General features: G+C 71.6%; 41 protein-coding genes and 3 pseudogenes (2 of these 44 cut by a window edge). 15 read left to right on the top strand and 29 right to left on the bottom strand.

The features are described from left to right. Both ACIP6N_RS03420 and ACIP6N_RS03415 read right to left on the bottom strand, forming a co-directional pair. A protein-coding gene (locus tag ACIP6N_RS03420) for a carbohydrate ABC transporter permease (RefSeq protein WP_401812643.1) crosses the window boundary here: on the bottom strand, window positions 1–76 show its 5' end (the start). It extends 869 nt beyond the left edge of the window; the window shows 76 of its 945 coding nt (coding positions 1–76); the start codon lies at window positions 74–76; its stop codon lies beyond the left edge, outside the window. Window positions 77–342: 266 nt separating this feature from the next. Continuing rightward, window positions 343–2,397 carry a hypothetical protein gene (locus ACIP6N_RS03415; RefSeq protein ID WP_401812642.1) on the bottom strand — a complete coding sequence of 685 codons (2,055 nt, stop codon included), beginning with the start codon at window positions 2,395–2,397 and terminating at the stop codon, window positions 343–345. A 367-nt stretch (window positions 2,398–2,764) separates the two neighbouring features. Between ACIP6N_RS03415 and ACIP6N_RS03410 the strand changes: the two genes are divergently transcribed. Continuing rightward, window positions 2,765–3,952, top strand: a complete 1,188-nt coding sequence (locus ACIP6N_RS03410) for an ROK family protein (protein ID WP_401812451.1) — start codon at window positions 2,765–2,767, stop codon at window positions 3,950–3,952. A 53-nt stretch (window positions 3,953–4,005) separates the two neighbouring features. On the opposite strand, the gene ACIP6N_RS03405 is transcribed toward ACIP6N_RS03410, so the two are convergent. The 12 genes from ACIP6N_RS03405 to ACIP6N_RS03350 form a co-directional block, all read right to left on the bottom strand. Continuing rightward, window positions 4,006–4,419, bottom strand: a complete 414-nt coding sequence (locus ACIP6N_RS03405) for an NUDIX hydrolase (protein WP_401812450.1) — start codon at window positions 4,417–4,419, stop codon at window positions 4,006–4,008. 7 nt (window positions 4,420–4,426) lie between these two features. Beyond that, complete coding sequence (locus tag ACIP6N_RS03400) at window positions 4,427–5,404, bottom strand: sugar kinase (RefSeq protein ID WP_401812449.1); 978 nt, start codon at window positions 5,402–5,404, stop codon at window positions 4,427–4,429. Window positions 5,405–5,495: 91 nt separating this feature from the next. After that, complete coding sequence (locus tag ACIP6N_RS03395; protein ID WP_401812447.1) at window positions 5,496–6,191, bottom strand: bifunctional 4-hydroxy-2-oxoglutarate aldolase/2-dehydro-3-deoxy-phosphogluconate aldolase; 696 nt, start codon at window positions 6,189–6,191, stop codon at window positions 5,496–5,498. A 64-nt stretch (window positions 6,192–6,255) separates the two neighbouring features. Next, on the bottom strand, window positions 6,256–7,068 hold the full coding sequence (locus ACIP6N_RS03390; protein WP_401812445.1) for a hypothetical protein: 813 nt from the start codon (window positions 7,066–7,068) through the stop codon (window positions 6,256–6,258). A gap of 8 nt (window positions 7,069–7,076) precedes the next feature. Then, window positions 7,077–8,222: a galactonate dehydratase gene (dgoD, locus tag ACIP6N_RS03385; RefSeq protein WP_401812443.1), complete on the bottom strand. Its 1,146-nt coding sequence runs from the start codon at window positions 8,220–8,222 to the stop codon at window positions 7,077–7,079. Further along, a complete protein-coding gene (locus tag ACIP6N_RS03380) occupies window positions 8,219–9,046 on the bottom strand; it encodes a FadR/GntR family transcriptional regulator (protein ID WP_401812442.1) in 828 nt (275 codons plus the stop codon). The genes dgoD and ACIP6N_RS03380 overlap by 4 nt, the downstream gene beginning before the upstream one ends. Window positions 9,047–9,088: 42 nt before the next feature. Further along, window positions 9,089–9,847, bottom strand: coding sequence for an SDR family NAD(P)-dependent oxidoreductase (locus ACIP6N_RS03375; RefSeq protein ID WP_401812440.1), 759 nt, complete (start codon window positions 9,845–9,847; stop codon window positions 9,089–9,091). 234 nt (window positions 9,848–10,081) lie between these two features. Beyond that, on the bottom strand, window positions 10,082–12,223 hold the full coding sequence (locus tag ACIP6N_RS03370) for an alpha-galactosidase (RefSeq protein ID WP_401812439.1): 2,142 nt from the start codon (window positions 12,221–12,223) through the stop codon (window positions 10,082–10,084). Between the two features lie 17 nt (window positions 12,224–12,240). Further along, window positions 12,241–13,149 (bottom strand): carbohydrate ABC transporter permease, encoded by a 909-nt coding sequence (locus ACIP6N_RS03365; RefSeq protein ID WP_401812438.1) that lies wholly within the window; start codon window positions 13,147–13,149, stop codon window positions 12,241–12,243. Next, window positions 13,149–14,054, bottom strand: coding sequence for a carbohydrate ABC transporter permease (locus ACIP6N_RS03360; RefSeq protein ID WP_401812437.1), 906 nt, complete (start codon window positions 14,052–14,054; stop codon window positions 13,149–13,151). The genes ACIP6N_RS03365 and ACIP6N_RS03360 overlap by 1 nt, the downstream gene beginning before the upstream one ends. A gap of 1 nt (window position 14,055) precedes the next feature. Continuing rightward, complete coding sequence (locus ACIP6N_RS03355; protein WP_401812435.1) at window positions 14,056–15,345, bottom strand: ABC transporter substrate-binding protein; 1,290 nt, start codon at window positions 15,343–15,345, stop codon at window positions 14,056–14,058. A 144-nt stretch (window positions 15,346–15,489) separates the two neighbouring features. Beyond that, window positions 15,490–17,634, bottom strand: a complete 2,145-nt coding sequence (locus tag ACIP6N_RS03350; RefSeq protein WP_401812640.1) for a glycoside hydrolase family 27 protein — start codon at window positions 17,632–17,634, stop codon at window positions 15,490–15,492. A 222-nt stretch (window positions 17,635–17,856) separates the two neighbouring features. Here ACIP6N_RS03350 and ACIP6N_RS03345 point away from each other — a divergent pair, with 222 nt between their 5' ends. After that, window positions 17,857–19,095, top strand: a complete 1,239-nt coding sequence (locus ACIP6N_RS03345) for an ROK family protein (protein WP_401812433.1) — start codon at window positions 17,857–17,859, stop codon at window positions 19,093–19,095. Between the two features lie 71 nt (window positions 19,096–19,166). Here the strand turns inward: ACIP6N_RS03345 and xylA are convergent, their stop codons facing one another. Beyond that, on the bottom strand, window positions 19,167–20,336 hold the full coding sequence (gene xylA / locus ACIP6N_RS03340; RefSeq protein WP_401812431.1) for a xylose isomerase: 1,170 nt from the start codon (window positions 20,334–20,336) through the stop codon (window positions 19,167–19,169). 303 nt (window positions 20,337–20,639) lie between these two features. Here xylA and xylB point away from each other — a divergent pair, with 303 nt between their 5' ends. Continuing rightward, on the top strand, window positions 20,640–22,115 hold the full coding sequence (xylB, locus tag ACIP6N_RS03335; protein ID WP_401812429.1) for a xylulokinase: 1,476 nt from the start codon (window positions 20,640–20,642) through the stop codon (window positions 22,113–22,115). A gap of 51 nt (window positions 22,116–22,166) precedes the next feature. On the opposite strand, the gene ACIP6N_RS03330 is transcribed toward xylB, so the two are convergent. From ACIP6N_RS03330 to ACIP6N_RS03310, 5 genes and pseudogenes are all read right to left on the bottom strand, one after another. Beyond that, window positions 22,167–23,081, bottom strand: coding sequence for a LysR family transcriptional regulator (locus tag ACIP6N_RS03330; RefSeq protein ID WP_401812428.1), 915 nt, complete (start codon window positions 23,079–23,081; stop codon window positions 22,167–22,169). A gap of 82 nt (window positions 23,082–23,163) precedes the next feature. Further along, complete coding sequence (locus ACIP6N_RS03325) at window positions 23,164–24,357, bottom strand: glycine C-acetyltransferase (protein WP_401812426.1); 1,194 nt, start codon at window positions 24,355–24,357, stop codon at window positions 23,164–23,166. A 200-nt stretch (window positions 24,358–24,557) separates the two neighbouring features. Further along, window positions 24,558–25,586, bottom strand: coding sequence for an L-threonine 3-dehydrogenase (tdh, locus tag ACIP6N_RS03320; RefSeq protein ID WP_401812425.1), 1,029 nt, complete (start codon window positions 25,584–25,586; stop codon window positions 24,558–24,560). A 508-nt stretch (window positions 25,587–26,094) separates the two neighbouring features. Continuing rightward, window positions 26,095–27,054, bottom strand: a pseudogene (locus tag ACIP6N_RS03315) (DMT family transporter); the annotation flags it as partial. After that, window positions 27,051–27,848: a phosphatase PAP2 family protein gene (locus tag ACIP6N_RS03310; RefSeq protein ID WP_401812423.1), complete on the bottom strand. Its 798-nt coding sequence runs from the start codon at window positions 27,846–27,848 to the stop codon at window positions 27,051–27,053. The pseudogene ACIP6N_RS03315 and the gene ACIP6N_RS03310, both read right to left, overlap by 4 nt. 219 nt (window positions 27,849–28,067) lie before the next feature. On the opposite strand from ACIP6N_RS03310, the gene ACIP6N_RS03305 reads away from it, so the two are divergent. Together ACIP6N_RS03305 and ACIP6N_RS03300 are read left to right on the top strand one after the other, a co-directional pair. Continuing rightward, a complete protein-coding gene (locus ACIP6N_RS03305; RefSeq protein ID WP_401812422.1) occupies window positions 28,068–28,667 on the top strand; it encodes a TetR/AcrR family transcriptional regulator in 600 nt (199 codons plus the stop codon). Window positions 28,668–29,118: 451 nt separating this feature from the next. Next, entirely contained in the window at window positions 29,119–30,213 is a 1,095-nt protein-coding gene (locus ACIP6N_RS03300) for a hypothetical protein (RefSeq protein WP_401812420.1), read from the top strand. A gap of 131 nt (window positions 30,214–30,344) precedes the next feature. Here ACIP6N_RS03300 and ACIP6N_RS03295 read toward each other — a convergent pair whose 3' ends face one another. Genes ACIP6N_RS03295 through ACIP6N_RS03285 form a run of 3 tightly spaced genes read right to left on the bottom strand, consistent with a single transcriptional unit; the run spans window position 30,345 to window position 32,649 of the window. Continuing rightward, window positions 30,345–30,710, bottom strand: coding sequence for a DUF742 domain-containing protein (locus ACIP6N_RS03295; RefSeq protein ID WP_401812419.1), 366 nt, complete (start codon window positions 30,708–30,710; stop codon window positions 30,345–30,347). Next, window positions 30,707–31,114 (bottom strand): roadblock/LC7 domain-containing protein, encoded by a 408-nt coding sequence (locus tag ACIP6N_RS03290; RefSeq protein ID WP_401812417.1) that lies wholly within the window; start codon window positions 31,112–31,114, stop codon window positions 30,707–30,709. The genes ACIP6N_RS03295 and ACIP6N_RS03290 overlap by 4 nt, the downstream gene beginning before the upstream one ends. Then, window positions 31,111–32,649, bottom strand: coding sequence for an ATP-binding protein (locus ACIP6N_RS03285; protein ID WP_401812416.1), 1,539 nt, complete (start codon window positions 32,647–32,649; stop codon window positions 31,111–31,113). Before ACIP6N_RS03285 ends, ACIP6N_RS03290 begins: the two co-directional genes overlap by 4 nt. 358 nt (window positions 32,650–33,007) lie before the next feature. Between ACIP6N_RS03285 and ACIP6N_RS03280 the strand changes: the two genes are divergently transcribed. Next, complete coding sequence (locus tag ACIP6N_RS03280) at window positions 33,008–34,810, top strand: hypothetical protein (protein WP_401812414.1); 1,803 nt, start codon at window positions 33,008–33,010, stop codon at window positions 34,808–34,810. Here ACIP6N_RS03280 and ACIP6N_RS03275 read toward each other — a convergent pair. Beyond that, on the bottom strand, window positions 34,794–36,914 hold the full coding sequence (locus ACIP6N_RS03275; RefSeq protein ID WP_401812413.1) for a tetratricopeptide repeat protein: 2,121 nt from the start codon (window positions 36,912–36,914) through the stop codon (window positions 34,794–34,796). The genes ACIP6N_RS03280 and ACIP6N_RS03275 overlap by 17 nt on opposite strands. Before the next feature lie 328 nt (window positions 36,915–37,242). On the opposite strand from ACIP6N_RS03275, the gene ACIP6N_RS03270 reads away from it, so the two are divergent. Together ACIP6N_RS03270 and ACIP6N_RS03265 are read left to right on the top strand one after the other, a co-directional pair. Beyond that, window positions 37,243–38,157: a helix-turn-helix transcriptional regulator gene (locus ACIP6N_RS03270; RefSeq protein ID WP_401812411.1), complete on the top strand. Its 915-nt coding sequence runs from the start codon at window positions 37,243–37,245 to the stop codon at window positions 38,155–38,157. Between the two features lie 133 nt (window positions 38,158–38,290). Beyond that, on the top strand, window positions 38,291–39,511 hold the full coding sequence (locus tag ACIP6N_RS03265) for a D-alanyl-D-alanine carboxypeptidase family protein (protein ID WP_401812409.1): 1,221 nt from the start codon (window positions 38,291–38,293) through the stop codon (window positions 39,509–39,511). Between the two features lie 78 nt (window positions 39,512–39,589). On the opposite strand, the gene ACIP6N_RS03260 is transcribed toward ACIP6N_RS03265, so the two are convergent. Next, window positions 39,590–40,375 (bottom strand): pentapeptide repeat-containing protein, encoded by a 786-nt coding sequence (locus tag ACIP6N_RS03260; protein ID WP_401812638.1) that lies wholly within the window; start codon window positions 40,373–40,375, stop codon window positions 39,590–39,592. A 209-nt stretch (window positions 40,376–40,584) separates the two neighbouring features. Then, entirely contained in the window at window positions 40,585–43,245 is a 2,661-nt protein-coding gene (locus tag ACIP6N_RS03255) for an ATP-binding protein (protein ID WP_401812407.1), read from the bottom strand. A 684-nt stretch (window positions 43,246–43,929) separates the two neighbouring features. On the opposite strand from ACIP6N_RS03255, the gene ACIP6N_RS03250 reads away from it, so the two are divergent. The 7 genes from ACIP6N_RS03250 (at window position 43,930) to ACIP6N_RS03220 (ending at window position 55,415) form a co-directional block, all read left to right on the top strand. Beyond that, complete coding sequence (locus tag ACIP6N_RS03250) at window positions 43,930–44,145, top strand: type A2 lantipeptide (protein WP_401812406.1); 216 nt, start codon at window positions 43,930–43,932, stop codon at window positions 44,143–44,145. Between the two features lie 96 nt (window positions 44,146–44,241). Next, on the top strand, window positions 44,242–45,048 hold the full coding sequence (locus tag ACIP6N_RS03245) for an HlyD family efflux transporter periplasmic adaptor subunit (protein ID WP_401812405.1): 807 nt from the start codon (window positions 44,242–44,244) through the stop codon (window positions 45,046–45,048). Beyond that, window positions 45,033–47,318, top strand: coding sequence for an NHLP family bacteriocin export ABC transporter peptidase/permease/ATPase subunit (locus ACIP6N_RS03240; RefSeq protein WP_401812403.1), 2,286 nt, complete (start codon window positions 45,033–45,035; stop codon window positions 47,316–47,318). Before ACIP6N_RS03245 ends, ACIP6N_RS03240 begins: the two co-directional genes overlap by 16 nt. 1 nt (window position 47,319) lies before the next feature. Further along, window positions 47,320–50,229, top strand: a complete 2,910-nt coding sequence (locus ACIP6N_RS03235) for an NHLP bacteriocin export ABC transporter permease/ATPase subunit (protein ID WP_401812402.1) — start codon at window positions 47,320–47,322, stop codon at window positions 50,227–50,229. Window positions 50,230–50,312: 83 nt separating this feature from the next. Further along, window positions 50,313–52,451: an AAA family ATPase gene (locus ACIP6N_RS03230; RefSeq protein WP_401812401.1), complete on the top strand. Its 2,139-nt coding sequence runs from the start codon at window positions 50,313–50,315 to the stop codon at window positions 52,449–52,451. 340 nt (window positions 52,452–52,791) lie between these two features. Next, window positions 52,792–54,369 carry a hypothetical protein gene (locus ACIP6N_RS03225; RefSeq protein WP_401812636.1) on the top strand — a complete coding sequence of 526 codons (1,578 nt, stop codon included), beginning with the start codon at window positions 52,792–52,794 and terminating at the stop codon, window positions 54,367–54,369. A gap of 182 nt (window positions 54,370–54,551) precedes the next feature. Then, window positions 54,552–55,415 (top strand): helix-turn-helix domain-containing protein, encoded by an 864-nt coding sequence (locus ACIP6N_RS03220; protein WP_401812400.1) that lies wholly within the window; start codon window positions 54,552–54,554, stop codon window positions 55,413–55,415. 62 nt (window positions 55,416–55,477) lie between these two features. Here the strand turns inward: ACIP6N_RS03220 and ACIP6N_RS03215 are convergent. The 3 genes and pseudogenes from ACIP6N_RS03215 to ACIP6N_RS03205 all read right to left on the bottom strand — a co-directional run. After that, window positions 55,478–56,511, bottom strand: a pseudogene (locus ACIP6N_RS03215) (transporter substrate-binding domain-containing protein). A 75-nt stretch (window positions 56,512–56,586) separates the two neighbouring features. Beyond that, a pseudogene (locus ACIP6N_RS03210) lies at window positions 56,587–57,413 on the bottom strand (amino acid ABC transporter ATP-binding protein). Then, a protein-coding gene (locus tag ACIP6N_RS03205) for an amino acid ABC transporter permease (protein WP_401812398.1) crosses the window boundary here: on the bottom strand, window positions 57,410–57,671 show its 3' end. Its footprint extends 797 nt past the window's final position; the window shows 262 of its 1,059 coding nt (coding positions 798–1,059); its start codon lies beyond the right edge, outside the window — the gene reads right to left on this strand; the stop codon is at window positions 57,410–57,412. Before ACIP6N_RS03205 ends, ACIP6N_RS03210 begins: the two are co-directional and overlap by 4 nt.

The following is a 57,671-nucleotide window of genomic DNA, read 5'->3' as shown; positions in this document are numbered from 1 at the left end:
GGGAGAGCGGCGCGGCGGTGCGCCGCGTACGGCTCCCCGCCCCGCGCCACGGCGCGGCCGGCTGGTCTTTCACGATCTGCGCCACAGCGCACTCCTAGGTACTGTCCGGCCGATCCTGTCGGATCGGACCGGGGCGTCTGGTGTGGTGCATCGCAAGGCGTCGGGGTGCCCGCGGGGTGGTTTCCCGTGGGCATTCCGGCAACGCGGCGAGGTGCCGTGCCAGGCGTTCCGGGCCCGGCATGGCCGGCCGGACAGGGCCTGGGTCCTCGTGCTGCGAAAAGGTGACCTGATCTGCCGGCCCTCCGGAGGGCAGCCTCCGGAGGGCGACCTGATCTGTTCGGTTCAGAGGACGATCTGGTCGATGTCCGCGACGTAGTCGGCGGTGTTGCCGATCTGGACGGTGTTGGTTCCCGCCGTGAGTTCGACGGGGACGGTCACGGTCTGCGGGGTGTCCCAGTCGTTGTCACCGGAGCCGTGGAAGGGCAGCCGGAAGGACTTCCCGTTGACGGTGACCACACCGATCCGGCCCGAATCGCCGTCCGTGTAGCTGATGGTGGCGAGATACGTACCTGCCGCGGGTGCGGTGACGTCCGTGAAGGTCACCGACGCGGCGCCGCCCACATTGCCGGCCTTCTTGCCGCCCGAGCAGTGCGCGCAGTCGGACGCGGTGGCCCCGCCCTCCAGTGTGGCCGACTCGCCCTGGTAGGTCACCGGGCCGCCGGGTCCCGGGGTGGTCACGGACGCCGGTGTGCCCGCGGCCGAGGTGCGGCCGAGGGAGTCCACGGCGACGACGCTGAAGCGGTGGGCCGACGCGGCGCCAAGTCCGCTGACCGTGGCGGAGGTTGTGTCGGCGCCGACAGAGGCGACGGTGTCCGCGCCGTCACGGATCTCGTAGTGGGCGACGGACGTACCGGCGGCCGGGGCGACGGCGTCCCAGGCGAGGGACACACTGCCGGAGGTCGCCGAGGTGCCGTGGACACCGGTGGGAATGCCGGGAGCCTGGACCTCGTCCGGGGTGATGGTGAGCAACCTCGATCCGTGGGCGGGCAGTTGGGCTCCGAAGCTGCCCGCGCTCCGTCCCAGGTCCTGGTGGCTCCACACGTCGCGCACCGCGGCCTCGCCGCTGATGCCGAGGTCGGACCAGTCGGCGGTGGTGGTGGCCGGGGTGGCCGCGAGGTTGAACAGCGCGACGGTGTAACTGCCGTCGGCGTTGCGCGCGTACCAGGTCTGCTGCTCGGCGGACTGGCTGACCGGCTTGGCGGGGCGGCCGGCCTGGTTGATCGCGATGGCCTCGTCGTTGGTGAGCAGCGACATGCCGTACGAATCGATCTTCGTCAGGTCGTCACCGATGTAGAGCGGGGACGCCTCGATGGCCCAGAGGGTCATGTAGCTCTGCCGCTCGGCTTCGGTGAGGCCGTCCATCTCGCCGTTGCCGACGTTGAGGGAGTCGAGGTTGTTCCAGTGGCCGGGGCCCGCGTCGGGTATCCACTGGACGACGTCGTGCCAGCGCTGCTTGACCGAGGCGTCCCAGGTGACGAGCGTGTCGCAGTAGCACTCGACGTCCGTGTCGATGCGCCAGCCGTTGCTGTTCTGCTTCCAGTCGGCCGCGTACTTGTGGCTCAGCGACCAGGAGATCGTGAACTCGATCGGGCGGCCGGTGCCGTCGAGCGCGCGACGCCAGGCGGCGACGTCGTCGCGGTTGTCGTAGTTGTCGCCGCCCTGGAACGAGCCGGGGCCCACACCGTCGAGCTTGAGGAAGTCGACGCCCCAGCTCGCGTAGAGGTCGGCGATGGAGTCGGCGTACGCCTGGGAGCAGGGGCTGGAGTAGTCGATCTTGTACGAGCTGTCCCAGCCGTTGGTCTTGCGCAGATCGGGGTAGACCAGATCCGCTGTGGTGCAGCCGTCCGCGCCGTAGATGGGCGTCGTTCCGTCGTTGTACGTGTTCACGTCGAGGCCGACGGCCTGGTAGACGCCCGCCTTGAGGCCCTTGGCGTGCAGCTTGTCGGCGATGTACTTGATGCCGTCGGGGAACGTCGTGGGGTTGGCGACCGGCCGCCCGTACGCGTCGTAGCGGTCCGACCAGCCCGCGTCGATGTTGACGTAGTCGTATCCGTGCTGTTTGAGCTTCGAGGCGAGTACGTCGGCCTGTTCGAGTACGTGCGCCTCGGTCAGCCAGCTCGCGCCGCCCGTGGGATTGACGCCGGGGTAGTTCGTGGCTTCGAGGCTCCAGCTGCTCCAGCCCATGTACGGCTTCTCCGCGAGCTTCGCCCGCTGCCGACCGGCGTCCGGCTGAGCGGCGGGCGCGTGCCGGGCCGCCGGGTTCACGGTGGTGGAATGCTGGGCCGCCGCGGCGGCCGGGCCGGTGAGACCGGCTGCCAGTACGGAGGCCGAGAGCATGCCGAGCGCGAGTGCCCAGCGTCTGCTTCCGACGGCCCGGGCCGTCCCCGCTCGTCCCGCGGTGCGACCTGACAGTGCCATGGATGCTCCATCTCGCCGCGTCATTGCGGCTGTTCATGGACGGTGTCCTTGCCGGGCCTGCCCGGTGGCGCGATCCCCACGGCTCGTCGCGGGATCGGACTCCGGGGCTCCGGGCTCCCTCCGTTGGGAGGGGAGCGCCGCGACTGTAGCCAGGGTTTCCTTCCAGGGTCAATATATTGATCCCGAATGTTTTCAACGGGTGCGACGGCGACGAACACCCCCTTGGCCAGGCAGCCTTGAGGCATTACCGTCCCATTACCTTCCATCAGAAGGTAATGTTACGGACGTGAGCCTCTCCCAACAGCCTCCCGCCGCCGCCCTGGTGTTCCAGACCCTGCTGACCCAGGGCCCGCTGACCAGGGCCGAACTCGGCCGGCGTACCGGGCTCTCGTCCGGCGCCGTCACCAAGGTCTCGACACCACTGCTCGCCGACGGCTGGATCACCGAGGTCGGCCAGCCCGTGGGCGAACGGCAGCCGGGCCGGCCGGCCACGCTGGTGGCGGTGCGGCCGGAACGGGCGCGCTTCATCGGCGTGAAGGTCACCGCCGACGAACTCATCGGCGTGCTGGCCGACTTGACCGCCACCCCCCTCGCCACCCGCCGCGCGGCTCTCGACTCGCGCGAGGTCGGCACGGTCGTGGAAGCGATCGCCCGGCTGGTGGGAAGGCTCGCCGCGGAGGCGGACGAGGAGCACGCCGCGCAGGTGCACAGCCTCGGCGTGACGATCTCGGGTGACGTCGACGGGCATACCGGCGCGGTGCGTTACTCACCGTTCCTGCACTGGCGCGGCGTACCGCTCGGCCGGCTGGTGGAGAGCGCGACGGGCATCCCGACCGTCATCGACAACGATGTACGGGCCCTGACGGTGGCCGAGCAGTGGTTCGGCTCGGGGGCGGGACTGTCCTCGTTCGCGCTGGTCACGGTGGGCGCGGGGATCGGCTGCGGCATCTCCGTCCACGGCAGGGTGGTCACCGGCGCCCACGGTGTGTCCGGCGAGATCGGCCACCTGCCGGTGGGCGGCTCCGACCGGGTCTGCACATGCGGCAACACCGGTTGTGTGGAGGCGATCGCCTCGGCGCAGGCCATCGTGGACCAGGTACGCCAGGACACCGGCGACGCCACGCTCACACTGGACGACGCCGTCGCCCTCGCGCACGACGGAGACGCGGCGGCCCGTGCGGTCTTCACCCGGGCGGGCCGCGCACTGGGCCTGGCGATCGCCTCGGTGGCCAACCTGTTCGGACCGGAACGCATCATCATCTCGGGCGAGGGCGTCGCGTCCTACGACCTCTTCGCTGACCAGATCCGGCAGTCGTTCACGGCCCAGGCCTTCGGCGCGGCGGCGGACTGCGATCTGGTGGTGCGCCCGCTGCCCTTCGAAGCCTGGGCGAGGGGTGGGGCCGCGGTCGCGGCGCAGCGGCTGTTCGCCCCGGTGGCGGGCCAGGGAAGCTCCCCGGGAAGTCCGGTGCGTTAGGGCACCGGCGGGAAGAGCCCTGGCGTCGAACCGGTTCGACGCCAGGGCCCGGGTCACCCGTCCGTGGCCATCAGCAGCGGCGGCACCATGAACCCTCCGCCGGTGGGGCTCTCCGGCAGCGGCAGCCAGCTGAGACCGACCATCCTCGGGCAGTCGCACCGCAGCCCGTCGTCCACACCGAGGCGCGGCTCACCGGGAGCCACCTCCACCAGGAAACAGGCCGACCACCCCGACGGATACGGCACGTCGTACAGATGGCGCGCGGACACGCCTGTCAGACCCACCTCTTCCGCCACCTCGCGGATCACCGCCTCCTCGGCCGACTCCCCGGGCTCGATCCCGCCGCCCGGCAGCGTCCAGTACTCCTGCCCGTCATGGCGGCCGGTGGGGCCCTTGCCCCGCTCGCGCACCATGAGAACCTGGCCGTCCCGGATGATCACCGCGGCCGCACGCCGTCTGTCCGTCATGGTCCAATCATGCCGGACGGCACTGACAGTCCCACTCCTCCTCGTCCGCTCCGAGCAGGTGCGCCGTCCGGTCCGCCGGTGGCAGGGGCCCGTGGTCCGAGGCGACCCCGAGGGCCGAGACCGCGGTCAGGTGGCCGAGGCGCAGCGCGCGTACCGGGTCGTCGTACCGGCGCAGGCCCGCCAGGAAACCGGCGGCGAACGCGTCTCCCGCGCCCACCGGTTCGACCACGTCGACGGTCAGCGCGGGGACCGTGTGGGACGCCGCACCGACGAAGGCCGTGGCGTCCCGGGGTCCGTCCTTGACGACCAGTGTGTGCGGGCCGAACAGCAGGTTCCGTACCGCGGCGGCGTCGGTGAGGCCGTCTCCCCACAGTGCCTGGGCCTCGTCCAGGCCGACGAACACGATGTCCGCGCGGCCGGCCAGTGAGAGCAGCGTGCGCGGCGCCGAGTCGTCCGGCCACAGCGCGGGGCGGTGGTTGACGTCGAAGCTGACGGTGTACGGCCGCTCCGCCGCCAGCGCCGCTTCGGCCAGGGCGCGGCAACTCGCCGACAGCGCGGGGGTGATGCCCGTCAGGTGGACGAGCCCCGCGCCCCGCACGGCTTCGGTGCGCAGCAGTTCCGGGCCCAGCGCGGAGGCCGCGGACCCGCGCCGGTAGTAGTGGACGCGTGTGCCGTCCGCGCCCGGGTCCTTGACCAGCAGGCCGGTGGGGCGCGACGGGTCGGTCCGTACGCCGGAGACGTCGACGCCGAACGCGGCGACGCGCTCCCGTATCCGCTGCCCGAACGGGTCGTCGCCCACGGCCGACACCCAGCGCACCGGCACACCGTGGTCGGCGAGGTACATCGCGACGTTCGACTCCGCTCCCGCCACGTCCAGACGCAGCAGGTCGGCCGAGCCCAGGGGCGCCACCGGGTCGGGGGCCAGGGCGGCCATCGTCTCGCCGACGCAGACCACCGGTCCCCCGGTGCTCTCGGCCGCGCTCATACGTACTCCTCCGGGCGGCCGCCGCCCCTGCGGATGCCCCTGGCCGGTTCGAGCCGCCCCGGCCAACGCCCCACGCGGACAAACCTGTTCGTCACTTCGTCTCCTCTCCGGCGAAGGATTCGGCGTCGTCCCTCGCGGCGGTCCCGGTCGCGGTTCCGACCACGTCCAGGAAATCGCCCGCCCGCCGCCTCAGCCGGTCCAGCGCGGCCCCGCCGGCCGCACCGCCGTCGGCCGCGTCCCCGATCAGCGGAGATCCGACGCCCACCGCCACCGCTCCCTGCTCCAGATAGGCCCGCGCGGCAGCCGCGTCCACGCCCCCGACCGGTACGAACGGCAGATCGGGAAACGGCCCGCGCAGCGCCCGCAGGTAGGCGGGGCCGCCGGCCTGCGCGGCCGGGAAGAGCTTGAACGCGTCGGCGCCGAGCCGCCGTGCGGAGAGGATGTCCGTCGGTGTCATCACCCCCGCGAGGACCGGGAGTCCCAGATCCTTGGCGGCCGCGACGCCGTCGCCCACCGCCGGGGTGACGATGAAGTCCGCGCCCGCCGCGTGGGCCGCGTGGGCGTCGCCGGCGCTGAGGACCGTGCCCGCGCCCAGCGGCGCACCGGGGCCGAGGGCGGCGCGGGCCCGGGCTATCACGCCGAGGGCGCCGCGCCCGCTCAGTGAGACCTCGACGAGAGTGACGCCCTCCTCGACCAGGGTCAGTACGGTCCTGAGCGCCGCGTCGGCGTCGTCGCCCCGCACGATGGCGACCAGACGGTGTGCGCGCAGCGCGCCCAGCAGATCCATGACGGTTGTCGTTCCTCTCTCGTACGTTATGACCGGCGGCCGTCCCTGTCGGCGGCCGCGCGTCTCACCACCGGTGCGTCGAGGTCACCGTCAGCCGCCAGCGCACCTCGCCGGACGCCGGGACACACGCCGCGTCGCCTTCGCCCGCCTCGGCCAGGTCGAAGACCCGGCCGAGCATCGGCTCCACACCGATCGAGCGGTACGGCGCGGTCTCGGGAAAGCCGCCGAGGTTGCGCCACAACGCGACGGAGACGGGCTGTCCTTCGGCTTCCAGAGCCAGGTGCAGTGTGTCGGCGCCGTCGTGCACATACGCCTCCGGTGTACCGACCACCGCGCCCACGGCCGTGCCGTCGTCGGGGCCGAGCAGATCCAGCCGCAGCCCGGCCGCCCGCGGCCAGTTGCCCGGTGTCCACCGCGCCCCGCCGTCGGGATACAGCCGGACCGCCGCGCCCTGCCGCATCTCGGCCCTGGCGCGCGCGGAGACGTCCAGCAGCGCGTGCCCGGCCCACAGGAAGCGGTAGCCGGGCGCGGCTGTGAGCCGGTAGTCCGCGACGGTCCGCCCGGGGAGCGTGGCGATGCTCCGTACGAGGCGGAAGTCCGGGCAGTCGACGGTCTCTTCGCCATCGTCGCACCGCCAGACGCGCGACCACGCGTCCCCGTGGTCCGGGGTCCCGCGCACGGTGGGCACACACTCCTCGAGGCCGCCCGCGTCGGCGAACGCGTCACCCGGCCGTGCTCCGGCCCTGCGCGGCTCGTCGCGGTGCCACAGCCACTCCCGGCCGCCGCCGGGACCGTCACCGCCTGACCGCAGCGACGTCCAACGCCCGCCGTGCGACGGGTCGGTGACGACCACCGGTCCTTCCGTGGCTCCGCTCACCGTCGCGCTCACCATTCCGCGAACGACCCGTCGGCGTGCCGCCATACGGGGTTGCGCCACGCGTGCCCGGTGCGGTCCGCCGCCCGTACGGCCTTCTCGTCCACGTCGATCCCGAGTCCCGGCAGGTCCGTACGGTGCGCCTGGCCGTCCGTGAACCGGAAGGGTTCCGTGTCGACGACATACGACAGCAGGTCGGCGTCCTTGTTGTAGTGGATGCCGCGGCTCTGCTCCTGGATGAGGAAGTTCGGTGTGCTGTAGGCAACTTGGAGGCTCGCCGCAAGCGCGATCGGCCCGAGCGGGCAGTGCGGGGCGAGCTGCGCCCCGTACGTCTCGGCCAGCGAGGCGATCCTGTGGACCTCGGAGATGCCGCCCGCGTGCGAGAGATCGGGCTGCGCGACGGCTATGCCCGCGGCGAGGGCGGGCAGGAACTCCGAACGTCCGTAAAGCCGTTCACCCGTCGCGATGGGAACCGTGCTCGCCGCCACGAGTCCCGGCAGCAGATGACCGTGCTCGGGCAGCAGCGGTTCCTCGGCGAACAGCGGGTGCAGCGGGGCGATTTCGTGCAGCACGCGGCGGGCGCCCGCCGGGCTGAACCGGCCGTGGAAGTCGACCGCCACATCCCGGTGCGGCCCCAGCACCTCACGCGCGGCGGCCACCCGCTCCACCACCCCGGCGGTCTCCGCCTGGCTGAGGATCGCCGGAGTGCGTCCCGCCGCGTTCATCTTGACGGCGGTGAAACCCGCCTCGACCTGCGCGCCGATCTCCTCGACAAGCCGGGCCGGTTCGTCACCGCCGACCCACGCGTAGACCCGGACCGAGTCCCTGACCGGGCCACCGAGCAGGGCATGCACGGGGGCTCCGTACACCTTGCCCGCGATGTCCCACAGCGCCTGGTCGATCCCGGCGACGGCGCTGGAGAGCACGGGACCGCCCCGGTAGAAGCCGCCCTTGCTCAGTACCTGCCAGTGGTCCTGGATCCGCAGCGGGTCCCGGCCGACCAGATACTCGGCGAGGACGCCGACCGCGGCGCGCACCACCTCGGCCCTGCCCTCGACCACGGGCTCGCCCCAGCCGACCACGCCCTCGTCGGTCTCGATGCGGCAGAACAGCCAGCGGGGCGGAACGAGAAACGTCTCGACACGAACGATCTTCACTTCTCTCCGGCACCTTCCGTCCGGGAGCCGGTCGTCCGAGAGGCCTTCGCCGGGGAGCCCTTCGCCGGGGAGTCCTTCGTCCGGGAGCCGGTCGTACGGGAGCCGGCCGCGCGCCGGCTGCCGTGCACCTTGTCGAGGTCGCGTACCGCCTGGTCGAGCAGGGCCCGCATCGCGCGCTCCGCGCCGTCCTCGTCCGCCGCGCGTACGGCGTCGAGGACCGCCTGGTGACTCGGTACGGGGTCCTCGCCGTGCGGCGAGCTGTGCACGATCTCGTCGCGGTGCGCGAGGCCGGACTCGATGACCATCTCCATGCGTTCCAGCAGCTCGTTGTGGGTGGCCGCGAGGAGCGCGCGGTGGAACGCGAGGTCGGCCTCGACCGCGTGCGCCGCCCCGCCGTCCTTGTCCCCCATCGCCCGCAGTGCCGCTTCCAGGGCGTCGAGGTCGTCGTCGGTACGGCGCCGCGCGGCCAGCCTGACCGCGGCCGGCTCGATGATGCCGCGGACCTCACCGAGGCTGCGCAGCAGACCGGCGTCCGCGCCCGAGGTGGTGCCCTCGGCGAACTGCCAGCGCAGGACGTCCGCGTCCAGCAGGTTCCAGTCGGCGCGCGCTCTGACGAAGGTGCCTCTCTTCTGCCGTGCGTCGACCATCCCCTTGGCCGCGAGCACCTTCAGCGATTCACGCAACGCGGTCAGACTGACGTCCAACTCGCTCTGCAGCGCCACGAGATCGAGCGTCGCTCCCTCGGGGATCTCGCCACTGAGCACCCGGCGCGCAAGAGTCTCCACGGTCTGGCCGTGCACTCCGCGGCGCGCGTATGGCGTCATGTCGTTCTGCCTTTCTGCTGATCCGTAAAGGGACGGCGGTGGTCAGGCGGAGGCCTTGACGACACTCCAGCCGCCGTCCACGAGCAGGCTCGCTCCGGTGATGTAGGAGGCTTCCCCGGCCGCGAGGAAGGCGATCGCGGCGGCGACCTCCTCGGGTTTCCCGAAGCGGTGTGCCGCGGTCTCCGCGACGCTGCGCTGCCGGTCCTCCGCCGGCACCCGGTCCCACGCGGCGGTGAGGATCGGCCCCGGCAGTACGGCGTTGACCCGCACCTGAGGCCCGTACTCCACCGCGAGTTGAGAGCAGAGCGAGAGGAGCGCGCCCTTGGTGGCGGCGTACGCGGGATGTCCCGGGATGCCCTTGTGCGCGTGGACGGAGGAGGTCAGCACGACCGCGCCCCGCTCCGCGCGCAGGTCGGGCAGCAGCGTCTTGAAGCCGAGGAAACCGCCGGTGAGGTTGACCGCGAGCTGGCGCTCCCACGACGCGAGGGACATCTCGTGCGCGGGGGTGACGTCCACGGTGTACGCGTTGCTGACGAGGACGCCGACGGGGCCGTAGGCACGGGCCGCGGTGAGAACGCGGTCCCAGTCGTCCTGGCCGGTGACGTCCGCCGTGACGAACGTGGCGCGCCCGCCGTCCTCGCGGACGCGCGCGGCGACGGCCTCGCCGCGCTCCTCGGCGATGTCGGCGAGGACGACGGCAGCACCTTCGGCGGCCAGCCGCCGCGCGGTGGCGGCGCCGATGCCCGAGGCGGCTCCGGTGACCACGGCGACGCGGTCGGTGAAGCGGGCGGATGCGTTCATGGGACGGTTCTGCTCCTTGGGGTCCGGGGGTGCTTCGTCGCGCCCTGCTCGCGTGCGTGGTCCTGCCGTGATGCTGCCAGTGCCGGGCCGTGCCCGGCATGCCGGTGTCGCGAACGCCGTTGTTCCCGGCCGGCGGTGTGTCGGCCGGCGACCCGGTTGCCACCGGCGCGGTGTCCGGCGGCGCGGCTCCCGGTGTCCCTGGCTGCTTCAGTGACCGGGCGCGCCGGGTCCGGTTCACTGTCTCGTCAGCACGACCAGTTCCGCGTCGTACTGGGCTGTCCAGGCGAACGGCAGCCCCGCGTGCAGCAGATGGGCCCCGCTGAACTCGGTTCCTGACGCGCCGTCGACGTACCGGGCCGCCGGATCCAGGCCGCGCAGCCGCAGCCGGGCCGGGCGGCCCGGCACCAGCGGCGCGCCGTCGAGGCGTCCGGTGTTCCAGGCGGTGACGACGACGCGGCCGCCGCCCGGCTCCTCGTACTGCGCTCCGCAGGTGGCGTCCGACGGTGTGTTCAGCAGCCGCACCTCGCCGTGGTGCACGACGTCGCGGATCTCCTTGTAGCGGGCGACCCACCGGGCGGCCTCGGCGCGCTGTTCCTGAGACCAGGTGCGGATGTCCGCGCCGATGCCGAGCACACCGGCCATCGCGTTGACGAAACGGAAGCCGAGCGAACGCGGGCGCGGGTCGAAGACGCCCGGCGAGTCGGTGACCCACGAACTCATGGTGTGCGGGGCGTGGGCGTGGAGGTAGCCGTACTGGATGGCGAGCCGGTCGAGCGGCGCGGTGTTGTCGCTGGGCCACACCACGTCCGTACGGGCGAGGGTGGCGTGTTCGATCCGGCCGCCGCCGCCCGCGCAGCCCTCGACGGTCACCCGCGGGTGGCGGGTCCGCAGATGGTCGAGGACCCGCAGGTAGCCGGCGACGTGCGCGGCATCGAGGTCCTGCTGCTCCACCGGGCCGCCGCCCGGCCTGCCTCGCTCGGTCGGCGGACGGTTCATGTCCCACTTGAGGTAACTGATCGCATGGTCGCCGAGCAGCCGGTCGAGGGTGGTGAGGACGAAGTCCTGGACGTCCTCGCGGCCGAGGTCGAGGAGGAGTTGGTTGCGTACGAGCGTGGCGGGACGGCCCTCCACGCGGTAGACCCACTCCGGGTGTTCCGCGTACAGCGCGGACTTCGGGCTGATGGCCTCCGGCTCGACCCAGAGTCCGAAGTCCAGCCCCAGGTCGCGCACTTGGCTGATGAAGTGGTCGAACCCCGCGGGGAACGCTGCCTCGTCCGGGTGCCAGTCGCCGAGGCCGCCCGTGTCGTCGGGGCGGCCGGGGAACCAGCCGTCGTCGACGACGAACAGCTCGGCGCCCATGCCGGCGGCCGCCCGGGCGAGTTCGAGCTGACTCGCGGCCTCGACCTCGAAGCCGGTGGCCTCCCAGGAGTTGTAGAGGACCTGGCGGGTCCGGTTCATCCGCTCGCCGGTCAGAGCCCGTTCGTAGCGGTGCCAGACCCGGGCGAGGCCGTCGAGCCCTTCCGGGCTGAACGCGCAGGCCAGGCGCGGGGTGACGAGGGTGGCGCCGGGCGCGAGCCGTACGGCCCCCTCGTGCGGCACGCGCCCCGCGCGGACCCGGAGCGCTCCGCCGGGCTCGGCGTCGGCTGTGATGTGCCAGTTGCCCGGCCACTCCAGTGCGATGCCGTACGTGGGCGTCTCACGCCCGTCCGGTGACGCGGCGTGCTGGACGGCGAGCCACGGGGCGTACGCATGGCCGGGAACGGCCTGGGTGGAGGCCATCTCGAAGCGGCCACGGGTCAGTTCGAGCTGGGTGAGCTGGAATTCCCGCGACCACTGTCCGGTGAGGTACGTGAGCCGGGCGCCGTCGGCCGCCGGGATGTTCACGGCCGCCGAGTCGAAGCGTTCCAGGCGCAGTTCGTCCTCGCCGGTGCAGGTCAGCTCCGTCCAGCGCAGGATCACGTCGGTGCCGGGCACGGTCTCGTAGCAGAGCGCCGTCTCCAGCCCCAGTGTGTCGTCGGTGAAGACCAGCCGCAGCGCACGGTCCGCGTCGGCCGTCGCGGAGGAGAACCGCCACCACACACCGCGCTCCTCGCCGGGGCGCTGTGCGACGAGGTCGGCTCCGGTGAACGGCCGCAGCCCGTACGGGATGTACTCGGCCGGAGCCGCGTCGGCCGGGGTGATGAAGTGGGTACGGCGTGACCAGTCGAGCGGTGAGGGTCCCCGCTCGACACCGTGCGGGCCCCAGGCGGTGAGTTCGGCCCATCGTCCCTCGCCCGCGAGTGCCACGGCGTAGGTGGTGTTCTCGGTGCGCAGGATCCAGCGGCCGTGCGCGGCCGGCCCGGGTACGGCCGGTTCATCCACAGCCGGTTCGTTCACAGCCGGTTCGTGCGCGCTCACTTGACTGCTCCCAGGTTGAGTCCGGCCACGAAGTGGCGCTGGAACCGCAGGAATACGACGACGGTCGGCGCGGCGGCGATGACCGAACCCGCCGCGACGACGTTCCACATCGACACGAACTGCCCCTGGAGTCCCAGGAGAGAGGCCGTGATGGGCATCCGGGAGTCCGTGCGCAGCACGGTGATGGCCCACAGCAGATCGTTGAAGATCCAGGTGAAGGAGAGGGCGCCGAGCGCGGCGAGCGCGGGCTTGGCGAGCGGCATGATGATCCGCCGGTAGATCTGCCAGGGCCCGGCCCCGTCGATGACGGCGGCCTGCTGGATCTCCGGCGGGACGGACCGCATGAACCCGTGGAGGACGAAGACGTAGAAGCCGACGCCGAAGCCGACCTGGACACCGATGAGCGCGTACAGGGAGTCGTAGAGCCCGAGCGTCTCGCTGATCCTGGAGACCGGGATCAGCAGGATCTGCGGAGGGAGCAGGTTGCCGCCCAGCATCAGCAGGAGCAGGGTCCTGCGCCCCGGCAGCTCGTAGCGGCTGAGTCCGAACGCGGCCATGGAGGCGAGCAGGAGCGAGAGCAGCACGGTGGGGACGGTGACGAGCAGGCTGTTGATCAGTGCCCGCTGCTGGCCGCCGTCCACCCAGGCCTGGTGGAAGCCGTCGAGGGTGAAGGAGTGCGGCAGGCTGCCCACGCCGTGGGAGGCGATGTCGTCGAAGGACCGGGTGGCGGTGACGAGGACGAGTGCGATGGGCACCAGCCAGAGCGCGGACAGCAGTCCCGCGCCGAGATGGAAGCCCGCGGTCGCCCAGATGCGGCGCCGGCCGTGGTGGCGGCCGCCCGCCCGTGGCGCCGGGGCGGTGTCGCGCGCCTCGGCGGGCTGCGCCGGGGCGTGGGTGACGGTCATCAGTCGGCCTCCCGGAAGGCGCGGACGAGGTAGGACACGATGACCCCGAAGGCCAGCACGAAGATCACGACCGCGAGCGCGGAGCCGTATCCCAGCCGCAGGGACTGGAAGGCGGTGGAGTACATGTAGGTGCTGAGCAGTTCCGAGGAGTGGTACGGGCCGCCGCGGGTGAGTGCCCAGATGACGTCGAACGAGCGCAGTGAGTCGATCACGATGACCGAGAGCACCACGGCGTTCACACTGCTGAGCTGCGGCATGGTGATGTGGCGGAACCGCTGGAAGGGGGAGGCGCCGTCGACCTTGGCGGCCTCGTACAGCACCGGGTCGATGCCCTTGAGGCCGGCGAGGTAGAGCACCATCACGTAGCCGATCTGGCGCCACAGGGCGGGTGCGATGACGGCGTACAGCGCGGTGTCCTGGTCGGCGAGCCAGGCGTGGGTGAGGCTGCCGAGCCCGACCCCTTCGAGTGTGGTGTTGATCAGGCCGTCGGGCTGGTACATGGCCTGCCACACCAGCGCGGTGGCGACGAGCGAGAACACCACGGGCAGGAAGAGGGCCGCCCGGTAGAAGCCCACACCGCGCCGCTCCTGCTGGAGCAGCAGGGCGGCGCCGAGACCGAGCAGCGCGGAGAGCCCGCCGAAGAGCAGCAGCCACAGCACGGTGTCGAGCAGCGCGGAGCGGAAGACACTGTCGCCGAGCATCTCGCGGTAGTTGGCGAGGCCGACGAACCGCGGGGCGGTGACGCCGTCCCATTGGGTGAGGGAGAGCCAGAAGCCCTGGACGGCCGGCCAGAACACCCAGAAGCCTTCGGCCAGCAGCGGCACGAGGACGAAGGCGAGGACCACGGGCGGGACCCTCGTCGCGCCCTGTCGCCGCGACCGGCGTGCGGCGGTGAGAACCGCCATCTCACCGGCTCCAGATCTTCTGCGCGTCCCGCTGCCAGGTGGTGAGGATGGACCCGATCTCCTTGGGCTTGGAGAGGTAGCGGGTCAGCGCGGTGTCGGCGGTGGGCGCCAGGGCGTCGCTGGAGTCGCGGTTGAAGAACTGCGTGACGTCGGAGGCGCTTTCGATCAGCGCGCGGCCCTTCTTCACCAGGGGTGTGCCGCTGTCCTTGGCGTCGGGGTGGGTCGGCAGCGAGGTGCCGGAGGAGCCCTTGAGGTAGATCTCCTGCGCCTCGGCGGTGGCCAGGTAGCGCATCAGCTCCTTGACCTCGTCCTTGCGACCGGTGCGCGCGCTGGCGAAGTACCCGTCGGTGGGGGCCTCTTCGACGATCGGCATCTTCGGGTCGATGACCGGGAATCGGAAGAAGTCGATGTCGTCGAGCTGGCCCTTGGGGACGGCGTCCGCGAAGAAGGTGCCTATCAGCATCATGCCGGTACGGCCCTGGAGGAGCGCGGTGGTGGCGTCCTGGAAGGGGAGGGCCGTGCCGTTGGGGTCGAAGTAGGGCAGCGCCTCGCTCCACCGGTCGAAGACCTTGCGGACCTCGGGATCGTCGAAGCGGTGCTTGCCCGCGAGCAGGTCGCGGTGGTATTTCGCGCCGTTGATACGGATGTTGAGATAGTCGAACCAGGAGGAGGCCACCCAGGCGGTGTTGCCGCCCGCGCCGAGCCCGATGGGCGCGACACCCTTGGACTTGAGTGTGTCGCACAGATCCAGGAACTCGTCCCAGGTCTTGGGCTCCTTGACGCCCCACTTGGCGAAGTTCGACTTGCGGTAGAAGACGCCCCACCAGTAGTAGGCGGTGGGGACGAACACCTTCTGGCCGGCCGAGGAGGTGCACAGTGTCTTCAACGCGTCGGAGTATCCGGAGAGTTCGGGCTTCGTCCAGATGTCGCTGACGTCGAGCAGCAGGCCCTTGCGCGCGTACGAGTCGGCCACGGACCCGGGGTACCAGGTGAGCAGGTCCGGCGGGTTGGCGGAGGTCAGGTACGTCGGGAGCTGCGTCCGGAAGGTCTCGGAGGCGACGGTGTTGAGTTTGGCCGTCGCGCCACCGCGCTTGTCGAACGCCTCGATCAGCTCCTCCATCGCGGTCTTGGCCAGCGGTGAGGAGAGGTTGGACTGCAGGGTGACGGGGCCGCTGCCCGACTGGCCCTTGCCGGCCGGGGCGGAGGTGACACAGCCGCTCATCAGCGCGGCGGCGCCGACGGCGCCCGCGCCCGCGAGGAAGCCGCGGCGGCCGGGTGGTGACGTGATCATGGAAGAACTCCCTCTACGCCCACGGAGCGGAGCCCGGCCCCCTGACGGCCGGGCTCTCGTTCGGCGGATACAGACTGGCCCGGTGCTGGACCGGCGTCAAGATTAATTACTAATTTATTTGCTGATGGCCGCTCTCAACTCCGTTCAGAGCGTGGCCTGATGGACCCGGCCCGCCACACCGCGGAACACGGTCAGCACACTGCCGTCCGGACCCGCCACCGCCCCGAGCGAGCCGTCGAACACACCGCTCGCGAACTCCGTACGCGCCGACCAGTCGCCCCAGCTCCCGCCGGCGGCGGACCGCTCCCAGAGGGTGTAGTCGCCGGCGCGCGCGTAGAGGTGCACGGTGTCACCCGACACCACGAGCGTCGGACTGCCGCTGACCGTGCCGCCCAGCGAGGACCAGTCGGACCAGCCTCCCGACGTGTCACGCACCCGTTCCCACACCGCGTCGTCGGCGGTGCGTACGGCGACGTGCACGGCGCCCGCCGCGTCGGTGACGGCGGAGGGGCGCCCGTACACCGTCAGGCCCGCCGGGGCGCCGACGGAGGTCCAGCCGCCGCTCTCACCGCGCGAGACGATGTCACCGTCCTCGCCCCGCGCGAAGAGCGTCCAGTGCCCGGCGCTGTCGAAGGCGACGGTCGGCGCGTCGGTGAGCGTTCCGCCGAGCTTGTGCCAACTCCCCCAGCGGCCCTGGCTGAAGGTCCGCCGGTACGCGGCGTCGTCCGTGCCGCGCACGAAGACGTCGACCCGGCCGCCGGCCGAGGCGTGGGCGGCGGGCTGGCCGAGGATCCGGCCGCCGGCCGGACCGCCGAGACTCGTGGTGCGAGGCGACCACTTCCCGTCACGTCCGCTCTGTGCGCGGAGCGAACCGTCTGTGCCCCGGGTGAACGCGGTCAGCCGGTCGCCGTCGCGCACCAGCGCGGGGCTCGCCGAGGAGTCCGTGCCGAGCGGGACTCCTGGCGCGCCGTCCGTGCCCGTCAGCGCGAGGAAGGCGGTGCCGTGCGCGGGGACCGTGACCGTGTACGAGCCGGTGCGGGTGCCCGCGCTCTTCCTGGCCCGCAGGTCGCGCACCGCCACCCGGCCGGTGAGTCCGGCGTCGGCGAAGTCGACCGTACGCGCGGCCGCCCGGTCCGAGCGGTTGAGCAGCACGACCGCGCGCCTGCCCGAGCCCTGGAGGACCTTGCTGTAGACGTCACCGGTGGCGTCGGTGGCGACCCGTACTCCCTGGACGGCCAGCGGGTCCTGGTCGACCGCGATGATCTCGGGGTTGTTCAGTGTGTCGGTCATCGACTGCGGCAGGGTGCGCGGGTCGGAGCCGATGACCAGCGGCGAGGCCATCTCGGACCACATCACCAGCTGGGTCGTGGACTCCTCCTCGGACAGCTCGTACGAGCCGTCCGGCATGGTCCGGGTGGGGATCAGGTAGTCGGGGTCGTTGTAGTGGCCGGGACCCTGGGCTTCCGGGTGCCAGGCGTTGGCGTCCATGTTGCGCAGCACGTTGGGCCATTCGCCGGCCGTGGGTGTGCCGTACGCGATGTCGGTGCCGCTGCGCCAGGAGTCGGCGGTGGTGGGCCCGTAGACGTACGCGTTGTGCGCGTCCTGCGCCGGGGTGTGCGGCAGCCCCCAGTCGTCGGTGAGCGGGTTGCAGAAGTTCAGCAGCATCGGCCGGCCGGAGGCGGCGACCGCGTCACTGAACTCCTGGTACGCGGGGCCCGGGTCGAGGCCCGCGGAGATCCCGCAGAGGAAGTCGACCTTGACGGCGTCGATCTTCCAGTCCGCGAACTGCCTGGCGTCCTGCTTGTAGTGGCCCCGGCTGCCGAGTCCGCAGCTCTTGCCGCCGTCGTAGTCACCTGCGTCGGTGTAGATGCCCGCCCTGAGACCGCGCTGGTGGAGGTAGGTGACCAGCGCGGGGATGCCGGAGGGGAAGCGCTCCCGGTGTGCGGCGAGCCGCCCCCGGCTGTCGCGCGGCACGTCCGCCTGCCAGCCGCCGTCCAGCCAGACGATGTCGTAGCCGCTGTCCCTGAGCCCGCTGCTGACGAGCCGGTCGGCGACGCTCCTGACCTGCTCCTCGGTCGGCGCGCCGAGACCGTAGTAAGTGTTCCATCCCATGTACGGGGTGGGGGCGAGACCGCTGGCGTAGTACGACGGGGCGCCCTGGTCGATCCGCTGCCGGTCCGGGGCGCCCGCCGGGCGGGACGGGTGTTCGGCGGCGTGTGCCGGAGGCACCGCCAGCGCGACCAGCGCGGCGGCCCCGAGGGCGGCTGCGGCCCGCCGGGCACGCACCATCCCTGCACGAAGCGAAGTCACTTGATTCTCCCGGGAGTTGGGGTTCACAGACGCCCCGCGGACCCGAGATCGGGGCGGCGGCGGCACGCCGAAGACTGTGACCGCACGACCGCACCCTGTCAACGATTATTACTAATTAACCTGAACAGGCATCCGGGTTCGCGCTCGGCGTCACCCGAAGCCCACTGCACCCGGCCCCGATCGCATAGGCTCGACGGCGATATGAACACCAACCACACTCCCCTCGGCCCGAAGGCCGACAAAGAGACGGTCCGCCGGCACAATCTGAGCCTCGTGCTCCGTGCGGTGCGGGACGAGGGCGAGGTGACACGGGCCGGTGTGGCGGCGCGCGTGGGGCTGACCCGCGCGGCCGTGTCGTCCCTGGTCGAGCAGTTGCTGGAGAGCGGTTTCCTCTCCGAGTCCGGCAAGACGTTCAGCGGACAGGCGGGCCGTCCCGGCACCGTGCTCAAAGTGACGCGAACGGGCCCCGCGGGCATCGGTGTCGAGATCAACATCGACTATGTGTCGGTGTGTGTGGTCGATCTCTCGGGCACCGACCGGGTCCGGCTGACCGAACACATCGACAACCGGGGCGCGCTGCCCGGCGAGGTGCTGGCCCGTGGCGCCCGTATCGCCGCCCGCACCCTGGAGTCCGCAGCCGAGCAGGACTTGCTGCCGGTCGGCGTCCAACTGGCCCTGCCCGGACTGGTTTCCGGCGGAACGGTCCGCCAGGCGCCCAACCTGGGCTGGAACCGCGTCCCCGCCGAAGAGCTGTTCGCCAAGTCGCTCGCGGTACTGCGGCCGGGCATGCCCGAGCTGCCGGTGAGTTCGGAGAACGAGGCCAACTTGGCGGCACTGGCCGAGTTGTGGTTCGGCGGCCTGGGCCGGCTGCGTACGTTCCTCTATCTCACCGGCGAGATCGGCGTCGGCGGCGCCTTCGTCCTGGACGGCGAACTGCTGCGCGGCGCCAACGGGTTCGCCGGGGAGATCGGCCATGTGGTCGTCGACGCCGAGGGCCCGCTGTGCCGTTGCGGCTCGCGGGGCTGCCTGGAGCAGTACGCCGGGCAGTCCGCGCTGCTGCGGGCGGCGGGGATCGACGAGAACTCCGGAGTGCCCGGCGTCGCCGAACTGGAGCGCCGGGCGCGCGGCGGTGACGCGCACGCCGTCGCGGCCGTCGAACAGGCCGGGGTGATGCTGGGCCGGGTGCTGTCGGGGGCGGTGAATCTCTTCGACCCGGACGCCGTGGTGCTCGGCGGGATCTACCGGACGCTGATGCCCTGGCTGTCCCCGTCGGCGGACCGCGAGTTGACGGCCCGTGTGGTGTCGGGGCTCTGGCCGCGCGACAGCGGGCGGCTGCGCGCGTCCTCCTCGGCGGGGGACGCGGCGCGCGGCGCGGCGGCGCTGGTCGTACGGGACGTCCTGGCCGACCCGGTGGCATACGTACGGCGCGGGACGGGCTGAGGAACGGCCCGCCCCGCGCCGGGGCCTACGTACGCGTCCCCGTACACGCGGGTGTACGGGGACGCGTGCGGTCAGCGTGCGCCGAGGAGGTGGTCCATGGCGAGCTGGTCAAGAGCCTCGAAGGCCATGCCGCGGGCGGCGGCCTCGTTGACGTCGAACGCCTCGAAGGCGCTCTTGTCGGCGAGCAGCGCGCTGACACCGTCGGCGGCGGTCGGCAGGGCCAGCTCGTCGAGACGGGCGGCGCGCAGCGCCTCCTGGACCAGCGGGTCCGCGCGGAACGAGGCGGCGCGCTCCTTGAGGATCAGGTAGTTGCGCATGCAGCCGGCCGCGGACGCCCACACGCCGTCGAAGTCCTCGGTGCGCGGCGGCTTGAAGTCGAAGTGCCGCGCGCCGTCCCAGCCCGCGCTCTCCAGCAGGTCGACCAGCCAGAAGGCGGCACGCAGGTCACCGGCGCCGAAGCGGAGGTCCTGGTCGTACCGGGTGCCGTGCTGGCCGTTGAGGTCGATGTGGAAGAGCTTGCCGGACCAGAGGGCCTGGGCGATGGCGTGCGGGAAGTTGAGCCCGGCCATCTGCTCGTGGCCGACCTCGGGGTTGACGCCGAACAGCTCGGGGCGCTCCAGGCGGTCGATGAACGCCAGGGCGTGACCGACGGTCGGCAGGAGGATGTCGCCGCGCGGCTCGTTGGGCTTGGGCTCGATGGCGAACTTGAGGTCGTAGCCCTTCTCGACGACGTACTCGGCGAGGAGGTCGAAGGCCTCCTTCATCCGGTCGAGGGCCAGCCGTACGTCCTTGGCGCCACCCGATTCCGCGCCTTCACGGCCGCCCCAGGCGACGAAGGTCTTGGCGCCCAGCTCGGCCGCGAGGTCCACGTTGCGCAGGACCTTGCGGAGCGCGTAGCGGCGGACGTCGCGGTCGTTCGCGGTGAAGCCGCCGTCCTTGAAGACGGGGTGCGTGAAGAGGTTGGTGGTGACCATCTCCACGGTGATGTTGTTGGCGTCCGTCGCCTGGCGGAAGCGCTTGATGTGCCCCTCGCGCTCCGCGTCGGTCGAGCCGAACGGAATGAGGTCGTCGTCGTGGAAGGTCACACCCCACGCGCCGAGCTCGGCAAGGCGCTGAACCGATTCGACGGGGTCCAGGGCCGGGCGCGTCGCGTCGCCGAACGGGTCCTTGCCCTGCCAGCCCACGGTCCACAGGCCAAAGCTGAACTTGTCCTCGGGGGTGGGTGTGAAGCGTTCCGTCATTCTCTGGCCGCCTTCGATACCTCAGGTCCGGCACGTGCCGACCTTTTTGTTTCCTGACATGACTAATATGGCACGAGCGTACGGGTGCGCAAAAGCCCCTGGCCCCGCTCATCGGTGTCCGACCCGCCGAACCTACGCGAGGCACGTGCGAGCACGTCCGGGACGACACGATAAATCGCCCGACTGTTCCGGTTCGCCGTCCCATCGCGTAATTTGTTTTTCCACGTCCAAAACAGCTCCGCCAGGCCCGTCCGACGGAGAGCCGGCGCACCCGCCGGGGAATGTCAGGGAAGAGGTACGTCCATGTCGCAGCACCCGGTCGTCATCGGCGTGGACAGCTCCACCCAGTCCACGAAGGCGGCCTTCACGGACGCCGTCACCGGCCGCATCCTCGCCGTGGGCCGCGCCCCGCACCAGGTGACCGGAGAGGGCGGCGCCCGCGAGACGGACCCGGAGGTGTGGTGGAACGCACTGCGCGACGCCGTCGCCGGCGGACTCAAGGAGTCCGGCGTCGACCCGTCGGCCGTCACCGGAATAGCGGTCGCGGGCCAGCAGCACGGTCTGGTGGTGCTCGACGGCGCGGGCAGGCCGCTGCGCCCCGCGCTGCTGTGGAACGACACCCGCTCGGCGCCCCAGGCCACCGCGCTCACGGAGGCGCTGGGCGGCCCCGACGCGTGGACGGCCCGTACCGGCTCCGTGCCGGTGGCCGCGATGACCTCGTCCAAGTGGCAGTGGCTGCGGGAGAACGACCCCGCCTCCGCCGAGGCCGCCGCGGCCGTCCGGCTCCCGCACGACTTCCTCACCGAGCGGTTGTCGGGCACCGCGGTCACCGACCCCGGTGACGCGTCGGGCACCAACTGGTACTCGACCGCGACCGGCACGTACGACCCCGAACTGCTCGCGCTCGTCGGCCTCGACCCCGACCTGCTGCCCGAGGTCGCCGCGACCGGCGGCACCCGGATCGGCTCGCTCACCCCGGCGGCCGCGGCGGAGCTGGGCCTGCCGGCCGGCATCGCGGTGGCGGCGGGAACGGGCGACAACATGAGCGCGGCCGTGGGCCTCGGCCTCGGAGGCGCGGGGCTGCTCGACCACCCGGTGCTCAGCCTCGGCACGTCGGGCACGGTGTTCGCCGCGACGCGCACCCGCCCCGCCGCCCGGCTGCTCTCCGGCTTCGCCGGGGCCGACGGCACGTACCTGCCGCTGGGCTGCACGCTGAACTGCACGCTCGCCGTCGACAAGGTGGCGGAGCTGCTGCGGCTCGACCGTGCGGACGCGGTGCCCGGCGGCGAAGCCGTATTGCTGCCGTACCTCGACGGCGAACGCACCCCGGACCTGCCGACTGCCTCCGGGCTGCTGACCGGCCTGCGCCACGACACGACACCGCAGCAGCTGCTGGGCGCCGCCTACGAGGGCGCGGCCGTATCCGTGCTGCGCGCGCTGGACGAGGTACTGCTCGCGTGCGGCCTCGACCCGGCGGACCCCGCCGTCGCGAGCCGTCCGCTGCGGCTGATCGGCGGCGGCGCGCAGGGCCGCGTGTGGGTGGAGACCGTACGCAGGCTCTCCGGCCGGCCGCTCGTCGTCCCCGAGAGCGGCGAACTGGTCGCGCTCGGCGCCGCCGCACTCGCGGCGTCCGCCGCCACGGGCGAGGACGCGGTGGCGATCGCCACCTCCTGGAAGTCCGGCGGCGGTCCCGAACTGGAGCCGGTGGAGCGGGACATGGAGACCTGGGAGCGGGTCACCTCGGTCCTGGACCGCGCCACGCCGAGCCTGCTTTCGTAGACCCTTTCCCGGACACGGCGAGCGGGTCCGGGTGAGGCTCCGCACGGAGCCTCACCCGGTCGGCAGTCCGGCCGCCGCCCGCGACAGCGCTTCGAGGACCGGGCGTATCAACGGGTGCTCGACGGCGCCCCGGCGCACCGCGGCGAAGACCCTGCGGGTGGCGGCCGGGCCCGCCACCGGGCGTACGACGGTGTCCTTCAGCTCCATGCCGCGCAGCGCGGAGCGGGGCACCAGCGCGACGCCCGCGCCCGCGCCCGCCAGAGCGACCACGGCGTGGAAGTCGTCGGAGGAGTGCACCAGACGCGGCTGGAAACCGGCGAGTTCGCAGGCCAGCTGTATCACGTCGTGGCACGGATTGCCGGGGTAGGGACCGATCCAGTCGCTCTCCGCCAGCTCCCCGAGCGCCACCTCGGGCGCCGGGGCGAGCAGGTGCGCCGAGGGCAGCACCGCGTCGAACGGTTCCGCGTACAGCGGGACCCTGGACAGCCGCAGGTCGTCCTCGCGCGGGGCGCCGCGGTACTCGACCGCGACGGCCAGATCCGCTTCTCCGTCGAGCACCATCGGCAGGCTCTCGTCGCCCTCGGCGTCCCGTACCCGCACCCGGATCCCGGGGTGCGGCCCGGACAGCAACCGGACGGCCGGGGCGACGACTTCGGCGATGCCCGTGGCGAAGGACGCGACCGTCACCTCGCCCGCCGCGCCTCCCGCGTACGCGGCGAGTTCCGCCTCCGCGCGCTCCAACTGGGCGAGGACGGCGTGCGCGTGGGTCAGCAGGATCTCACCGGCCGCCGTGAGCCGTACGCCGCGGCCGCTGCGGGTGAGCAGGGCGTGGCCGCTCTCCTGCTCCAGCGCGGCGAGCTGCTGGGACACGGCCGAGGGGGTCAGATACAGCGCGGCGGCCGCGGCGGTCACCGTACGGTGGTCCGCCACGGCTCGCAGAATGCGCAGGCGCCTGGGGTCGATCACCGCACCCATATTGCCAGATCGCCTGGTTCATCCCGTTTGCCGGGTCACCGGGGCAGACCGCCCGGTGACCCGGTCCCCCGGGTCAGCCGTGCAGCGCCGCGCGCGCGTCGACGAACGCGGCGACCGCCCGTTCCACGTCCTCCGGCGAGTGCGCGGCGGACAGCTGCACGCGGATCCGCGCCTGGCCCATCGGGACGACCGGGTACGAGAACCCGATCACGTACACGCCCCGCTCCAGCAGCAGTTCGGCCATCCGGCCCGCTTCTGCCGCGTCGCCGATCATCACGGGCGCGATGGGGTGATCGCCCGGCAGGATCTCGAAGCCCGCCTCGGTCATCCTCGTACGGAAGAGCGCGGTGTTGGCGCGCAGCCGCTCACGCAGCTCGCCCGCGCTCTCCAGCAGGTCGAGGACCTTGACCGACGCGGCGGCGATGACCGGCGCGAGGGAGTTGGAGAAGAGGTACGGGCGTGAGCGCTGGCGCAGCAGCGCGACGATCTCGGCGCGCGCGGCCACGTAGCCGCCCGACGCGCCGCCGAGCGCCTTGCCGAGCGTGCCGGTGATGATGTCGACGCGGTCCATGACGCCGTGCAGCTCGGGGGTGCCCCGGCCGCCGGGTCCGACGAAGCCGACGGCGTGCGAGTCGTCGACCATGACCATCGCGTCGTACCGGTCGGCGAGGTCGCAGATCTCGGCGAGTGGCGCGACGTACCCGTCCATGGAGAACACGCCGTCCGTGACGATCAGCCGGCGCCTCGCGTCCTGGGACTCCTTGAGCCTGGCCTCCAGGTCGGCGAGGTCGCGGTTGGCGTAGCGGTAGCGGCGGGCCTTGGAGAGCCGGATGCCGTCGATGATGCTGGCGTGGTTGAGGGCGTCGGAGATGACCGCGTCCTCGGCGCCGAGGAGGGTTTCGAAGACGCCGCCGTTGGCGTCGAAACAGGAGGAGTAGAGGATCGTGTCCTCCTGGCCGAGGAACGCGGAGAGGCGCTGCTCCAGCTCCTTGTGGATCTCCTGCGTGCCGCAGATGAAGCGTACGGAGGCCATGCCGTAGCCCCAGCGGTCGAGTGCTTCCTTCGCGGCGGCGACGACCTCAGGGTGGTCGGCGAGACCGAGGTAGTTGTTGGCGCAGAAGTTGAGGACATCGGCGCCGGTGGCGCCCGCCGCGACGGCCACCGACGCGCTCTGCGGGGTGGAGATGACGCGCTCGGGCTTGAAGAGACCGGCGTCGCGGATCTCGTCGAGGGTGGCGAGGAGGTCGTCCCTGACGGACGCGTACATGGGGGCTGCCTTTCTTCGGGGGCTCGGTCCGCCTCCGGAACACTCCGCGCCCCGGCCGGCGGCCGGCTCGTTCGCCGGTGGGTGGCTCATGGGCCGGTGCGGGGCGGCGGGCTGCCAGGACGGGGCTGTCGGCTCAGGTGGAGGATGCGGATGTGGCCCGGACCTCACGGTCGGACCTCGCGGCTCAGGCCGGGAAGGCCTCAGGCCGTCCAGTCGAGGATGATCTTGCCGCTGCGGGCCGTCGCCGCCTCGTCGAACGCGGCGTCGAAGTCCCGGTGGCTGTAGCTGCCGGTGATGACCGGGCGCAGGTCGAGGCCGCCTTCGAGGAGCACGGTCATCGCGTACCAGGTCTCGAACATCTCGCGGCCGTAGATGCCCTTGACGGTGATCATGGACGTGACGATCTTCGACCAGTCGACGGCGAACTCCTCGGCGGGCAGGCCGAGCATGGCGATGCGGCCGCCGTGCGTCATGTTCGCGACCATGTCACGCATCGCCTCGGGGCGGCCCGACATCTCCAGCCCGATGTCGAAGCCCTCCTTGAGACCGAGCTGGCGCTGCGCCTCCGCGATGTCCGTGTGCGAGACGTCGAGGGCGAGGGTGGCGCCCACCTTGCGGGCGAGCGCGAGGCGGTCGGGGCTGACGTCGGTGATCACGACATTGCGCGCGCCCGCGTGCCTGGCCACGGCGGCGGCCATGATCCCGATGGGGCCGGCGCCGGTGATCAGGACGTCCTCGCCGACGAGCGGGAACGACAGCGCGGTGTGCACGGCGTTGCCGAACGGGTCGAAGATCGCGGCGACGTCGAGGTCGACCTCGGCGCGGTGCACCCACACGTTGGTGGCGGGCAGCGACACGTACTCGGCGAACGCGCCGTCCCTGCCGACGCCGAGACCCACGGTGCTGCGGCACAGGTGCCTGCGTCCGGCCAGACAGTTGCGGCACTTGCCGCAGACGAGGTGGCCCTCGCCGCTGACGAGGTCGCCGACGGCGACGTCCCGCACGCCGGCGCCGACGGCCGCGACCTCGCCGACGAACTCGTGGCCGAGCACGAGCGGCGTCCTGACGGCCTGCTGGGCCCAGCCGTCCCACGCCCTGATGTGCAGGTCGGTGCCGCAGATGCCGGTGCGGAGCACCTTGATCAGTACGTCGTCCGGCCCGGTCTCCGGCTCCGGCACGTCCATGAGCCGCAGTCCCGGCTCGGCCTTCTGCTTCACAAGTGCCTTCATCGGCGCTGCTCCCGGCGGGTGACGGTGGTGATCAGCGCTGATCAGCGGCGATCGGTGGTCATGCACCAATCTGCCGAGCGGCGGCCGTTCAGTCCATCGAGGATTTCTTAAGCGGCCCAACAGCGGAGCTTCACGCGCGGTGGCGTCGGAGGCGGCGGCGCGGCCGCTTGCCGGAGTCCGGCACCGACACCGCCGTTGTCCGGGCGGGCCGGGGCAGCTCCACGGCGGCGAAGCTGCCGGGGAGGAGCGGTACGGGCGCCGGCACGGCCCAGACGGTGCCGCCGGGTTCGGCCAACCGGGCGGCACGCGGAGCGGCTGCCGGTGGTCGCCAGGGTTCCGGCGCCTGTGCGGGCACGCCACTGACGGCGGTCCCGTTCGCGCCGGAGCGCGCCATCCGGGGCCGCACCACGGAAGCGGGCGGCTGCACGGGCCATACGTCCTCGGCGGGCGGGGACGCGGACTCGGGACCGGTCCGCACGGGGTCCGTGCCGGGGCAGGCGTCCGTCGTCGGCTCCTTCGCTGGCGCCGGCGTACGCGCGGGCGCGGGTCCGGACCGCCGTACCGCAGGCGAGGAAGGCGCCGGTACCGCGGACGCCGCCACGGGAGCCGCGGTGACAGGGGATTCCGGCGTCGCCGGTGGCGTCGTACGCGTCAGCAGGACCACCCCGCGCGCCGCCGCCACCGCGCCCGCGGCCGCCGCCACGATGCCGAGTGCGCCGCCCTGGAGGCGTTCGCCCAGGAGCGCGAGCCCGACCGCCGACGCGGCGACCGGGTTGGCGAGGGTCAGGACCGCGAGCGGTGCGCCGAGTCCGCCGCGGTAGGCGGTCTGCGACAGCAGCAGTCCACCGGACGCGAAGACCGCGACCAGCAGCGCCACGCCCCCGACCTGCCATATCGGCATCGCGTGCGAGCCGCCTCCGGTGGCCGCCACCGTCACCGTCTGGGTGAGGGCGGAGGCGACACCGGAGGTGATGCCGGAAGCCGTGGCGAACCCCAGGCCGGGGCGCCCTCCGGAACGCGATCGGGTGAGCAGGGCCACCAGCGCCAGCGCGACACCGGCGACCCCGAGCGCCTGCGGCAGCGAGAGCGTGTCGGTGGGTGCCGTACCCGCGGCCGTCAGCAGGATGACGGCGAGGCCGACGAGTGTGAAGGCCGTACCGCGCCACTCCCCCCTGCTGACCTGCCGTCCCGCGCGGCGCGCGCCCAGCGGCACGGCCGCGACCAGGGTCAGCGCGCCCAGCGGCTGGACGACGGTGAGTGAGCCGTACGTGAGCGCCGCGACATGCAGCGCCGCCCCTGTGGCGTTCAGTCCGACCGACCACCACCAGGCACCGCGGCCGAGCAGCGTACGTATGCGGGTCCCGGCGGGTGTACGGGTGGCGAGGCGCTCCTGCGCCACGGCGGCGGAGGCGTACGCGACCGCCGAGACCAGCGAGAGCGCGACGGCGGCTATGAGCGAGCCGTTCACCGGGACACCCCCGAGGTGGCGAGCGGTCCGCCGGTGCGGCCGGGCACGGAGGACCGTACGACGAGTGACGCGTTCCGCGGCAGCCGGAAGACCGCCAGCGCGCCCGCCAGCAGGGCGCCGGCGACGATGGTGTCGAGCCAGTAGTGGTTGGCCGTGGCTATGACCACCAGCAGCGTGATCAGCGGGTGCAGCAGCCAGAGCCAGCGCCACCGTGAGCGGGTGGCGGCCACGAATCCGACGGCCAGCATCAGCGCCCAGCCGAAGTGCAGCGAGGGCATGGCGGCGAACTGGTTCTCTATCGAGCCGGCTCCGGGGGTCGCGCCGTACACCGTCGGGCCGTACACCTGACCGGTGTCGACGAGGCCGGTCGCGGAGAGCATGCGCGGCGGCGCGAGCGGCAGCAGCAGATGGAGCGCGAGCGCGGCGCCGGTGACGGCGGTGAGGACCCGGCGGGACCACACGTAGTGGGCGGGGCGGCGCAAGTAGAGCCAGCCGAGGAAGAGCACGGTCGCGGGGAAGTGGACCACCGCGTAGTACGTGTTCGCCGTGTGCACCAGCGTCTCGCTGTGCAGCAGCGTGCCCTGGATCGCGCCCTCGCCGTTCAGACGCAGCGCGCGCTCCAGGTCCCAGACCCGGTGGGCGTTGTGGAACGCCTCATCCGGGTCCCCGTTCGCGGCCTGTCTGCCGAGCTTGTACACGAGGAAAAGTCCGGCCACGAGCAGCAGCTCGCGGACGAGGGGCGGTCGGGCGGAAGTCCCCTGCTTCCGTTCGGCGGGCCCAGTGCGGGCGTTCATTCACCCGACCCCTTCGCTGAACAACACGGCGCGCGTACCGCGTCGTGGGTGTGGTGCGGCGGCGCGGCGGCCTGCGCCACACCCTATCGATACGTGAGTGTACCGATACGCGAACGTATCGGTACACTGGCGTATCGATACCGGCCGCGCAAGGTCGTGAACACCTTCACGTTCCGGTCGATTCCAGGACCGAGTGGGCAGGACCGAGAAGGAGAGACGATGACGTCGCCGCGCCGCTCCAAAATCACGCCGGAACGGGAAGTCGAGTTCTACGAAGCCGCCCTGGACCTGCTCAGAGAAGGCGGCTACGACGCGCTGACCATGGAGGGCGTCGCAGCCCGCACCCGGTGCGGCAAGTCCACGCTCTACCGCCAGTGGGGGACGAAGCCGCAGCTCATCGCGGCGGCCCTGCGCGGCACCCGGTGCGGGAAACGGCTCGTCGAGATCGACACCGGCAGCCTGGCCGGAGATCTGCGGGAAGCGGCCCGGGTGACCGGCGCGGGCTCGGGGCGCGACACCTCGCTGATGCACGCGCTCGGCCACGCGGCGCTGCAGAACCCGGAACTGCAGCGCGCGCTGCGCGAGGCCCTGATCGAACCCGAGGTCGAGGCGATCGAGGCGATGATCCGCCGGGGGGCCGCGCGCGGGGAGATCGACGCCGACAACCCCGCCGCGGAGTTCGTGGCCACCCAGCTGATCGGCGTCGTACGCGCCAGGCCCATGCTGGAGGGGCGTTACGCGGACGAGGCCTACCTCTCCCGGTTCCTCGAGGCCGCGGTCTTCCCGGCCCTCGGGCTGCGAGTCACCTCGCCCACCTGACCGGCGGGCCGTCGTCCGAAGCGGATGACGACGGCCCGCCCGCGCCGCACCGTGGGGACGGGGGCGGCGCACTCCGGCCTGTGGGCTCCTCTTCCGGGAGGAGCCCACAGGCATGTCCGCGGCCCTCTCGCGCCGGCGCACTCCCCCCCTGCCCGCTCCTGCCGCCTCCCGCCGCCTCCCGCCGCCACCTTCCACCCTCGGCCCATCGGGAAGGGCTGAGGCGAATCACGCGCATCCGTCCCACCGGGTTCCGGCCATTGGCGTACCGGCGGTCATCGAATCCGCCCCTCCGCACATCTGACGAACCGCCAGGTCAGCCACGCGTTCGAACACTCGCTCCCACATTCGGTCAAATTTGATCAAGTCGCGCTCACTTAAGTGCCTTTGACGATCCAACCCGGGCGGATACGCTCCAGTCGAACAACACCGCGCTGCTCTCAGGAGGCCGATCATGCGCCGTGTTCAGGAACAGCACGTGACCCGCCAGCTCCCCGCTGTGCCGTTCTACTGCCCCGTCCCGTCTGCCAGGCACCCGTCGGGCGACACGCTCAACGACCTGACGGTGCACTGGATGCTCCGGCGGAAGCTGGACACCGACGAGCGGCAGCTCAAGCGGCTCGCGGTCTGCGACTTCGGCGGACTCGCCGCGGCGACCATGCCGTACGGCACGCTCGAACCGCTGTCCCTGATGGCGAAGTTCTACGCCGTGCTGTTCTCGCTCGACGACGGAGTGTGCGACGAGACCGGCGCCACGGCGGACCTGCTGGCCCAGGAGACCTCGCACATCATGCGCGCGCTTGAGGCGCCGGCCGCGCGCACCCGCGACGACTCCCCGCACACCGCGGCGCTGCGCGAGATCCGCCTCGAACTGGAGCGGTACGCCTCGCCGCGCCAACTGCGCCGCTGGGTCGACGCGATGCGCGTCTACACCTCGGGGCTGGTGTGGGAGGCGTCCTGGCGGAACCGGCCAGGACTGCCGTCACTCGACGACTACGTATCGCTGTGGATGCGGGCCATCGGTGTGGCGCCGTTCACCGCGATGATCGAGATCATCGGCGGATTCTCCGTCAGCGACGGGCAACTCGAGGACCCGCGTGTGCGCGCTCTCACCGAAATCACCTGGACGCTGGTGAGTTGGGACAACGATCTCTACTCCCGCAACAAGGAACTGCTGCGGGCCGACGACAATCTCAACCTCATCGACGTGCTCTGCCAGGAGTTGGGGCCCGATCCGCACCGCTCGCTGGTGCGCGCGGTGGCGATGCGGGACCGCGTCATGGTGCTGTTCGACCGGCTGGCCGCACAGGTGCTGGAGGACGCGGACCACGAACTGCGCTCGTACGTCGGGGGACTTGGTCAGTTCATACGGGGGCATCTCGACTGGGCCTCGGCCTGCCCCCGTTACGCCGTACCGTCGGGACCCGAGGCCACGCCGGGCGGGTGGTGGAAGCAGCACCCGGCCGACGACAGTCCGGAGCCGCTTCCGGTCCCGACGATCTCCTGGTGGTGGGACCAACTGGACGCTTCGCACCGAGTGGCGCACTGAGCGGCACGTCGGACGGCGCGTTGAACGGTGCGTTGAGCGGCACTTTGGGCGGCTCCCACCAGGTGTGCGGGCCGCCCGGTGACAGCCGTGACGGCTGTCCGGGGCTCGGCCGGGCGTCTGCGGGCGGCGGGTCAGAGCCTCCGGAGGCCGTGCATCACCGCTTCGAGCAGGGACCGGTCGGCGCGGGCGACCGGCGCGCGCGCTTCGACCGCTCCGGCACCCAGGAGTTCGGTCAGCAGCGAGGTCACCCCGCTGGGGGGAAGGCCCAGACGGGCGGAGATCTCGGCCACGGAGAGCGGCGCTCCGCACAGCCGCAGGATGGCGGCCTGCTCGGGCCGCACCCGCGGTGAGGGCTCATGGCGCGCCACGATCATGGTGACGAGATCGAGGTGCGCGCGCCGGGCGCCGCCCCGGCCGCCGGTGATCACGTAGAGCCGTTCCGGACGGCCCGCGTCCACCGCGGGCCGCTGCCTTCGTTCGTTTCCGAAGGACGTCACAGGGCCGGCCCGTCCAGGTGATCCCGGCTGCTCAGCTGGTCGCCGATCCGGCCGACCGCGTCCCGCATCCGGGCACCCATCAGCCCCGCGTCCACCGTCCCGTCGGCGAGGACCGCGAGATACGCCTCGGTACCGGCCTCCATCAGGTAGAAAAAGCCGCCGCCGACCTCGATGACCACGAGCCGCATCCGGCCGTCGCTCGACGGGATCTCGGCTGCGACCGCGGCGGCCAGGCTCTGCAGTCCGGCGCAGGCGGCGGCGAGCCGGTCGGCGGCGTCCGGGTCACCTCCGTACCGCGCGATTCCCAGTCCGTCGGCCGAGAGCACCACGATCTGCTGGATCTGCGGCAGGCCGTCGGCCAGTTCCTTGAGCACCCAGTCCACGTGTGCCCGCTGCTCGATCACTTCTGTTCTCCTTTGCCCCGCGCGTTGTCGGTCTCGTCGTGGCAGCCGGAACCGGCCGGTGTGTCTTTCCTGGCGGCCGACGACTCCCGCGAGGGGCCGTTGACCGCCTTGGTGAACGCTTCGAGCCAGAGGCCGGGCCCGGATTCCCGGACCGGCGCCTTGTCCGCTTTCCGGCCTGAGCCGGGGGTGGAGGCAGCGTCATGGTGTCCGGCCCTCTCGGTGCGCGTGCGGGCGCGCCGTTGCGGCAGACCGTTCTCGGTCCACTCCATGACCAGGGGCACGTCGTCCTCCGCACGGGCGCCCACGCCCTCGGCGACGTGCGGTGTCCGGGGCGGAGCGGCGTCCGCACCCGGCAGCGCGCAGACGCCGATGCCGTGGGCGACACCGGGTGCGGGACCTGTGGTGATGAGATCGTGCGGCACCACGAGCACCGCGCGGACACCGCCGTACGCGGACTGCCTCAGCGAGAAGCGCAGTTGGTACAGCCGGCAGAGCCGTCCGACCACGGCCATACCGAGGCCGGGGGACTCACCGGGGTCGTCGGGATCCTGGCCGGCCAGCGCCCGCGCGAGGGTGCGTTCGGCCCGCTCGCGCGCCTCCTCGCCGAGGCCCGGTCCGCCGTCCTCGATCTCGATCGCGATCCCCGTCTGCACCTCGACCGCCGTGACATGGACACGCGTTCCCGGCGGCGAGCAGCGGGTGGCGTTGTCGAGGAGTTCGGCGCAGGCGTGGATGACCGGTTCGACGGCCGTGCCGGTGACGGCGACCTTGGCGATGGAGTGCAGATCGACCCGCTGGTACTCCAGGATCCGGGACATCGCTCCACGCATCACGCTGAACAGCGGCACAGGCATCGGCCATTGGCGATCCGGGCGGGCATGGCCGAGCAGGGCGAGACTGTCGGCGAGCCGGCCGATCAGCGCGGTGCCGTGGTCGATACGCAGCAAGTCGTCGAAGAACAAGGGGTTGCGGCCGTGCGCCTCCTCCATCTGGCGCAGTTCGCCCGCCTGTTGGTGCACAAGAGACTGGACGCGCTGCGCGATGGTCACGGAGGAACGCCGTGCGGACACCCGTTCGGCCTCCTCCCCGGCAGCGTTCTCCAGCACGTCGCGAAGCAACGCGCGCAGGGCTGGACCGAGTTCGCGATGCCGCTCATCGCCGTCCACGACGTCGGACATCGCCTCCGCCGGCGACTGGCCCTGGCGCAGACGGCGCAGAGCGGCGGGCATCAGCTCCCTGCCGAGCCGCACGGTCTCGTCGTCGCGTTCCGCGAAACGGCGCTCGAGGAAGGCGACCCGGTGCGCGTAGTGCTCATGGAGCGTGCTGACCTCCCGGCCGCGTCCGGCCAGTTCGGCCGCGCACCACGTGATGACGGCCGTGGCCACCCCGCCGTACAGCGCGACCGGTATCCGCGCCGCGTCAGGGACGACGGCCACCACGCAGGCGGTGACCGCCACGATGAGAACGGCGGGGAAGACAAGCGCGCGTACCGCGGGCGACGTCTGATCATCCGGGGGTGCTGCGACACGAACCATGTAAGCCTCTGGCGGTTAATTCAGGTCGGATCATTCGAACCATCGAGACACATGGGAACAAGTGCCTGATTTACTATCAACTCAACGCACATCGTGGGAGCTTAGCCCGGCCGGATCACCACATAGGCATATTCACGCAACCGGCTGCACAGTCCGCGCCGGCAGGCATACACTCACGCCTTCGCGCGCCGCACGTCCGTCGGCGCACACCACGTGACGACAGCTGTGCGACTGCCGCTCTCCCGCACGACCCGAGGGACGGCACGGGCGACGGCCGGCGGGCAGGCGGCAGGCCCTGACGGGACGTCACGGACACCTGGTTAGGGTGGCTGGTCAGGGACGACGGAGGGGGTCAACGGTGAGTGGGCGGCAGGCCGGCTGGATACGGGTGCCGGTGGGGGCGGACGCCACCCGGTGGGCGACGCGGGGGCGGTGCCGTCTGGTCCTCCTCGTCGTGCACAACGTGACCTCCGCGACCCGGCTGCTGGACGTCCTGCCGCTGTTCCGCGACGACTTGCGCATTCAGGTGCTGGCGACGTGCACCGGGTCGTCGCCGTTCCAGGCGGGGGTGCCCGAACTGCTGGCGGACACGGGGGTGCCGGTACTGCCGTGGGAACAAGCGCTGGAGCTGCCGGTGGACCTCGCGATCTCAGCGAGCTTCGGCGGCCGATTGGCCGAAATTTCCGGCCAATTGGCTGTTCTCTCGCACGGCGTTGGATATAATAAGAGGCTGGCTACACCGGACACCGGACACCGGACACCGGACACCGGACACCGGACACCGGACACCGGACACCCTTCGCCCGACGCCACCCCGTCCGCCGCCGCACCGCCCGTCTTCGGTCTCTCCCCCGAGTGGCTGCTCGCGGACGACGGCTCCCCCGTCGCCGACGCCATGGTGCTGTCCCACCCCGAGCAGGGTGACCGGCTGCGCGCCGCGTGCCCGCAGGCGGCGCACACCGCCGTCCTCGCCGGCGACCCGTGCTTCGACCGGACCCTGGCGGCCCTGGCCTCCCGCGCCCGCTTCCGCCGGGCCCTCGACGTGCGGCACGGGCAGCGCCTCGTCCTGCTGAACTCGACCTGGAACCCCGAGTCGCTCTTCGGCGACGGCGGCGGGGAGGATCTGCTGCCGTCGCTGCTGCCGAGACTCACCGCCGAACTGCCCGCCGACGAATACCGGTTGGCGGCCGTGCTGCACCCCAACATCTGGCACGGCCACGGCCCGGGACAGGTCCGCGCCTGGCTCGACCGGGCGCGGCGCGGCGGCCTCGTGCTGGTGGATCCGCTGGAGGGCTGGCGTCAGGCGCTGATCGCGGCGGACGCGGTGATCGGGGACATGGGGTCGGTCAGCTATTACGCGGCTGCCCTCGGGACCCCCGTCCTGCTCGGCGCGGCGCCACTCGACGGTCTCGACGAGCGGTCGCCGGTCGCCGCGTTCGGCCGTCAGGCGCCCCGGCTCTCCCCGTACGCCCCGCTCCGCGGGCAGGTGGAAGCGCTGCTCGCGACCCACCGCCCGCCGGCCGGCCCTGCCGAGCTGGTCTCCTCCGTGCCGGGTGAGGCGGCGGCGCGGCTGCGTCACCTCTTCTACCGGCTCATCGGTATCCCAGAGCCCGCGGATCCCGCGCTGCTCGACCCGCTGCCGCTGCCCGCCTACGAGGAGGTGGCGCGAACCGCCCCGCTGCGCGTGGTCACCCGGCTGGTGGGAGCGTGCGAGGTGGAGGTGGTCCGGTACGCGGATCCCCGGTACGAGCCGGCGGGAGACGGCGACGCGCACACCGCGATGCACGAGGACACACTGGATCCCGGCCAACTGGCCCTGGCCGACGTGATCTTCCAGTACGGCGCCGCCGACGATCCGCGGTTCGGCGGCCCGGCCCGGTGGGCCGCCGAGGTACTGGCGCGTCATCCGCACTGCGCGGTCGCGGCGTACGTCACAGGACCCGGCGCCTGTGCCGCGCGTACCCGGGACGGGGCCCTGGTACGGCTCAGCGCCGAGCAGGCCGGGGATCAGCCGTACGCCCCGGCCGACCCCGCCGCGTACGCCTCGGCCCTGTACGCCTGGTCGGCCGCGGGCAAGGGGCTCGGCGAGCTGATGGCGGGCGGGATGCTCGTCCGGACCGGCCCGAGCACCCACCGGGTGTCCGTCACACCCCTGCGCTGAGGCTCCGCTCGCGCAGCGCGCCCAGGTGGGCGAGGTGATGGGCGGCGTTCTCCGCGTCCAGCAAGGAGATCGCCTCGTCGATCAGCCGCAGCGCGGCGGCTGCCTCCCCCTGGTCGAGACGCGTCTCGGCGAGGTCGGTGAGTGTGCGGGCACTGTTGTACGACTCCGCCGTGTCCCGGAAGAACCGCAGCGCGGTCTCCAGCCGCTCCCGCGACTCGTCCAGCCGGCCGAGGCCGCGCAGCGCCCGGCCGCGATGGCGCTCCAACAGGGCGTGGGCGCGCGGCATGTCGCGCTCTCCCTCGTCGCCGGGGCCGACTCCGGCGAGGATGGTGTGGGCCGCCTCGAAGCAGTCGTACGCCTCCTGGAAACGCCACTGCCTCAGCCGCAGCAGCCCCAGCGACTCGACGGCGGAGGCGTGGCCGCGCCGATGCCCGGCCTGCTCCTCCGCCCGGGCGGCGGCGGCCAGTTCGGTGCCGGCCTCCTCGTATCGCCGCAGCTCCATCAGGTCGAGAGCGAGCAGCGAACGCATCCGTCCCGCCATCCGGGACCCCGCGTCGTGGAGATCCGCAACGCGCGCGCCCGTGCGGAGGGCGGGGAGCAGTACGTCGTGGTGTCCCGCCTTCAACTGGAGCGGCCAGAGCGCCTGGCAGAGCTGGTACACCGCCTCCGGCCTGCCCAACTCCTCGGCCGCGCGCACCGCTTGGACGAGGTTGCCCAGCTCGTCGCGGAGCGCTGACAGCGCGTGGCCCGGGTCGCGGTAGGTGCCCGGTTCCAGTGCGTCGTAGAGCGGGCCGATCGCCCAGGCCTGGGGCAGGGCGGCGAGCCTGGCCCGTACCGCGAAGCGCAGGTACCACTCGACCGTCGCGGCCATCGCCGCCGCGCAGGCCGCGATGCCGTCCTCACGGGCGGCCAGGTCCTCGGCGTGCGCGCGGACCTGCGGGCGGTAGCGGTAGCGGTCGGTCTCCGTCTGCTCCAGCAGCCCCGCCTCGAAGAGCGTGCCGAGCAGCAGGACCGCCTCGTCCTCGGGCACACCCACCGTGTGCGCGACGGCGGCGGGCCCGAAGGCGGGCCAGGCGATCAGCGACATCAGCCGGTAGGTCCGCGCGGCCTCCGGCGCCAGCCCGCGGTACGTGTCCTCAGCCGCGCCACGGACGGGGTCGCCCGCGAACGCGGCGGGCCGTCCGGCCGGCGCCGGTTCGGTCAGCAGCGGTACGGCCGCGCGCAGCGCGTACGGCGAACCCTCGCACCGGGCGAGGACGGAAGGCAGCACGTCCCGGGCCGCGTCCAGGACCTCCTTGCCCGCGAGGTCGCTGAGCAGCTGCCGCGCGTCCTTCTCTGTCAGCGGTCCCACGGGGACGGGCACCGCGTCCAGACCGGGCAGCCTGCGGCCGGCCACGACCACGGTGAACACTCCGCGCGCGGAGGTCAGCAACGGCCTTACCTGCGCGGACGAATGGGCGTGGTCGAGTACGACGAGCAGCCGCCGGTCCGCCACCAGATCGCGGAAGCATTCGCCCCGGTCCGCCGTGCTCGGCGGGATGTCGTCCAGTTTCAGGCCCAGCTGGACGAGGAGACTGCGGAGCACCACGGCCGTGTCGACAGCCGTGCCGGGTGCGGCGCCGCGCAGGTCGGCGTACAACTGCCCGTCCGGGAAGCGCTCCGCCTCCTTGCTTCCCCAGTGCACGGCGAGCGTGCTGGTGCCGATGCCGGCGGGTCCGTGGACGAGTGCCACGCGGGGCCGGCCGTCGGGCCTGCGCGCTGCCTCCCTGCCGAGGAGCTTCAGCGGTTCCTGACGGTTCGTGAAGAAGCGTACGGACGGGGGAAGTACCGGTACGCGGTCGGCCCGTGCCGGGCCGGGCGCGCTGCGCGCGAACGCGCTCCAGGAACGGGCGAGCGCGGGATCGCTCCGCACCCCCGCGTGGACCAGTTCCGCCACGGCCGCCAGCTCCTCCGGGCCGGTAGGAGCGGGCACTTCCCGCCCCGCGATGCGCCGCACCAGCCCGCCCGCAGATTCCCAGGCCCATTTGCCGGCCTCATTGGCCATGCCCGCGCCCACGGTGGCCAGCACCGCGCCGATCGCCGTCAGTGAATTGGGATCCAGCATCCCGCTCCCCGCTCCCCGGTCTGTTGCGAGGCGGCGACAGCTGCCGCGCGCCACGGTCCGGGAGCAACCGTACTCACAACGCGCCTGTTGTGCTGGCGTGTTCGGAGGCGCGCGTGCCCGGTCGTGAGGTACCGGTCCACCCGGGACACCGCGTGCGAACGGGATGCCGAAGGACCTGGGACACGCCTCGGGCCACTGCGGCCCGGCTTCATGATCATGATTCCGGGGCGGTCGTGGCGCGGGGAGAGCGGGGCCGCGCCAAAACAGCGCCCGCGTGCGGGGCCCGGTGCACCAGGCAGTACGCGCCAAACATGTCGATACTGGGCAAATGACCCGACACGGAGAGCTGGGCACGGCCCTGCACCGCTGGCGTGACCGAACCGTACCGGCCGATCCCGGAGTGCCCGCGGGCGAGCCCCGCGACTCGCCGGGGCTGCGGCGTGAGGAGCTGGCGCAGCTCGCGGGGCTGCCCCTGGATTACGTCATCCGTCTGGAGGAGGGGCGCGCGACCTCCCCCTCCGTACAGGTCCTCACCGCGCTGGCACGTGCGCTGGAGCTGTCCGACGACGAGCGCAGGCATCTGTTCCTGCTGGCCGGCCAGTCCCCGCCCGCCATCGGGCGCGTGCGCGACCACATCCCGCCCAGCGTGCGGCGGCTGCTCGACCGGCTGGCGGACGCGCCGCTCAGCGTCTATGACGCCTCCTGGAACCTGGTCACCTGGAATCCACAGTGGGCGGCCCTGGTCGGGGACCCCTCGGAGCGGACCGGGCGCGAGCGCAACGTGGTGTGGCGCCACTTCACCGGGGCGGCCGGGCGTGTGGCCCGCACCCCGGAGCAGGAGGCCCGGTTCGAGGCGGCGGTGGTCGCCGATCTGAGAGCGGCGACGGTCCGCTATCCCACCGATGAGCAGCTGCGGTTCCTGATCGCAGAACTGCGGCGCGTGAGCGGCCGGTTCGTCGAGTTGTGGAACTCGCGCATCACCGGTTTCCACGGCAGTGACAACAAGACCGTCGACCATCCGGACGTGGGACTGCTGACCCTGGACTACGACATCCTCACCGTCCCGGGGAGCGATCTGCGGATCGCCGTCTACTCGGCCGCACCCAGCAGCGAGGCCGCCGACAAGCTCGCGCTGCTGGGCGTCATCGGCACCGAGACGATGCCGGGGAGCGCTCCCGGGCATGAGCCCATGCCCGCCGCGGAGCCCGACGCCTCTGGCCCGGCGGAGCCCGCCGGGCGGTGAGTTCCACCCGACCATCACCCGATCGGGTGCATTCACGCTCCCCTTTCTGTTTCTGATGACCGGGTGAGTGGGGATGCGTCCGGTCGGCTCAGGCGGCGGTGCGCGGAGGACGGTCCGTTTTTACCGTGGCTGAATGATCATCAGATTAATGACGCGTTCCGCGTCCTCCGGGGCGGCGGCTCTCGCGACCGTCCTGCTGGTCCTGCTGTCCGCGCCGGTGCCGGCCGCCGCGGATTCCCGAACCGATCCGGCGGCGCGGAGCGGGGCCTCCGGTGTCCCCGGCCCGCCGCCGGGTGCCCCGGCGGGCGTCGAACGCTCGCTGCTGTACGAGTCCGGGACGCACGTGCGTCCCGCGCCCGGCGCGCCGGCCCTCCCCGACGAGATCTCCGCCCTGTCCTGGCTGGTCGCGGACGCCCGTACGGGCAAGGTGCTCGCCGCGCACAACGCGCACCGCAAGCTGCCGCCCGCCAGCACCCTCAAGACCCTCTTCGCCATCACCGCCCTGCCCCATCTGTCCGAGCAGGCCGCGCACACGGTGACCGAGTCGGAGCTGTCCGGGATCGGGGCTGGCAGCAGCCTGGTGGGAATCGTCCCCGGTCACACGTACGAGGTGGCCGACCTGTGGCGGGGTGTCTTCCTGAGTTCGGGCAATGACGCGGTGCATGTGCTGGCCGAGATGAACGGCGGCCTGGACGCGACGGTCACCCAGATGCAGGAAAAAGCCTCCCGGCTGGGCGCGCTCGACACGCACGTCGTCTCGCCGGACGGATACGACGCTCCCGGCCAGGTCTCCTCGGCGTACGACCTCGCCGTCTTCGGACGCAAGGGGCTGGACTCGCGGCAGTTCACCGCGTACGCCTCGACCCCCGACGCGCAGTTCCCGGGCAACGCGGGCACCTTCGGCATCCAGAACACCAACCGGCTGCTCACCGGAGCGAACGGGGTGCCCCGCTATCCCGGCCTCATCGGGATCAAGAACGGCTACACCACCCAGGCCGGCAACACGCTGGTCGCCGCGGCCCGTCGCGGGGAGCGCACCGTACTCGTGACGGTGATGAACCCGCAGGCGAACAGCGTGTACGAGGAGGCCAGGGCGCTGCTGGACTGGGGTTTCGAGGCCGGAGGCCTGGTCACGCCCGTCGGAACGCTCGATCCCGCGCCCCCCGTCGGCCCGGGCCCCCGGGGCCCCGCGGCGCAGGCCGGGCCCGCTGCCGCCGCGAACGTCGTACGGGGCGAGGCCGCGGCCGCGTCGGAGGACGGGGCCTGGTACCTCCTGCCCGTGCTCCTCACCGCCGGCTCCGCTGTCGCGGCGTGCACGCTGTTCGCCGTACGCCGCAGGGCGCGGCGCGGCTGACGAAGGCGGCGGCCCGGAGCTGTCCCGGCAGAGGCCGGAGCCTCCGGGGCCCGGTGGCTGCCCGGCGGCTGTGGCGGGCTACCAGTGACCGGGGCGGTCGAGCGAGGGCGGCAGCGCGGTGGCGCTGTCGCCCTTCGCCGCGTTGACCTGGGCCTGGGTGAGGAAGATGCTCCCGGACAGATCGGCGCCACGCAGATCCGTGTCCCGGCAGTCCGCGCCGATGAGGTCGGCCAGCCGGAGGTCGGCGCCACGCAGATCGGCGGCGATCAGATACGCCCCCCGCAGATCGGCTCCGCGCAGATCAGCGCCGCTGAGTTTCGCGCCGAAGAGGTCGGCGCCTCTGCGGTTCTTCTTCCGGCCCTTGACCCGCGCCCGTACCAGTTCACTCGTCCGGAGCAGCAGACCGTTGACGGTCCCGCGGTGCGCCGCCACATCCAGGCCGAGGAGGTCGTCGGCGCCGGTGAGAGTGAGGCGCCGTGTCTCTTCCAGCGCGGTCCTGACCTCGCCGTGCAGCGTCGCGGCCGCCGGCCGGGTCAGGGCGTCGTTCAGATACCAGAGCAGTTCGTGCAACTGACGCATGATCGGGAGCACGGCGAACATCCGCTCCGCGTTCTCCGGCCATCGGCGCCAGTCCTGCCCGCCGAAGGTGACCTGCGAGACCTTCTGTCCGGCGCCGAAGCAGTCGTATACGGTGCAGCCGCGAAACCCCTGGGGGCGCAGGTCGTGGTGGATGCCGCAGCGGAAGTCCGTCCTCAGATGGTGACAGGGCTCCCCGGCGTCCTTGTCCGCCGCGAAATCCGCCGAGACCGAGAAGGTCAGAGCGACGCAGCAGAGCCCGAAGCAGCGCGCGCAGTCGGCGCGCAGCGCACTGGTCCCGGAGTCGGACGCGGAATCGGAAGCGGCAGCCGAACCGCGAGCAGGGGCGGCGGGTTCGGAAGAGGACTCGGACAACGTTCTCGATCTCCTGTGGCGCGGCTCACGGGACGAGCCCGCGGTCGGGTGGAGCGTACCCGTGACCCGCCGCCCCGGTCCGGCCCGGTCCGCGTGCCGGACCGGGCCGGTGGGGAGGGACGCTACCGTGGGAGATGGTGCTGCTCCAGGGCCGCACGGGCCCGGGCCGCCAGGCCGTCCGCGCCGCAGGTCTCGGCGAGATCGAGGCCGCGGGCCAGCTCCGCGGCGCTACCCGCCGCGACGCCGTATGCGACCAGGGCGTGTGCCAACTCGTAGGCGCAGGGCGAGGCTTCTAGGTGGGTGACGGCCTGGGCGAGGAGTCCGACGGCGGCGGCGCCTTCCTCCAGGGAGGCCGCCGCGCACAGCGCGACACCGATGGCGGTGTGTGTCCCGAAGCGTTCGGCGCGGTCGCGGGCGTAGGAGACGAGCGCGACCGCACGGTCCCTGTCCTCGTGGGCGAGTGCCCCGGCCAGGTCGACCGGCCAGGGCGCCAGCAGGATGTTGTGCCGCCCCCGGGCCGTGAACGCCGCTCCCGCCGCCTCGAGTTCGGCGATGCCTTCCTTCGTACGGCCGAGAGCGAGCAGCAGCCGGCCCTTCACCGACGGCGCGTCGGGGATGACCATCGAGGAGGGGTAGGGCGAGGCGAACGCGTAGCGCTCGGCCGCTTCCCGTGCCTGGTCGACGTGGCCCCGGGCGAGCAGGGTGTCGATGAGCATGCAGGCCGCGATCCAGTGCATCGGCAGGCCGTCGCCCACCCGGTCCGCGAGGCGCAGACCCTCGCGCAGGTACTTCTCGGCGTCCGCGAGCCGGCCGCGCCTGCGGTTGAGGAAGCCGACGAGTGCGTAGGCGAAGGCCAGATGGCCGCCGCTCCAGCCGGAGATCTCAAAGGCCCGCAGCCCCTCCGTGAACAGGCTCTCCGCGAGGTCGAGCCGGTCGGCATAGGCGAGCGAGACGCCCAGCAGGGCCGGCGGTTCGAACCCCCACGCCGTGTCCGTCCAGCCCGTTCCGGGTGCCAACCGGCCGTCCATCAGTGCCCGTTCGCCGAGCTGCACGATCTCCTCGGCGCTCTCGGCGCGGGCTGTCGCGTCCCAGGCGCGCAGCATCAGCAGGACGCGTTCGGTGCTGTCACGTCCGCTGAGGCCGTCCGCCATCGCGGCGAGGCGGCGGGAGCGCGCGTCCCCGTCCTCTTCCAGGCCCCGTACGCCCTCCCACAGGAAGTGCGCGGTCTGAAGGCGCATCTTGGCGGGTCCCGGGGCGGTGCGGGCCGCTTCCTCCGCCACCACACGGGCGGCCTCACCGGTCTGGTTGTTGTGTGTGAGCGCCTGCGAGAGATGGAACACCACATCGACGCGCAGGTCCGCGTCGAGCTGTTCGGTCTCCAGCGCCGCCCGCAGGTGGCCGACCGTGGTGGCCGGCGAGGTCAGCAGGGTGGCGCAGCCCAGCTCGTACAGGACGCGCGGGTGCACATGAGGCAACGGCGGCTCCAGGAGTGCCCGTTCCAGACATCGCCGGGCCGCGTCCGGCGCGCCGACGGCCAGATGCTCCGCCGCCGCTTCCCTCAACTGCCTCACGAGATCGGGGTCGTTGTCCGGGTGCACTTCGAGGAGGTGCCTGGCGGCCGCCGCGGCTCCCCGGCCGCTGTTGGTCACGGCCCAGGCGGCGATGCCGTGCATCGCGGTGCGCACACCGGACGGGATCGCCCGGTAGACGGCGCCGGCGATCAGTGGATGGACGAACTCCAGCGGGTCCTCGCCCGCCAGGATCCGCGCCGCGCGCAGCTGCCGCGCGCACTCCGCGGCCTGTTCGCGGCTCATGCGGGCCAGGGTGATCGCCAGATCGAGCGAGATGTCGGTGCCGATGATCGCCGCCGCCCAGGCGAACCTGGTCGTGTTCGTGCCCAGTTCCTCGAGGCGCGCGATGAGGCCGGTGCCGCGCGCCGAGGCGCCGAGGGCGCGCAGCGCGCTCGCGGAGTCCTCGCCGGGGTCGAGGCCGCTGTCGCGCACCTTGGCGAGCAGTTCCACGGTCTCGTACGCGTTGCCGCCCGTGACGGCCCATACCTCGCGGCAGAACGGATCGTCGACGTGTTCGCCGAGCGCGGCCCGTACGAGGCCGGCCGTGGCGTCGGAGGTGAGCGCGCGCAAGGTCACCCGTAACGTCGCAGCCTCGCCGAGCAGTTGGAGGAACCGTTCGGTCTCGCCGGTCGCCTCTTCCGTCCGGTACGCGACAATCACCAGCACGGGGGTCGGGTCCGGGCGCCGTGCGAAGGCGGCAAGCCAGGCAAGGGTCTCCAGGTCGGCCCAGTGCGCGTCGTCGACAAGGAGGACGAGCGGCCCGTGTGCCCGGGCCAGCCGGTCCGCCAGGGTGACGAGGCCGTCCCGGACCCCCTGCGGATCGGCGTGCTGTTCGCCGGGCGGCGCTATGCCGAGGGCGGGCCCGGCGATCTCGTACCGGTCACCGAGCAGGTCCCTGGCGTCGGCGGGGCCGTCCTCGGTGAGGACCGGGCGCAGCAACTGCCGTACGACGTGGAAGGGAACGGACGTGACCGTCTCTCCCCCGCGCGCGGACCACACCGCGCACCGGCCGGCGGCGAGTCGGCGCACCTCGGAGAGCAGCGCCGTCTTGCCCAGCCCGGCGGCGCCGCGGTAGATGAGCAGTCCGCCGGACGGCTCGGCGCGGCACAACGCGTCGACGGCGTGTGCCGCCGCGGCGAGTTCGGATTCGCGCTCCAGCAGCGGGAGGTCGTGCGACAGCTCCGGCCCGGGCAGCACCATTCCCCACCCCATCTCATTCAGTGTGCTGGTCAGGGGCCGAGCGTAGCCCGGAGGCGCTTCGCTCGGCCCCAATCCACCCGAATCCGCCCGATCGGCTGCGGACCGGCCGACTCCGGCGTATGGGGGCGGACTCCGGTGTACGGAGACGGGCTCCCCACACCGGAGATGCGGATCCGGCCACGCGGAGGCGTTCGCCCCTCGCAAAGCGGTAGGCGACCGAGGTACCGACAGCAAATCGCTTATTCCGCCGCATCATCCGGCGCAAGCCCGTTATGCGGTCATGTTCCATTCTCCGGAAAAACCTCGCACGCAACCACGCACCGCGCACCAGTGAATACAGCGCGGCGCATTTGACGCACACAGGCGCCCTGCGGCGAATCTGCACACCGAATACGCAGGCAGCACGCCGCCACCCGGAGCGGATCATGCAATAGCCGGCTCACCGGCGCCCCGCGAGAGGGATGTCCCGTTCGCGGCCAGGCACGTTCCGGACAGCGGCGAATTCAATCTGTCGATCGTGTGAAGGAGCTGCCACCAGTTGATGGACCCATGTGCGCGCCCGGCTATTTCAGTGACGGAATAACACCCGTTCACCGGCAGAGCGATTGGCTGCCGAACGAGGCTTTGTGCTTTGATCCTTCGCACTGCGGGAGACCGCAGCAATCTCGGAATATCCACGCGAAGGGCACTGACATCATGAACTCCACCCCCCAGGTTGAGACCCAGGAAATCTCGGACGCCGACCTGGACAACGTGTCCGGTGGCCTCCTCGGTGGCGTGGTCGGCACCGTTACCAACACCGTTGACTCCGTCGTTCCCGTCTCGGGCACGGTCGGCACCGTCACCGGCACCCTCGACTCGGTGACCGGCGCCAACACGTCCGGCGTCCTCGGCGTCGTCGGCGGTCTCTGAGACTGCGTCTCAGACGTACTTCTGAGAAAGCATCACCACTGTGTGCCCCGGAGCCCTGACGGCTCCGGGGCACGCGGTCGCTGAGGGAAGAGTGTCGTGCACTTTCGTCAACAGGCCCTTTCCAAGCTGCAGTCCCCCGAGGACATCGAACTGCCGGTCCGTTACGCCCGGCCCCGGGGCGGGCTTGTCCTGGCCGTCACCGTCGTCGTCATGGTCGCCGCCGGAGTGTGGGCGGTCACGGGATCCGTGTCGTCGACCGTCGGCGCGCCCGGAATCCTCACGCACGCGCAGGGCAGTTACGTCCTGCAGAGCCCCGTCGCGGGTCAGGTCACCGAGGTGCTCGCCAAAGAGGGCCAGCGTGTCGCCGCCGACGCGCCACTGCTGAAGGTCCGTACCGCGCAGGGCAGTTCCGTGGTGCGCACCATCGCTGCGGGCCGGGTGACCACACTGGTCGCCGCGATCGGCACCGTCGTCACTCCCGGCACCGATGTGGCGGCCGTGGAGCGCTACGACCACGCGGACGAGCCGCTGACCGCCGTGCTGTACGTACCGGCCGGCAGTGGTTCCGGTGTGCCCGTCGGTGCGGAAGTGGATCTGACCGTCCAGTCGGTGCCGGCGCAGCAGTACGGCGTGCTGCGCGGCCGGGTCGAATCGGTTGGCCGTACGGCTCAGACGAGCCAGCGGATCAGCAGCTTCCTGGGCAGCAGCCAGCTCGGCGAGCAATTCTCGAAGAACGGCCAGCCGGTCGCGGTCGTGGTGCGGCTCGACCGTTCGTCGCACACCAAGTCCGGTTATTCCTGGTCGGCTTCCGGCGGTCCGCCGTACGCGGTGGACTCCATGACCCTGACCACCGGCGCCATTCATCTGGCCAAGCAGCATCCGATCGATTGGCTGCTTCCTTGAGCACACAGCAACGACTGCCTCCCGCCGAACGCGGACGGCACCGCCCCGAGAACACTTCGGCCCCCCGCCGTGGTGGTACGCGCCGCGCGCCCGCGCGCGCACCGAAGCCCAAGAAGCGCAGGGGAGTCCGCACACCCACCGTTCTCCAGATGGAGGCCGTGGAGTGCGGCGCCGCCTCGCTCGCGATGGTGCTCGCGCACCATGGCCGGCACGTACCGCTGGAGGAGCTGCGCATGGCGTGCGGCGTCTCCAGGGACGGTTCGAGGGCGAGCAACCTGCTGAAGGCCGCGCGCAGTTACGGGCTGCGCGCCAAGGGCATGCAGATGGAACCGGGCGCGCTCGCCGAAGTGCAGGCGCCGGCCATCCTGTTCTGGGAGTTCAACCACTACGTCGTCTACGACGGTACGGGCCGCAGGTTCGGCCGCAAGGGCGTCCACATCAACGACCCCGACAAGGGACGGCGTTTCGTCCCGGCGGAGGACTTCGACACCAGCTTCACCGGCGTGGCGCTGGTCTTCGAGCCGACGGCGGCCTTCAGCAGGGGCGGCCGCAAGCCGGGCATCATGCGGGCCATCCCCGCGCGTATGCGCGGCACGACGGGCACACTGCTCGCCGCGCTGCTCGCCAGTCTGCTGCTGGTGGTGGTCGGCGCGGCGGTGCCCGCGCTGAGCCGTACGTACATCGACATGTTCCTGATTGGTCGTCAGACCTCCCTGCTGGGGCCGCTTTTCGCCGCCATGGCCACGATGGTGGCGCTCACCGCCGTACTGACCGGCCTCCAGCAGGCGAACCTGCTGCGCGGGCGCATCATCTCCTCCACGCTGAGCAGCGCCCGGTTCCTGCGGCATCTGCTGAGGCTGCCGGTCACCTTCTACTCCCAGCGCAGCCCGGCGGACCTGGTGCAACGCCTCCAGTCCAACGACGCGGTGGCCGAGACACTGGCCAGGGACCTCGCCGCCGCGGGTGTGGACGGCATCGTGGTGATCCTCTACGCCGTCCTGCTGTGGACGTACGATCCTCAACTCACCGTGATCGGCGTGCTGATCGCCCTGCTCAACGTGGTCGCGATGCGTGTCGTGATCCGGCTGCGGGCCACGCACACCCAGAAGCTGCGCGCGGACAGCGCCCGACTCACGAACACCTCCTACACCGGCCTCCAGCTGATCGAGACCATGAAGGCCACCGGTGGTGAGAACGGCTACTTCCGCCGCTGGGCGGGCCAGCACGCGACCACGCTGGAGGAACAGCAGCGTCTCGGCGTGCCGAGCGCGGTCCTGGGTGTGGTCGCGCCTCTGCTCGCCACGCTCAACAGCGCGATGATCCTGTGGCTCGGCGGGCTGCGTGCGGTGGAGGGCCATATCTCGATCGGTCTGCTCGTCGCCTTCCAGGCTCTGGTGACCCGGTTCACCGCGCCGATCACCCGGCTCAACGGGGTAGCAGGCCGGATCCAGGACTTCGCCGCCGATGTGGCCCGTCTGAAGGACGTCGAGAGCTTCCCCGTCGACCCGTTGTACTCGCGGGAGCAGCCGGACCCCAGTACCCGCAGGCTCAAGGGCCACGTGACGCTGGAGAACATCACCTTCGGCTACAGCCCGCTGGACAAACCGCTGCTCACCGGCTTCTCCCTGACGGTGGGGCCGGGTCGGCAGGTCGCGCTGGTCGGTGGGTCGGGCAGTGGGAAGTCGACCGTCTCCCGGCTCATTTCCGGCCTCTACAGTCCGTGGGAGGGGACCATCCGCATCGACGGGCAGCGCCTGGAGGACATCTCCCGCAGCGCCCTGGCCGCCTCGGTCTCCTTCGTCGACCAGGACGTCTTCCTGTTCGAGGGCACGGTCCGGGACAACGTGGCGCTCTGGGACCCGTCGATACCGGACGACGCGGTGGTGGCCGCGCTGCGCGACGCCGCGCTGTACGACGATGTCATCGCGCCGCGGCCCGACTCCATATACAGCAGGGTCGAGCAGGACGGCCGTAACTTCTCCGGCGGTCAGCGCCAGCGGCTGGAGATCGCCCGTGCGCTGGTCAGGCGACCGAGTGTGCTGGTGCTCGACGAGGTGACGAGCGCCCTCGACGCGGAGACCGAGCGGATCATCATCGAGAATCTGCGGCGGCGCGGCTGTGCGTGCGTGGTGATCGCCCACCGGCTGAGCACGGTGCGCGACAGCGACGAGATCGTGGTCCTCGACCACGGCAGTGTGGTGGAGCGCGGCCGGCACGAAGACCTGGTCGCCGCCGCGGGCCCGTACGCACATCTGGTCAAGGAGCACTGAGGTGTCATCGGTTCAACCTGCCGCCGTCACGGGTTCCGGCGCGAGCGACGCGGTCACCCACGCGCTGGGCGGTCTCGGTACGCCGGTCGACTGCGCCGGTCTGCGCAGTGTGCCGCTGGAGGGGCCGCTGGTGCTGTGGCTCGTCACGGGCGGCGCCCTGGACCTGTTCGCCGTCGACGCCGCCCAGGAGGGCCACTGGCACTTCCTCGGCCACCTCGAAACGGGAACACTGCTGCTCGGCCCGGTCGATGGCCCGCAGCACACACTCCTGGGCCGGCCGTCCCAGCACTGCGTGCTGCGCCGGATCCCGCTCCGTGAGCTGCACGCGCCCGAGTACGGCCAGGGGTACGACGTACAGGCGTACGACGCGTACGCGTACCACGCCCACGAGTACAACGCCCACGCCCAGGACGCCTCTGGCGCGTCGCCGACCCCGCTGGAGGACGCCTTCGCGCTCGGCATCGGCCGTGGTCTCGGTGTCCTGTTCGAGGCGCCGCTCGACGGCCGTCCGGCCATCGAGGAGGGCATGGCCGACGACGACATCCTGTGGATGGCGGTCCCGCCGGGCAGCGTGCGCTACGGATCCGAGTTCAGCGCGGAGGCGGCGGGCGACCTGCTGGTCGACGGCGCGATGTGGCAGCGGATGGTGGATCAGCAGCACCGGCTGCTGTCCGCGGTGGACCGCTGGATCGTACGGATGGAACGCGCCCACGAGGACCGCGCGGCGGCCGGCATCAAGGCGGGCGAAAACGCCGGGGCGCGGGCGGACCAGGCGCTGCTCGCCTCCATCGGCAGACGGGAGCGCGGCGGCCGGGGCTCGGGTGGGCAGGAGCGGGCCACCGACGACGCGACGTACGCCGTCTGCCGCCGTGTGGCGGAGGCGACGGGCATCACCCTCTCCGATCCCCCCAAGGGCGAACAGCTGAGCGGCGCTGCCGACGAGCGCGTCAGTCCTGTCGAGCGCATCGCGGTCGCCTCCCGGATCCGTACCCGTACGGTCCGGCTCGACGGACGCTGGTGGCGGTCGAACACCGGTCCCCTCGTCGGCCACTGGGCCAAGTCGGGAGCGCCGGTCGCGCTGCTGTGGCGGCGCGGCAGGTACGAGGCGGTCAACCCGGCCTCGGGACTCAGGCTGCGGATCGACGCGGAGAACGCGGCGGAACTGGACACGCGTGCCGTCATGTTCTACCGACCGCTGCCGGAACGGCCCATGACGATGGGCCGGTTGATGCGCTTCAGCCTGCGTGACACCCGTATGGACATGCGGAACCTGATCATCGGTGGACTGGTCACGGTCGGCCTCGGCGGGCTGGTGCCCATCGCGACGGGTCAGGTGCTCGGTGTCTATGTACCGAACGCCGAGAACAGCCTCATCGTCCAGGTCTCGCTGGCGGTCATGGTGGCCGGCATCGTCTCCGCCGCGTTCATGCTGCTCCAGAACCTCACCATATTGCGGATGGAAGGGCGGATCGAGAGCGCGCTCCAACCCGCGGTGTGGGACAGGCTGTTGCGGCTGCCGACGAAATTCTTCACCGAACGCTCGACGGGCGAGCTGGCCAGTGCGGCGATGGGCATCAGCGCCATTCGCCGGGTGCTGTCCGGCATCGGTCCCGTGGCCGTGCAGTCGAGCACGGTCGGTGCGCTGAACCTCGGTCTGCTGCTGTTCTACAGTGTGCCGCTGGCCCTCGCGGCGGTCGCCATGCTGCTCGTCATCGGCGCGGTGTTCCTCGCCATGGGCCTGTGGCAACTGCGCTGGCAGCGGCAGCTGGTGGAGCTGGGCAACAAGCTCAACAACCAGGCGTTCCAGACGCTGCGCGGACTGCCCAAGCTGCGTGTCGCCGCGGCCGAGAGCTTCGCGTACGCGGCCTGGGCCGGCGAGTTCGCCCGCTCCCGCGAACTCCAGCAGCGTGCCGGCTGGATCAAGAATCTGACCACGGTCCTCGACGCGGTCTACCTGCCGCTCTGTTCCCTCATCATGTTCATGCTGCTGGCGGGTCCCGCCGAGGGCAGTATGTCGGCGGGTGCCTTCCTGACCTTCAACACGTCCGTGACCATGCTGCTGACCTCCGTCACCCAGCTCACCGGCGCGCTCGTCTCGGCCGCCGCCGCCCTGCCGATGTTCGAACAGATCAAGCCGGTCCTGGACGAGGCGCCCGAGGTACGGGTCGCCAGCGCGCAGCCGGGTGTCCTGTCCGGCGCGATCGAGGCCAGGAAGCTCTCCTTCCGCTACACCGACGACGGTCCGCTGGTCCTCGACGACGTCTCTCTCGAGGTGGGTCCCGGCGAGTTCGTGGCCGTCGTCGGCCCGAGCGGCTGCGGCAAGTCGACGCTGCTGCGCCTGCTCATCGGCTTCGACAAGCCGGTCTCGGGCAGTGTGCTCTACGACGGGCAGGACCTGACGGCCCTCGACCAGGCCGCCGTCCGCCGTCAGTGCGGCGTCGTCCTGCAGAACGCCCAGCCGCTCACCGGCTCGATCCTGGAGTGCATCTGCGGCACCGAGGCGTTCACCCAGGAAGAGGCGTGGGAGGCGGCTGAGATGGCGGGCCTGGCCGAGGACATCAAGCGCATGCCGATGGGTCTGCACACCATGATCTCCGGCGGTGGCGCGATCTCGGGCGGCCAGCGGCAGCGCCTGATGATCGCCCAGGCCCTGATACGCCGACCGCGCATCCTGTTCTTCGACGAGGCCACCAGCGCGCTGGACAACGAGACCCAGCGCGTCGTGACCGAGAGCACCCGCAAGCTGAGCGCGAGCCGCCTGGTGATCGCGCACCGGCTGACCACGGTGATGGACGCCGACCGCGTGATCGTCATGGCGGCCGGCCGGGTCGTCGAACAGGGCAGACCGGCCGACCTGCTCGCCGATCCGGCCGGCCGGCTCCACGAACTGGTACGACGGCAGATGGCCTGAGCCGCGGTGCGGTGCGTATCGCTGCGCCGCCGACCGCCGAGGCAATACTCTGGGCGTTCCCAGGACGGCCGGAGGGAGCACGGGTGAACGACCGCGGCGCGGAAGACATCGGAGCGACGCACAACAGTGTGTCGGGGAACGCGGTGGTGGCCGGACCGCTGGTGATGGCGAGTCGCATCGAATCGCTGGTCATGCCGCCCTCCGCGCCGACCGCCCCACCGAGTCAAGTGCCCCTGCCGAACCGGGTCTTCGTCAATCGCGTCGCGGAGCTGACAGCGCTTCGCGCCACACACCCGGTCCTCGCCACGCCCGACGCGGACCCCGGCGGAGCGGTGGAGCCCGCGCCCGGACCGGCGCACGGGCCCGACATCGTCCTCATCACCGGCCTGGGCGGCGTCGGGAAGACACAGCTGGTCTCCCAGTGGGTCCATCAGGATCTGAAGCGGCTGTACCCCGAAGGTCAGTTGTACGTCGATCTGGAGGACGCGCGCCAGGACGGCGCCGTCGACGTGGCAGACGTGCTCTCCGGCTTCCTCCGCGCCCTGGGAGTGCACAAGGACTACATCCCGGAGTCCTTCCGCGAGCGCGCGGCGCTGTACCGCAGCATCACCTCGGGGCGCGCCCTGCTGGTGGTCGTGGACAACGCCCATCACGCCCCCGAGGTGCGCCCGTTGCTGCCCCCGGACGGGCTGGTGGTGGTCACCGGCCGCAAGAGCCTTCCCTCGCTGCTGATGGACGGCGCCGTACACATCACGGTGGATCCGCTGGACGAGGACGCCGGTGTCCAGCTGGTGCGCCGCTGGAGTTCCGCCGCCGCCCGGTCGACGGCGGCGGAACTGGTCAGGTTATGCGGCGGGCTGCCCCTCGCGCTGCGCGCCGCCGGCGAATGGCTCGCGGGACGGCCGCACTTGGGCCTGGACGACGTCGTACGGAGACTGACCGCCGAAGAGCGCCACGCCCTCTCGCAGAAGCCGGAGGGAGTGGACATGATCTTCGACACCGTCCTCGCGGAACTGCCCGGACACACCAGACACCTCTACGGGCTGCTGGGCGCGCTGCCCGGCACCACCGTCACGCGTCCCGTCGCGGTGGCGGCGGGAGCCACCCGGATCGATGACGCGCTGGGCGACCTGGTCACCGCTCATCTGGCCGTCAGAGTCCAGGACACCCAGGGTCCGCCCCGTTTCCGGCTGCACGACGTGGTGCGGGCACACGCCAGGAAGACAGCGTCGGCACTGCCCGTGCGGGAGCGCGTCGAGGCACTGCGCTCCGTGACGGACTTCTACCTGGACGCCACCGCGCTGGCGGATGTCGCGGTACTGGGCGGCGGCCGGTTCCGCCTCCAGCCCGCTCCCACTCGTACGAGTAACGAACTCTCCCCGTCAGTACCGCTGTTCACCACTGCGGCCGAGGCCCTGGACTGGCTCGACGCCGAACGCTCGAATCTGCTGGCGCTGCTGCGCCTCGCCTCGAAGGAGCGGTGGTACGACGCGGTCTGGAAGCTCTGCGAATCGCTCTGGGCTCTCTATCACAGCCGTAAGCACTACGCCGACTCCATCGAGGCGCACGGCATGGGGATCGAAGCAGCCCAGTGGGAAGGCCGCCGGGACGCGGAAGTCCGGATGCGCAACCAACTGGCGCGTGCCTTCTACGAACTGGGCGAGTACCCCCGTGCGGAGCAGGAGTTGGCCAGGGCCGACGCGCTGCTCGGCCAGGTCTCGGACACCCGGCTGAGCGGAGTCGTCCGGGAGACCCGCGGCCTGATCGCGCTGGATCTCGGACGTACTGACGAGGCGTACGCCCTGTTCAGCCAGGCCAAGGAGGACAACGCCCAGGTACCCGACCAGCACGGTGTCGTGGTGCAGAGCTACAACATCGGCCAGGCACTGGTCGCCGGAGGCCGCTGGCAGGAGGCCCTCGACGTACTGGCCGAGGCGATGTCGCTCGCGGAGCGCACCGGTGACCAGGCCATGCGCCCGCGTATCGGCATCGTGCGGGCACGGGCCCTGAGCGGCCTCGGCCTGGTCGCCGAGGCCGTGGAAAGCGCCGGATCGGCGGCGGTGTGGGCCGCCGGTCTCGAGCAGCGCGGCAAGCTCGACCAGGCTCTCGCGCTCCTGGCCGATCTGGCCGGGCGGACCGACGACGAGCGGCTCAAGGAGATCAGCGCCGAGCGGTTGCGCGAACTGCGCAGGAACGCGGGGGTGCTTGCGCGGACCGACTGATCCCGCCGATCCCGTGGACACACCGGCGATCGCGCCGTGCGGACCGGACGGCCTCATGGCCCCTGACGGCCGCACAGACCGACTGCCCCCGCCGTTTCGCCCTCCCGAGCCTCCCCGGTCGGTCCGGCGCCGCCGTTCAGTACGATCGGGTGCGCCCACGACTACCCTGCCCGACCCGATCCCCCGCCGTTTCGGAGAACCAGTTGTGCGCAGCCGCCTCACCCGTCCCGGCAGGGCCCGCCGCGACGCCCGGTCCCGCTGGGACACCTGGGCCCCGCCGAAAGCGGAGGTCCTGGGTGTCGCCCGTACCCTGACGTCCGCGACGCGCGTGCTGGACGTGATGCGGCTGCTGCGCCGCGAGGACGGCATCGAGAAGTACTGCACGGTGAATCCCGGTTCGGCGTTCAGCGCCGGACTGGACGAGTATCTGTCCTCCTGCGGCATCACCGTCCTGTCCTGGCAGGAAGCGACGGAGCGCTCCTTCGACCTGGCCGTGGCCTGTTCCGTCCATCCCACGATGCGGCGCCTGGACGCACCGCTGATGGTCCTGCCGCACGGAGCCGGCTACAACCGGCTGGTGACCGAGTCCACCGGCGACCCGTCCGCGCCGGCCGGCCTGTCCCGCAAGGAACTGATGCGGCGCGGCAAAGTCGTACCCGCCGCCATCGGGGTCTCCCACGAGGACCAGCTCGCCCGGCTCGCCGAGACCTGTCCCGAGGCGGTGCCGCACGCCCTGGTGATCGGCGACTGGTGCTTCCAGCGCATTCTGGCGAGCCATCCGCAGCGCGACCTCTACCGCAGGTCCCTCGGCGCGGTCGACGGCCGGCGGCTGGTCGTCATCCACTCCACCTGGAGCGAACACTCTCTGCTCGGCCGGTGCCCCGGACTGCCGCTCGACCTTGTCACCGCGCTGCCCTCCGACGAATTCGCGGTCGCGGCCGTCCTGCACCCCAATGTATGGGCCAGACACTCCCCGCACGGTGTCATCGAGCGCCTGGGGGCGGCGATGGACGCGGGGCTGATGCTGATCCCGCCGCAGGAGGGCTGGCGCGCGGCGGTCATCGCCAGCGACTGGGTGGTCGGCGACCACGGCAGCACGACGTTCTACTCGGCGGCGGCGCAGCGCGTCACCCTGCTGGCCGCCACGGGGCTGGACGAACTCGATCCGCGTTCCCCCACCGCGGACTTCGGCCGCCGGGCACCCCGGCTCGATCCCTCGGGCGATCTGCTCGCCCAGCTTCTCGACGCCGCCGCCGTCCACGACACGGACGCCCTCGGACCGGTGGTCGACCGGCAGTTGGGTTCCGTCGACAAGTCGGGCGAGCTCACCCAGCGGCGGATGTACGCGTTCCTCGCAGCGCGTGGTGTACGCGCTCCGGACCGCGCACCGGTTCCCGGACCCGTCCCCACGCCCGCGCCGATGAGCGGACCGCCGCCCACCACGTACGACGTGACCGGCGCGGTCCACGAGGACGGAGCCGTCCGCGTACGCCGGTGGCCGGTCGTGCCCGACCACCACACGAGCGCGCGGGGCTTCTACGCCGTCGCCTCCGAGGAGGGCCAACCACGCTGGAAACACAGCGCGGAGGTCATCGCCCGTACCGTCGCCGACGCCGAACTGCCCGCCGTCGAATGGATCGTGCACGCGTCGAAGGAGTTCACCGGCGCCAACGTCCTCGTGGCGTCGCTGGACAGCTCGCGCTGTCTGGTACGGCTGCGCGGCGGCCTGCTGATGGAGGCCACCGCCGAACGCGACTGGGGTGCGCGCCGGCCGTCGCTCGATCCGCTGCTGCTCGGGGCGGCCGTCAACCTGTGGCTCCTCGGGGACCGGCGCCCTCAGGACCTGGCGCGGGGTCTTGTCGTACGGACCGGCGAGCGGCGCCTGCGGGTCGGTTTCACCCAGCAGCCGGACTCATAGCGGCGAGCGGTGTCCCTGAGCAGGACGGAACTCGAACGGGCCGCGCCTGCCCGAACCTTGAGCGGACACCGCCTGCCCGCTGACAGACTGTTCACGGACCGGCATCCTGTGTGACCTTATGCACGGCAACCCCGCTGTGACAGACTGCCCGGCAAGTTGCCGCCGGCACCGGGGGGTGGGGTGTGAGCGAACCGAGATCCGCACCGACGATCGGACAGCTCGTCCTCAGCAGACAGCTCCGGTCCCGCCGCGAGAAGGCAGGACTCAGCCGGGAGGACGCCGCCCGGCTGCTGCGCGTCACCGCGGCCACCGTCCGCAGGATGGAGACCGCCGAGGTCACCCTCAAAGTCCCTTATTTGCAAGTTCTGTTGCCCGCGTACGGCGTCCCGGACGACGAGGCGGCGGTCTTCCTCCTGCTGACCGACGAGGCCAACAAGCCGGGCTGGTGGCAGCGGTTCCACGACATACTGCCCGACTGGTTCAGCGGGTACGTCAGCCTCGAAGAGGCCGCCAGAACCATCCGTGCCTACGAGCCGCACTTCGTACCGGGCCTCGTTCAGACCAGGGACTACGCGCGCGAGGTGCTGACCACCGGGGCCGTCGGCCGGATGACCGATCCGGCTCGGATCGAGCGGCTCATCGCCCTGCGTATGGAGCGTCAGGCACTGCTCGTACGTCCCGAAGCGCCCACCTTCTGGGCCGTGATGGACGAGACCGTACTGCGCCGTCCTGTCGGCTCACCGGCGGTCATGCGAGGACAGATAGACCGGCTGCTGGAGGTGGCCGACCTGCCGAACGTGACGCTCCAGATCGCCGAGTTCGCCGCGGGCCACCACCCGGGTACGTACAGTCCGTTCGTCCTCTTCCGCTTCGATGTCCGGGAAGTGCCCGACATGGTCTACATCGAATATCTCACGGGCGCGCTCTACCTCGACGAGGTGACCGAGGTCACCGAACACAAGGAAGCGATGGACCGGATCGTGGCCCAGGCCGAGTCCGCGAGCCGCACCAAGAAGCTCCTCGCCGGTTTCAGAAGAGACTTGTGATCTGTCGTGGGCCGGCGAAGGGCTTCCCGAAGGCCCGGCGACGGGAGGCGCGGGCGAGGTGACTACGAGTTGGTGGCCGGCAGACCCGGCGGGTTGACCCGCGACGTGGGAACGGCCTCGTTGTCCAGGTTCCAGGCGGCTAGCCACTTGGCGCACTGACCGTTCTTGATCAGGTAGTTCACCGCGTCGGCCAGCGGATCGGCGAGGCCGGTGTCCTTCTTCGCGGTCGCGCAGATCAGCCCCTGAAGGTCGGCGCCCGCACCGGAGAACTTGCCCGCGCTGCGGGTCCCTGGGGAGTGTTCGCCGTCTGTACGGTGTGGTAGGCGACGCTCGGATTGGGCCCGGAGTACGCGTCGATCTTGCCCGAGTTCAGGGCCAGGTAGGTGCTGTTGTTCTCCTGGAAGTACTTGACCGCCAGGGGCTTGCCCTCGGCCTTGAGCTGGTCTCGCCAGTGCAGCAGGATCTTCTCCTGGTTCGTGCCCGCGGTCACCGCGACCACCTTGCCGGCAAGGCTCTTGTACGTTCTGTCGAAGTTCAACTTGCTGCTCCTGCTGACCTCGAATCCGAGGCTGTCCTGCCGGTAGCAGGCGAAGTCGTACTTCTCCTTGCGCTGTTCGGTGTCCGTGATGTTGGAGAAGCCGACATCGGTCCTGCCGCTGTCGATCCCCACGAACAGGTTGTCCCAGGTCGCTTTCTTCACCACGGGCTTGAGCCCGAACACCGCCGCCACCAGCCTGCCGAGGTCGGGTTCGGATCCGGCGAGCGTCCTCTGGTCGTCGCCGACAAATCCCAGCGGCGGTGAACCCGAGGGGAGGTTGCCGGACCCGATGACCAACTCGCCGCGCTTGACGAGGTCCTTGGGCAGCCGGGCCCGGATGGCAGCCACCTCGGGCACGGCGACGGTGGCCTCCTTCGCGGCGCCGTTGGACAGCGCCCCGACATCGACCGTGCCCTTCGCCTTCGCGTCGCCCTGAGCCGGCGAGGAGTCCGACCCGCTGTCGCCTCCGCATCCGGCGAGAGCGGCGGTCAGGGCGGTGACGGCTGCGGTGAGGGTGACGCTCTGAACGAGCCCGGAACGAAGGCGCGGCACGGCGATCCTTGGTGGTTGGCGGGACGGAAGCGGGGAGGCACGAGGCCGGGAGCGGGGTCGGGGACGGCAGTCGGCGACGAACTACAGGACCCTGCTGAGGAATTCACGTGTCCTGGGCTGCTTGGGGTTGCTCAACACCTCGTCGGGAGGGCCCTGTTCGACGATCCGGCCGCCGTCGAGGAAACGAACAGGTCGGCGACCTCGCGGGCGATGCCGATCTCGTGTGTCACCACGATCGGGGTCGTACCGCTGGTGGCCCGGTCCTTGATGACGGCCAGGACCTCATCGACGAGTTCGGGGTCGAGCGCCGAGGTGGGCTCGTCGAAGAGAATGACGCCCGGTTCGAGGGCCGGCGCCCGGGCGATGGCGACGCGTTGCTGCTGCCCGCCGGAGAGCTGGCGCGGGTAGGAGTCGGCCTTGTCCGCCAGCCCCACCCGGCCGAGCAGCGCACGGGCCAGCTCCCGCGCGTCCGGCCTGCTTCGGCGCCCCGTCGCGACGGGCGCGTCCGCGACGTTCTCCAGCACGGTCAGATGCGGGAAGAGGTTGAAGTTCTGGAACACGAAGCCGATCCGGCTGCGCTGAGCCAGGATCGCCCGTTCGCTGATCTCCTTGAGCCGGCCGCCCTGGTGCCGTACACCGATCAGCTCGCCGTTGACACTGACGTGGCCGATGTCCAGCCTCTCCAGATGGTTGATCGCCCGGAGCAGAGTGGACTTGCCGGACCCCGAAGGGCCCAGGATCACGGTGACTTGGCCGGCCTCCACGGTGAGATCCACGTCCGTGAGGACGCGGTGGGTGCCGTACCACTTGTGGGCGCCGTGGATCTGCACCGCGGCGGGCGCGACCCCGCCGTCGCCGTCGGTGCGCTCCACCGTCGCTCCGGTCTTCTTGCGCGAGATGACGCTCATGCGGCCGATCCGATCTCGATGCGCGCCCGGAGGGTACGCAGTCCCGTGCGGAGTTTCTGCAAAGGCGTGAGCGGCATGTTCCGCAGCGCGCCCCGGGAGTAGTAGCGCTCCACGTAGTACTGGATGACGGACACGACGCTGGTGAGGACGACGTACCAGACCGTCGCGACGATCAGCAGTGGCACGACGTCGCCCGGATAGGTGCTGCCCATGCTCTGCACCTGGCCGAAGAGGTCGAAGAGCGAGACGTAGAACACC

Origin of the sequence: Streptomyces sp. NPDC088725 (assembly GCF_044751305.1) — a bacterium.
Lineage (GTDB): Bacteria > Actinomycetota > Actinomycetes > Streptomycetales > Streptomycetaceae > Streptomyces.
The sequence above is the reverse complement of the archived record's forward strand: the minus strand, read 5'-3'. Positions and strand labels throughout refer to the sequence as shown.

Excerpts from the sequence above, each read along its gene's own strand:
- ACIP6N_RS03415 (WP_401812642.1), bottom strand. The coding sequence starts at position 2,397 with ATGCTCTCGGCCTCCGTACTGGCAGCCGGTCTCACCGGCCCGGCCGCC.
- ACIP6N_RS03405 (WP_401812450.1), bottom strand. The coding sequence starts at position 4,419 with ATGACGGACAGACGGCGTGCGGCCGCGGTGATCATCCGGGACGGCCAG.
- ACIP6N_RS03400 (WP_401812449.1), bottom strand. The coding sequence starts at position 5,404 with ATGAGCGCGGCCGAGAGCACCGGGGGACCGGTGGTCTGCGTCGGCGAG.
- ACIP6N_RS03395 (WP_401812447.1), bottom strand. The coding sequence starts at position 6,191 with ATGGATCTGCTGGGCGCGCTGCGCGCACACCGTCTGGTCGCCATCGTG.
- ACIP6N_RS03380 (WP_401812442.1), bottom strand. The coding sequence starts at position 9,046 with ATGACGCCATACGCGCGCCGCGGAGTGCACGGCCAGACCGTGGAGACT.
- ACIP6N_RS03375 (WP_401812440.1), bottom strand. The coding sequence starts at position 9,847 with ATGAACGCATCCGCCCGCTTCACCGACCGCGTCGCCGTGGTCACCGGA.
- ACIP6N_RS03365 (WP_401812438.1), bottom strand. The coding sequence starts at position 13,149 with ATGACCGTCACCCACGCCCCGGCGCAGCCCGCCGAGGCGCGCGACACC.
- ACIP6N_RS03360 (WP_401812437.1), bottom strand. The coding sequence starts at position 14,054 with ATGGCGGTTCTCACCGCCGCACGCCGGTCGCGGCGACAGGGCGCGACG.
- ACIP6N_RS03355 (WP_401812435.1), bottom strand. The coding sequence starts at position 15,345 with ATGATCACGTCACCACCCGGCCGCCGCGGCTTCCTCGCGGGCGCGGGC.
- ACIP6N_RS03350 (WP_401812640.1), bottom strand. The coding sequence starts at position 17,634 with ATGGTGCGTGCCCGGCGGGCCGCAGCCGCCCTCGGGGCCGCCGCGCTG.
- ACIP6N_RS03345 (WP_401812433.1), top strand. The coding sequence starts at position 17,857 with ATGAACACCAACCACACTCCCCTCGGCCCGAAGGCCGACAAAGAGACG.
- xylA (WP_401812431.1), bottom strand. The coding sequence starts at position 20,336 with ATGACGGAACGCTTCACACCCACCCCCGAGGACAAGTTCAGCTTTGGC.
- xylB (WP_401812429.1), top strand. The coding sequence starts at position 20,640 with ATGTCGCAGCACCCGGTCGTCATCGGCGTGGACAGCTCCACCCAGTCC.
- ACIP6N_RS03325 (WP_401812426.1), bottom strand. The coding sequence starts at position 24,357 with ATGTACGCGTCCGTCAGGGACGACCTCCTCGCCACCCTCGACGAGATC.
- tdh (WP_401812425.1), bottom strand. The coding sequence starts at position 25,586 with ATGAAGGCACTTGTGAAGCAGAAGGCCGAGCCGGGACTGCGGCTCATG.
- ACIP6N_RS03310 (WP_401812423.1), bottom strand. The coding sequence starts at position 27,848 with ATGAACGCCCGCACTGGGCCCGCCGAACGGAAGCAGGGGACTTCCGCC.
- ACIP6N_RS03305 (WP_401812422.1), top strand. The coding sequence starts at position 28,068 with ATGACGTCGCCGCGCCGCTCCAAAATCACGCCGGAACGGGAAGTCGAG.
- ACIP6N_RS03300 (WP_401812420.1), top strand. The coding sequence starts at position 29,119 with ATGCGCCGTGTTCAGGAACAGCACGTGACCCGCCAGCTCCCCGCTGTG.
- ACIP6N_RS03285 (WP_401812416.1), bottom strand. The coding sequence starts at position 32,649 with ATGGTTCGTGTCGCAGCACCCCCGGATGATCAGACGTCGCCCGCGGTA.
- ACIP6N_RS03275 (WP_401812413.1), bottom strand. The coding sequence starts at position 36,914 with ATGCTGGATCCCAATTCACTGACGGCGATCGGCGCGGTGCTGGCCACC.
- ACIP6N_RS03270 (WP_401812411.1), top strand. The coding sequence starts at position 37,243 with ATGACCCGACACGGAGAGCTGGGCACGGCCCTGCACCGCTGGCGTGAC.
- ACIP6N_RS03265 (WP_401812409.1), top strand. The coding sequence starts at position 38,291 with ATGATCATCAGATTAATGACGCGTTCCGCGTCCTCCGGGGCGGCGGCT.
- ACIP6N_RS03255 (WP_401812407.1), bottom strand. The coding sequence starts at position 43,245 with ATGGGGTGGGGAATGGTGCTGCCCGGGCCGGAGCTGTCGCACGACCTC.
- ACIP6N_RS03250 (WP_401812406.1), top strand. The coding sequence starts at position 43,930 with ATGAACTCCACCCCCCAGGTTGAGACCCAGGAAATCTCGGACGCCGAC.
- ACIP6N_RS03225 (WP_401812636.1), top strand. The coding sequence starts at position 52,792 with ATGCGGCTGCTGCGCCGCGAGGACGGCATCGAGAAGTACTGCACGGTG.